This is a genomic window from Legionella qingyii (assembly GCF_003990155.1).
In the GTDB taxonomy this organism is placed as follows: Bacteria; Pseudomonadota; Gammaproteobacteria; order Legionellales; family Legionellaceae; genus Legionella; species Legionella qingyii.
In genome coordinates this window covers 1-57,671 of record NZ_RZGX01000003.1, presented here as the reverse complement: position 1 = coordinate 57,671, position 57,671 = coordinate 1, and the positions used below count along the sequence as shown (strand labels likewise).

Below are 57,671 nucleotides of genomic sequence, written 5' to 3'. Positions count from 1 at the left end.
AAGAGCTTGCCTTCTTGGTGGAAACCAATGCGACACTAAAACGACGCAGGATAAAAAGCAAAATGCATTACCTATTCCAGAAAGAAAATGGCAGAACGATGCCAAAATAAACGAGTGGGTTAATGCAAAACCTACCGTGCCAAGAACACAAATAAACATCGCACTTAAAATAACAGTGCGTGTAGAAAAACGATCCAGAATAATTCCTGCTGGGAGAAGAAATAAAATATCTGCCCACAAATAAGCACTGGACATCCAACTTAATTGAGTTGCATCAATATGAAAATCATCTCGTAAAGGCTGATTAATCACATCAAAAATGTTGAGTTGAAAAAATTCATATAAAAAAAAGAGTCCTGCTGACAGGCACACAACCCAGGCCATGAAATCACCACGGGGTACAAAACTTCTCGAATCCACTACAACAGATTGCGACACAGTTACTCCTTATGGCTTAAAAATTGCGCCTGATTATACCAAAACTCTAAATAAATTGGTATCTTTATTGAACAAACTTAGGTGAGTACGTGTCGTAAATCACCTCCTTGCTCAAGGTAAAAATAGTTCGAGTATCCCACTGCCGCTGTTTTTTTGTTTTTACAAGTTTGTTTTGCCGAAACCGGAATACGCATCAATAAAAACCGTTTATCACCTGAATAAACATGTTGAATTAGGACCATTTTGGAAAACAGTTCAGGTAAGATATCGGTGGTATTATATGGCTTAATTACTAAATAATTTTCTCGTCCATTGTCCAGCAAACGGCAAAGTTCATTATTGCTCGCGGCAGGTTTCACTCGACCTCCTGAGTAAAATTGAGCTGAGAATTCTGTTTTATAACTCCAATAAATAAGATAGCTTCCGGCGGCAGGATGTTGCTTTAACCAGGCAGCAACTACAAATTTTTCTGTTTTGGATATTGCTTCTGGTATTGCATTAAATGCAAGAGTTGCCACAAGAAAAAGCACACCTACAAGTATAGAGAGCCATGTAATAAGTTGCTTTGCTCTTAGGATGGCACCAACACGATTCCAGTACGTCACAAAAAAAACTGAAAAAGCAGGAATGCTGGGAAAAACATAGGTATAAATAATGTTTCTGGAAAAAGTAAAAAAGAAGAGCGGAACTATAGTGCACAGAAAAAAATAGCTCAACCACCCGTCATTGTCGACAAATACTTTGCGTGCATTATGCCTGCATTTAATAAACCATGCACCGCCTAGGGCACACCAAGGTAAAGTTCCAATTACAGAATAGACCCAAATCATTCCCCAAGATTGTTGATGTGCATAACCATATTTATCACCTGCCCATCCAGGCTTTAAAAATCGATTGAAATTCTCGCCAATAATAAAATAATTCAAAAAACCTGGCGTTCTTATTTCCGCCCAAATATACCAAGGAAGCGCAATAGTAAGCATTAGCATCACGCCCTTTAGCCAGGGCAATCGCTCCCATAAATTACGCCATTGCTTGCGTAATAAAACCCAAAAAAATATTGGCATTCCGGATAAAACAACGGCAACAGGGCCTTTTGCTAGTAAACCTAACCCCAAACTAATAAAAAAAACATAAGACCAAACTTTACTTCCATCAACCACCGCACGCCAAAAAGCAACCTCAACCAAAGTAATGCACAGGACTAAAGAGGGGTCGGTCATTACAGTTCCTGCATCAAGGAAAAAATACAATGTTCCTGCAAGAATTAAGGTTGTGATCATGGCAATCACATCGCCACTATGTCGTTTAACCAAATACCAAATAAGCCATATTGTAACCAAAGATAGAAACAAGCCGGGTAGCCGAACAGCAAATTCATTCACACCAAAAAGTTTCATTGAAAAAGCAGACAACCAAGTAGACAAAGGAGGTTTCGCCCAAAAAGGAATACCATAATCATGAAGTGGCGTCACCCAATTCCCGGTTTCTAACATCTTGCGGGCAATTTCTGCATAGCGTGCTTCGGAAACATCATTCAATGGAATAAAACATATAGAAATTATTCGACACACGAGAAGAAAGACTAATGCAAAGTAAGCATTATAAAAAAATTGTTGTTGCAACTGTTTTTCGTTTTCAATATTCAAAACAGATCCTCGTTAAAAATTTTCTCTCTTGCAAGCAGGCAAAATCTATGAGTCTGAGGTTTCAACTCGCTTGATCAAGCTACATTGATTAGACACTCAATAAAAAATGACAGGAATATTACCTTTTATTTTAATTAATACAATTTTTTTATGTTTATTGATAAAAAACATAGCCATTTTAAGGCTTAACCATGTGGCTAACATAATGAATTTTATTGCTTTTTACTAAAAGGCTGAAATTGTATAATGAAAATACATGACGAGTGCATTACTTTAGTTTACACTGAGGCCTTGTAAGAAGATCTTACATATCTATCCATCGGACATTTGGAGACTAACATGACGTTTGTATTAAAGGACCTAAGTGAATTAAGAAAACATTTTGATGATACCGTTCAAATTATATTAAAACGTGAACATAAAGGAAAAATTGAAGATCTTACCAACCCTCAAAGAAAATTTGAACTTCAATTCCTCTCTTCAATACTTATTCAAGTAGAAGAACAAGCAAAAGAAAAAGAAAAAAAACCTACTGTAGTTGTAAATCTAACAAATGCTTTTTACGGTGCAATGTTAACAGTAATCCAAGACATCGAAAATAACCGAGGTATGATAGAATCATCTGGTTTACTTAGCGCTCGCCTAAAAGATGCAATAGGCATTAGTGATGATGTCAAAGCAGAAGACAAGCCTGACTTATATCAAATTTCCAAATTCTATACTGCAATAAACGCATTACTAAATCAGGTTTTCATAGGAAATGATTCACGTAATGGATTTGCAAAAAACCATATGTTAACTGCTGTCCCAACAGATAGCTTGGACAAGTTGATTCAAACTTCCTATAAACTTGAAAAAGAAGCCCAGAAAGCAATTGTTGCTTCTTTTACTACGGATGGAACACCTGTTGAACTCGGTAAATTCAAATCAAATAAAAGCTCCCCTGCTTCTGCAACCGATCGATTTGGTGGTTGGGATAAACTCAATGCAGCGCTTGATGAATTAATCAAAGATGAACTTGCTGATAAAAATGTTTCCAAGATTGAAAAGTTAAAATCACCAGAGCGTATTGCCCAGCTGCATTTTCTGAACGCAATAAGAGAAGCACTGAAAACTCAAGAAATCGATGAAGCTGAAAAAGTTGCAATTCTCGCTGGATCCATGCATTTGGTTCGTAAACAAATCGATAATGAGTATGCCTCTTCATACCTTTCAAGATCAGAAAAGTCTGTTATTTTCAAGGGATTAAATAAAATTCTTGCTGTAGATGAAGTAACCCCACAAGATGTTGAATCTTTGGTTACATCAGCAACTCAGTTTATGCAATTTATGACAGTAGCTCCGAAAAATAATGGCAAAAAAGCAATTCGTGATAGCCATATTTTCTCAGCAATTACAGACTTTAATTTAAAAGCTTCTTTTAATTTACTTATTGACATGATCTATGATTGCCGCATCGCATCATTGAGAAGTGTTGTCGATGAATTCAAAAAAGAAACCAAAAAAGAAACCAAAAAATCTGATAAAGAGTCTAAAGGTTACTTAGGCAGCTTCTCTTCTGCACTCAATAAAACCTTCTTTGGAGGCAAAGTCGCAGATGAAGAAGAGGAGGATGAAGAAGAAGATCTGGAACATACCTCGCCTGTGATTGGCAAAAATGGCTAGTTTTAATCTTTAAGCTTTTTTACCTTTATCCTAAAAATAAGGTGGCTAAATTATTTACATTTTACCACCTTATCTTCTTAATATTTTTGTAACCACCCCATAACAGATAAGCCATTTAGGCAAATTTTTTGTTACAATGTCATTTTTCCCTATTTGTTTGTACCTTGCACTAATGAAAATTAAATTAATTATTAAAGATATATCGTTTATTCTCATGGTTTTAATAGCGGCTCAAAACATCAGTTTTGCATTTGGACACCGCGTTTCTAAAGACAGCGCTAATAACGTTAGTAATATTTTAGATTCCGACAATCAATCTCAAGAGCCTCACGATATCAAAAAAGCGTCTCTTAAGCGATTATCTGTTACCCACAAAAAAACAGTATCCATCACCATTGATGATTTACCTTTTGTTGGTGAATATCGAAACTTTCATTTGAATATGATGATCGATACCATGACCAAGGAGCAAGTTCCTGCTACTGGATTTATTATTGCCAGTGAAGTACGCAAGAATAACTGGGAAATACTGCATAAATTTCGTGATGCTGGTTTTGGGTTAGGTAACCACACCCTTACCCATGCGAATTTAAATAAAATGGATACCAAAGAATACATTCAGGAAATTCGAGGTGCAGACAACATTTTACACCCTGTTTTAACGAAACCTAAATATTTTCGTTATCCTTATTTGGCGATGAGTTCCGGACAAAAAAAAGAAGACATACTCTGTTATCTTGCGCGAAAAAATTATCATGTTGCCCCTATTACAATAGACTCTAAAGATTTTGTCTTTAACCAACGTTTGCTATCCGTTCCTGAAATAAGCAGACGCAGCTATCTTGACGAGTTAAAACCTTTTTATCTTGATTTTATTTGGCAACAAACCCTACGTGCTGAGGAACACAATGAATTTCATCAAAATACCGAGCAAGCACAAATTTTATTAATTCATGCTAATTTACTTAATGCTTATGTTTTGCCAGATATCATCAATTTGTATAAAAATAATGGTTATGAATTTGTTAATTTAGAAGATGCATTAAAAACTTTTAAAAATCGAATTCAATGTAATAGGCCTCATGTTCTTGCGCAGAACAAAAAAAGACCTCAGCAATACAAGATTGCAAGCAATGCAGATATTGAGAAATTTATCGAATGGGATTAGAGTCTTTTGACATTTCATTTAATTCTGCCTTCTTCTAGCGCTTTATGCGCGATTCCGTGCATAAAGCGCGGAACGAAGGCTAATGAAGCAATTGTCAACAGTCCCTAGAAAAATGCCCAAAGGGCAAAGCGATCTAGTATTTCTGGTGTCAACAAGGATGCAAAAAACGAATCAAATACGAAGAAAAGGATTCACTTTAATTGAATTGATGATAGCCATATTTATTATGGCTATCCTGGCTGCAATAGCCTACCCATGCTATGTTCATTTCTTGCTAAAAGTACATCGGTCCGATGCTATGGCGACATTAGCCCAAACTCAAATCACTCTGGAACGATGTTATGCCCAAAATTTTTCATATAATGCCCCCTGTAATGCATTACCTTCATTTCCGCAAACATCGACTCAAGGTTTTTACAGTATTAGCTTGGCTCATTTAGGAACCACTACTTATACACTGAAAGCCACCCCCATAGGTAGTCAAACCAAAGATGCGACTTGTGCCAGTATGTATCTTGATCAATCAAACGCGAAGACAGCCATAGACTCATCAGGAGTCGCACAAACCATTTGTTGGAATCCCACATAAATTGAAATGTGTATTTATCTAAATTAAAACGTTATTCTTCCAAATCCATGCAATCTCAGTAAAAAATTTACTTTACAAACAAAAACCTATTCTCTACTATGCCGTTTAACGGATAGTCCAACTTAAAAATGAAATGGAAATTTTTTGCTTTTTCACAGGCATACTCTACCTCTATACGTTGAATCGCTCTATACCTCTAACTTGCTTACTCATCTTTTTCCTCAGTCCAAAGTATTCCCTGATTCTATTTTTTATTCTAGGTGTTTTACTGGCTTATCTGCATCAATCACTTGGTTTACCCAAAGGAATACCCAATATTGCCGTGATCCCCAAAGCAACAATTCAAGGAACAATTGCATCGATTCCTAACCATGATTTTTCCAAAACACAATTCTTATTTTCCCTGGAGCAATATGATAGTCATCCAGCCCAAGGATTAATCCAATTAGCTTGGTATAACAATGCCCCCGAATTACATGCAGGACAACGATGGCAGTTCACCGTAAAATTAAAAAAACCACGGAACTATCTTAACCCAGGAAGCGCCGATTATGTGGGTACACTCAATACACGACATATTCATTGGACTGGTTATATTCTCCCTCATAACAATCACTTATTATCAGAATCTCACTCACATTTTAGTTGGCTTCAAGTTCGTGAACGTCTAGGCAATAAACTCAGCCAATTAGCACCCGATCAATTCACAGCCGGGGTTGTTGAAGCACTAACTTTAAATTTGACAAACCATATTAGCCAACAAAACTGGGATTTATTTAGACGCACGGGCACTACCCATCTATTTGGGATTTCAGGAGAACATATTGCGTTGATATCAGGAATGATTTATTGGCTGATTCGTTGGCTATGGTCTAAAAGCGCCCTATGCTGTTTGTATATTCCAGCGCCCTATGTTGCCAGTGTCAGCGGACTCTTGGCCGCCTTATTTTATGCCTTTTTAGCAGGATTTGCTCCACCAGTACAAAGAGCGTTAATTGGCTGTTTCTTGTATACGTTCTATCGTCTGGGAAAACAACGTTTTTCCGCCTGGCAAATCTGGCGTTATGCCCTTTTTGGCGTTTTATGTATCGAACCACATGCCGTATTCATGCAAGGTTTTTATTTTTCTTTTCTAGCAGTAGCGTGTTTGCTTTTAACCCAACAACGTTGGAGACTAAAAGGATATAAAGGAAGTTTAGCCTTACAATTAAGCTGCTTAATTGGGCTCATGCCTTTAACCCTATACTGGTATTCTTATGGTTCAATTAATGGATTTATTGCGAATTTATTTGCTATTCCTCTCGTTGGCTTTTTGATTGTCCCCACGGCATTAGTAACGATGACACTCTGTTCATGGGGTATTGCCGGTTTCTTAATGAAACCCTTAGCGTTGCTAGTTGACCTGTTATTTAAAGGATTAAGCCTCATTGAACATTTAGAAATCATGAATATCAGCTGGTCTATTCATAGTATTGAACTGGTGATGGTCTTAATGGGTGCTTTGCTGATGTGGATTTTATTGCCAATTAAACCCTTTCAATGGATTGCACTACTTTGGATACTACTTCCATTTTTTCCATCCCATATTGTACTAGCACCAGGAGAAGCAGTAATTGACATTTTAGATGTTGGGCAAGGTTTGGCAGTTGCGATAAGAAGCCAACATCATGTCATGATCTATGATACCGGGGATCGATTTTTCCAAGGAAATGATCTTGGAAACATGGTAATTTTGCCTTATCTAAAAACCTTGGGAATAAAAAAAATTGATGCCGTCGTCATTAGTCATCCCGATAAAGATCACCGTGGTGGGCTTAACTCTCTTGAGAAAGGAATACACGTAGAACAACTATTAGTCAATGAGCCTCGTTACTATAATCATGGTGTATCATGTCATGATTATCCTCAGTGGAAGTGGGATGGCGTCCATTTTCGTTTCTTACCAATCACCGTTCATTTTAAAAATAAAAACAATAATTCGTGTATTCTGCAAGTAAGCACTAAAACCGGAACAGTTTTATTAACTGGTGACATTGAAAAAATAGCCGAAGATTATCTAATAACAACGTATGGAGAACAACTTGCATCCGATGTTTTAATTGTGCCTCATCATGGTAGTAAAACCTCTTCTTCTTATCGATTCTTGCTTGAAGTTGCACCACGCTATGCTATAGCGTCATTAGGCTTTGATAATCGTTTTCATTTTCCTCATGCTAAAACGTTGGCAAGCATGAACTCGTTGGATATTCTCTTTTATAGAACAGATCGCTGCGGCATGGTACGAATTAATTTACCTGCTCAGGGAAAAATAGAAAAACCTATTTGTTTTAGCGACCTCAATAATACCTAGTCCAATATCAAGAACCCGGAGACGTTAGGCTCTACCAGAGCTATAAATTGTTCTTAAATTCGATGCCTGAATTTCGGTCGCACTTTTTTTTAAAAAAGCTATAGTAACTAGTGAAACAACTGATTTGAGCAATTCATGTTAACTGATACAGCAAAAAAAGAATATTACCAGGCCTTACTTGCTAAAGACTCCAAATATGAAGGCCTATTTTATGTTGGAGTGAAATCGACTGGAATATTTTGTCGACCCACCTGCCCTGCAAAAAAACCAAAGTTTGAAAACTGTGAATTTTTTCAAACAGTTCAAGAGGCACTCCTTGCTTCATATAGACCCTGTATGCGCTGCCAGCCAATGTCTTATCCTAATCAGGCTTCTAATTTAATAAAAAAATTAGTTGCAGCGGTAGAAGCCAATCCTGAAAAGAGATGGAAAGACAGGGATTTTGCTGCATTAGGAGTTGATACATCAACGGCACGCAGGCAATTTAAAAAGCGCTTTGGCATGACTTTTGTTGCTTATGCACGCGCAAGAAGAATGGGTATAGCCATGAAACAAATTCGTGAGGGTACAATAGTGACTGAAACACAACTAAATATGGGATATGAATCCAGTAGCGGTTTTCGCGATGCTTTTTCTAAAATAATGGGAGCATCTCCTTCTCAATTAGCAAAACATCCTACTGTTTTAAAGGCCTCTTGGTTCGACTCCCCTCTTGGACCAATGCTTGCAGTAGCTGATGAACACGCTTTATACCTTTTGGAATTCGTAGATCGAAGAGGCTTGGAGCGTGAGGTAGACCGGCTAAGAAATAAAATGAAAGCAGCCATTATCCCAGGAGATACCTCACCAATTCGTTCAATTGAAAAAGAGCTCAAAGCATATTTTGCAGGAACTTTAAAAAAATTTAATACTCCCATACAGATGCTAGGCACCCCTTTTCAAAAAATGGCATGGCATGCTTTGACACTAATTCCTTATGGAGAAACGAGAAGTTATGCCGAACAAGCCCACGCGCTGGGGAAACCTACCGCATACAGAGCAGTTGCCAACGCTAATGGCGCAAACTCGCTTTCGATTATTATTCCCTGTCACCGAATTATTAACTCCAGTGGAAACATAGGAGGTTATGGTGGAGGAATTTCTCGTAAGAAATGGCTCATTGAGCATGAGCAGAAAAATAAATAAACGAATATAACCTCGCAATGTATGAGCCTTTGATACCACATATATAAGTTAATTTGAATATATAGCTATCAAAATGCTTTTTTATTTTCCAAAAAAAACAAGCATAATTTTTAGCCAAGTTAATTTCAGCATATCAAGGTGCAAAACATGCGAGACAAATTTGAATTATTTTATAAAATGCCTCCAGAAATCCAAAACAAAATAGTCCAAGATTTTTCAAACCATGATTTGGGAAGCCTTACCATGGTCTCTAAAACACATGGGACTTTATTTAAACCCCAGTTGGATATACGTCAATTCTTGCACGCAAAAATGCGATTTAGCTGCTCTACAGGTGTTATATAAAGGCAGAACAACGGAATTTAAAAATCTCAAATCGCGACTTGAGAAACAGAAGACTGCGGATAACCAATTCTGTTTTCAAGACTTATTAATCGGATTATGGGTTGATCAAAATGCCCGGCAGCAAAAGCTGCCGAGCACCTATATCGTGTACTTTCCTACCTCACACGTTCGATTTGATTCGAAATGCTTTCCTATAAAAAGCAGCCCTATTTCTTTAAACACTTGTAACTATTATTTACACTTTCTTAACCATTTACTCAGTCGTCTAAAGACACTATGGATTCCACCGAGCCATCACTAAGGGCACATAATGAACTTCTTTTTATTTCAAAAATCCGATATAAATTCAGCGGTAATAATAACGAATGCAAAATAAAAATCGGGTAAAGAGTACTACCAAGCGCATACATTATAAATGCTACATTGGAGCAAATAGCGATAAGACGTAATGTCAAAATCCTTTTAACATAGAAAGTCGCTAAAACCAGGCAACAGGCAACATAGCCAATAATTTCGATCGTTGATTCCATTTCAACTCCCAACTTACAATCCATTCCTATTCAACATACACCTAGTATGCATGACTCGCAAGTGGGCATGATATTGTAATTTAGATAAAACGAAGTGAAATTTGTTTAGCAAATAATCAAAAATGAATAATCTGGATTTCGCTTCGTTTTCTCTGGACTATAGAGGCAATGGAGTTGTAGATGAGGGGAGCGTCGGCATATAAATTCGTTCATTAATAAAAGTAATTGCTTCTCGTTCAAATGTTATTTTAATTGCAGAGAGCACTTCATCACGTACGGTGGCCAGATCGCTTTTTGACCAATACAATACTTTAAGTTCAACACCGCCTCTATCAATCATCTGCGATAATAAAATTTGGGTTTTGGGTGTTGGTAAAATATGACTGCACTCCTCACAAATCTTATGAAGTAATGATTTAATATGATTTACATCATGTACCGCATCAATTCGAAGTATTATCTCATCACGTTTTTGGGGATAAATACTTAAATTGGTAATTTCTGACTTAATTAACCCTTCGTTAGGAATGCGAATCAAACGATTATCATTGGTTTTGATTTTGGTTGATAACCAGTCAATTGTTTCTACCGTTCCCTTAATATCCTTAATGGAAATCACATCTCCTACTTTAAAAGGGCGCTCAAATAATAGAAATACCCCACTAATAAGATTTGATGCGGCCGTTTGCGAAGCGAAACTTAAAGCTACAGTAAATAGACCTGCTGTACCTAGCAATAAGGTTAGTTTAAACCCCAACTCATGCAATGCTGAAATCGAAAACAGCAAAAACAAACCGTAATAAATAACTCGACTGGATAACATTGCAAGGTGTTTTGAAAATCGATTTTCAATTATTTTTTCAACCCAATGGCTGATTTTTTTGGCCAAAAAATAACCAAAAATGAGTAGAAGTAGCGCAAAAGCAATATGTTCCCAATTTATATGCTTCAGATATTCTAATGTGTAATTCATAAGAGACTCATGTAAAATGCAGAAAACAATCAAAAATGGTATCAATATTCACCAATAGATACTATAGGCTTTTTATCAATCCGAAGAATATCTCATGAAACCCAAAACCATTGCATAATGGTTTTTTAAAATAAAAACCCACTCAATGTATGTGTGGGTTAAAAAATGAAATCACTATTTATGGTTTTAGTAACAAGACTCTTGTAACCAACAATGTCCATATCTATTACATACGCGAACAGTTTGACATGAGGGATAGTAATAATCGTTATAGTAAGGAACTCCAATAACAACTCCAGTACCCCAACCACCATAACCACCCCAGCCACCATAACCACCGTGCCAACCGCTATGATAGTAACCACCGTGCCAGCCCCCACCATGCCAGCCTCCGCCATGCCAGCCTCCACCGCCATGCCAACCCCCATGTGCGGAGCACGCTCCAGCAGTAAATAGGCCTAGAGCAAAAACTGCAATGCATATGATTTTACTCATACTATTTCTGCTCATGATCATTCCTCGATTCTAATATCCATAAGTTTAATTATAGCTCAAGCACGCCTTAATAATAGTTTCTCTGTCAATTTTTTGTTACTTAAAAAGTGAATTTGAAATATATCTAATCAAAAAAAACAATAAGTGTCTATTTTCTATTTAGGGTGATTAATGAAGTCGCAATAAAATAATCAAATTTGGTACTAATTTAAAGTTGTATTTAAAATGAAACATAAGTATCATTATTCTAATTTAGATCAGCAGATAGTGACATGACTGAGCTGAATAAAACACATATTGAAAAGCTCGTGACCCATTTTTACCAAAAAGTGCAAAAAGATGAGGTCCTTGGTCCTATCTTTAATGATGTGGCACAAGTTGATTGGGATGAACATATCCCCCTTCTGTGTCAATTTTGGAATAGTATCATGTTGAAAACCAATGAATATCACGGCAATGCTTATCAAAAACATGTCCTATTAAAAAAAATCGCCCATATTGAAGAAGCACATTTTGTCCGTTGGCTGGATTTATTTCAGAAAGAAGCGGAATATCATTTACCTGTGAAAATTGCAGAGGAAATAGTTCAAAAAGCCTCATTGATTGCAGAGTCTCTAAAATATGGAATGCTGTGTCGAGAAAAGAGAGTTAAAGAACATGCTTAAACCACTTACCCGTGATATTCTAGTAACCTTAATCATTAAGTTTAGCTTGTTGATTTTATTATGGATAATTTGCTTTAAAGACGTGGAAAAACCACATCTGAGCAATGAGCAGTGGCTGTTAGGAACGATTCAAGCAAAAGAATATTTTCCTTCTAAAGAAAAATAAACAAGGGAAATCCTTAGCATTTTCCAAGATAAACATTGGAATTTAAGGGTTTTATCAATACAGTACATGACATGAGAGGTGAGTAATGATTCCTGGTAGTGACCTGGTCGATCTTTCCCGTTTACAGTTTGCTCTAACTGCGCTTTATCATTTTCTTTTTGTCCCACTCACGTTGGGTTTGTCGTTACTTTTAGCTGTCATGGAAACAATCTATGTAATGACTGGCCGTGATATTTGGCGACAAATGGTCAAATATTGGGGCGTTCTCTTCGGTATTAATTTTGTTTTAGGTGTAGCTACCGGATTGACCATGGAGTTCCAGTTTGGAACAAATTGGGCCTACTATTCCCATTATGTTGGTGATGTTTTTGGTGCTCCACTGGCTATTGAAGGACTTATGGCTTTCTTTTTAGAGGCCACTTTTGTCGGCTTGTTCTTTTTCGGCTGGGATAGATTAAGTCGCGTGCAGCATATGTGTTGTACCTGGTTGCTCGCTTTAGGCACAAATCTTTCAGCATTATGGATTTTGATTGCCAATGGCTGGATGCAAAACCCTGTCGGGGCGGAATTTAATTTCCATACCATGCGCATGGAAGTCACTGATTTTGTTGCCGTGATGTTTAATCCGGTTGCCCAAGCCAAATTCGTTCATACTATTAGTGCTGGCTACGTTACTGGTTCAATCTTTGTCTTATCCATTAGCGCCTACTTTTTATTACGCGGCAGAAACATCAACTTTGCCAAACGGTCAATAACCGTGGCAGCAAGCTTTGGACTTGCATCTGCTTTAGCCGTAGTTGTATTGGGCGATGAAAGCGGTCATCTTGACAATGAAAATCAAAAAATGAAATTCGCAGCAATCGAAGCCATGTGGCATACGGAAAAAGCTCCTGCTGGCCTAACAGTTTTCGGCATTCCTAATGAAGAAACAATGACAACTGATTATGCCTTGAATATCCCTTATGTTTTGGGATTAATTGCAACACGTACGTTCACGCAACCATTACAAGGTATTGCTGAGTTAATCGATCAAGGAAAAGAACGCATCAAAGAAGGAATGCTTGCTTATGAAGCATTAACCCGATTACAAAAAAATCCTAATGACGAACAAGCAAAAGCAGATTTTACCGCTCACAATAAATATTTGGGTTACGGCCTGCTTTTGAAGAAATATACTGAGAAGGTAGTTGATGCAACTGAAGATCAAATTAACCAAGCAGCACATGATCTGAAACCTCGTGTCACTCCTTTATTTTTCTCGTTTCGTATTATGGTCGCTTGCGGATTCTTCTTCATTCTCTTATTTGCAATAGGCTTCTACTTGTCTATGAGACGTAAATTACATACTACCCGCTGGTATTTGCGCATGGCATTTTTCTCATTGCCATTACCTTGGATTGCTGCAGAGCTAGGTTGGGTCGTTGCAGAATATGGACGCCAACCTTGGGTAGTCCAGGATATCCTACCTACTGCTATGGGTACATCTACTTTAAGTACTACTCAAGTATTAACCTCAATAACGGGTTTTATCCTCTTTTATTCAGTTCTTGCCGTGGTTGAAATTTTCTTGATGGTTAAGTACATCCGTCTTGGCCCTGATAATATGGCTCACTAGGAGATTCATTATGCCTTTGGATTATGAAACATTACGAATTATATGGTGGATTCTACTCGGTTTATTACTGATTGGTTTTGCGATCATGGATGGTTTTGACCTGGGTGTTGCCATGTGGCTACCGTGGCTTGCAAAAACAGATACAGAACGGCGCATATTAATTAATAGCATTGGGCCGACTTGGGAAGGAAACCAAGTCTGGTTTATTCTGGGTGGAGGTGCAATCTTTGCTGCCTGGCCAGCCTTATATGCCCTCTCCTTCTCAGGTTTTTATTTGGCGATGCTGGTAGTATTGTTGGCTCTAATTTTGCGTCCTGTTGGATTTAAATACCGTTCAAAACTAACCAATCCTCAATGGCGCTCATTTTGGGATTATGCATTATTTGTCGGCGGCTTTGTACCTGCGCTGATATTTGGGGTTGCCGTTGGCAATGTATTACAAGGCGTTCCTTTTTATTTTGATGAATACTTACGACCATTCTATACTGGCAGCTTCTTTGGCCTATTAAATCCTTTTGCCCTATTGTGTGGATTACTGTCCGTGTTGATGCTCGCCATGCATGGTGCTTTTTTTCTTAACTTGAGGACAGAGGGTCATATACAACAACGAGCCCGAAGTGCAGCAAAGATATCTGCGCTACTTGCCTTATTACTTTTTATCAGTGCGGGAATTTGGCTTCATTACGGTATTGATGGCTATAGTCTAACGAGTAATTTAGCCCATGATGGCCCATCAAACCCCCATTACAAGACGGCTATTCGGCAAGCAGATGCTTGGTTTTCCAACTACCGTAGTCTGCCCATAACCTTATTTGCTCCGGGGATTGGAATTATTGCAGCCTTACTTGCGCTTATTGCTGCAAAACATATTAAAACTGCTTTTATTTGCAGTGCTCTTTCTGTTGCTGGGATTATCTCCACCGTGGGTGTTAGTATGTTTCCATTTATACTGCCCTCATCATCTAATCCTGAGCAAAGCTTGCTTGTATGGGATAGCTCTTCAAGCCAGTTAACTTTGTTTATTATGCTAGTAGCTACTGTTATTTTCTTACCTATAGTTTTGGCCTATACCGCCTGGGTTTATCGCGTATTAAGAGGAAAAATAACAGAACAAACAATTATTAAAAATCAAGATACGGCCTATTAGGAGGTTATTATGTGGTATTTTTCTTGGATTTTGGGTACTGGTCTGGCCTGCTGTTTTGCCATCTTAAATGCAATGTGGCTTGAACTCGATGACTCAAAGGATGAGCCCAAATAAACCTAAGCCATAACCCGAGAAATGATATTTCTCGGGTTTCTGCTATTCATGCAATAAGCTATAACCCCACCCAACGAATAAACTCATTGTGCGCATTTAAATTAACTGAAGGGCCGCCCTCAAAATAAACTGTAAAACTATTCGCAAGCTCATTTGTTCTGGATAAACCACCATTAATTTTGACCTCTTTGATTTTGCCTAAATTGACAATCTGCATTTGCGTTTCATAATAACCACCCCGCACTATTTTTAAAACAGGTATTACAAAATGAATGGCATTTATGCCGTCGTCTTGGCTTGCAGTACTATCCCTCGTGTTATTTTTAGCCAAATAATAAAGTTCTGATGCGTTCAGTGCAATGTACTCTGCATTATTGATCTGGCGTCGTAGCATCCGTGTCAATGGTGCTGTAGTATGAAATACACGTTCGTAAGTATCTGCGGAAATGACTGCAACAGGTTTACTTTCAGCATTCTTACTGCCTTTATAGCCACTACCCACGAATAAAATAGCATCACGATGTTCATCAGGAGCAGAGACCGGTACTTGGATTGTAGGATCATTCGTATGTTGAGCCGCGGTAGTTTTATCACAATTTAAAAATTTTGATTTGGCAAACCACGCATCGCTAGGATAATAAATGACCAATAAGGATTTATCCTTTATCGTATTAATAATTCCTTGGGAAGTCGCTAAAGGAAGCGCAGGACATCCCCAACTTCGTCCGGGTCGTCCATATCTTTTAATGAAACCTTCTTCTACATACCAACCAGAATGCATCACAACAGACCGACTTGATGCATTATCGTTAAAATTACGATCCAAACCATCCAAACGTAATGAAAGACCATCACGGCCATAATAAGCTTGTTGGGTTTGATAAACTCCAATACTGCTTGCTTTACTGTTAAATTTATTAGAAAAGAAATTAGTCAATAAAGCCCCAGATTTAATACCGTGCGAAACATAGGTATAAAACAATAATTTTCTTGCTTTTAAATCAAAAACCCAGAAACGCTTCTCATTGGAAGGTAAAGAGTAATCAATAATGGTTAAAATATTATTATGTTCCACATTATAATTTGTAGCACACTTGAGGGTAGTAAGTACTTTGTTAATCACAAGCGGATTTAAATTAGGCGCTTCATGTGCCAACAATGACTTAATATCATTTAAGTAAAGATCGTTAATTTGCTCGAGCCCCGGAAAAGGTGCTATTTCACTGATGAAACGAGCATCATCCTTCATAGTTCGAGCCTGAGGGAGCTCCAAAGGAAGTTGCGGAAAATAGCTTATGGTTGCTGCTAAAAATAATAGCAGAAGAGCGCTCATGATTTGTCCTTATTTTTATTTGTTCAAATCCTGTATTTTTAATATAGCTCAAATTTTTCATTGCAACTGATATTTTATGAAACGCCAAGTGATTTATTTTTAAGCAATTTGAATTCATTGAGGAGGTTGAGCGCTCACGCTCAACCTAAATCGATTACATGGTTTTTGCAGGGGTTTCTGAGGTATTTTCTTCATTGGGTTCATATCTGTAACAAATACTCGTTACTGCGTTGGTCATATGCAAAAAAGCATTTCCTAAGCTCACTGGAAGCGAATTTGAAGTGCAACCTGATGTAGCTCCTGCATAAACAGTACCCAAACTTGTAAAATTAAGAGCGGCATTTCCTATACTAGACAAAGCATTATCATTGCTACTAAAGGTAACTACATTAAGCGCAAGCATAGCTATCTCAAAACCATTTTCCCAAACCGTTTCCGGATTAGAAAATAGATTATAAGCAGCCATTGTTAGAGCAAGACCATTTGCAACTTGCATCGTTGCACGCCATCTATTTTCCTTATTAAAAAAACTTATCACGTTTATCCTCCTTAATGCAGTTAAATCTGATCGAACTTTAAACATTAAGTTTTTAAAAATCAAGCACTTTATGGGATTGTTTGCAAGAGTAACCTATGTGAAAGGCTCCAGCTATTGAAAGCAAAATGAAGAGTTATATCCACCAGATAAGGACTCCATTTTTTCTTCAATTTGGCGAGCTACTTTTAAATAATGATCCTGGTTTTGGCTATCAAACAGTTGATCCATAAGCTGCTGGCCTTCCTTGCTATTAATAAAGTCACGCTGTTCTGCTGTTATGACCTTGACGGTACAATTGTTCATTACCCAGTTGTATGAGTTAATTGGTGTGGATTTTTTAAAAAAATTCGCTTTAAATTGCATCTAATTTCTCTTAGAAAAAAACTAAGTGAGGCATAATAATTAGGGATGCTTAAAAAAGCGATATTTTACTTATCAATATTAAAATTAACCTCTAAATGCATTATTATTGTTTTGATTTGTACCTCTTATATCGATATATCAATTCTAAATAAGCTAAACCAGGTCTTCATGGCCTCTTCATAAAATGCACTTCAATTCAAGTAAACATCTTCGGCTATCTACAATACGAAGACAATGATAGATTGATCCTTTATTGTTTATGCATTATGTTTTGTCCTTTTTTAACATTACCGATACTTCATAATGACTCATTCTTCGACATCTGAACGATCTTATTTCAAAAAGTCTCTGCACTTGCTGTCTGATTATTTTTTAAATTCAAATGATAAATGGAAGGCATGGGCGTTATTTTTGGGTTGTGTTTTAAGTACATTAACAATGATTGGTCTTAGTTTTGTTTTAGGATGGTGGTGCTTTCCATATATTTTTGCCGCATTTATAGTTAAAGATACTGCTATTTTGTTAATGGGATTAGGGGCTGGTCTTTTAATTGCTGGTGCGATGGCTGGTTTTAATTATTTGACCAATTTTTTAAAAAATGAATTGTACATTAATTGGCGGTGCTGGTTAACTAAAAAAATAATCAATAAGTACTTGAATAACAATACAAATTATCTGGAAATTTCCCGAATTTATAATGACATTGATAACCCGGAACAACGTATTCAAGAAGACATAGATAAAGTTGTTGATTCATTTCTGAACTTATCTTTAGGGTTTATCGATAACCTTTCAAATCTGGTCATTTATACTGTACTTTTAAGTTTAGCAGGCGGCTCATTATCCATTATGCTTTTTGGGGGAACTATAATAATCCCAGGATTTTTAGTATTGGTGGCACTGGGAGTAGGTATTGGAACTTCGCTCATCGGTTATTTTATAAATAGGTCTTTGCGCGAATCAACTAATGAAGAGACAATTGCTCAATCCAATTTACGCTCTGATTTGCAACATATTAAAACGTTCTCTGAAGAAATCGCAATTGAACATGCGGAGAAATACTACCAAAACCGATTGGAGAAAGAGGTAGATGTATTAAATATAAAAACCAGAAAACGATTGTCCATTCAAAATGAAACCGCCTCATTTAATTTATTTAATGGGATACTCCAGGCAATTATCCCAGTCATCGCGGCAGCACCTTTATATTTCACTGATCTTATTACTTTGGATGTATTTTATTCTGCAGGATATTATTTTTCCATGATAACACGCTCTTTAAACTGGTTTATCAACTCTTTTGAAACGATTAATAAATTCCAAACGAGCTTAGGACGTATTGTAACGTTACAACAAACTTTGGATCAAAATAATGATGAATCCACCAAGAACATCATTCGCACTATAGGGCTTCAAAATAGAAACCTTATGGTACGAAATTTAGACCTTCACTTACACGGGAGTAATGAATTAGTCATTAAAGGTCTTAATTTACAATTTAAACCGGGAATTCATACTCTGATTCAAGCCCCTTCAGGAACAGGAAAAAGCAGTCTTTTTAAAGCAATAGCAGGAACATGGTTATCCGGCGAGGGAGAAATTCTTATCCCCAATAGCCTGGAATCTGTTTATTTTTTACCACAAAAGCCCACTCTTCCAAATGACACTCTGAGGGCGGTACTCGCTTACCCTGATGCAAACTGTTCTTATTCTGATAGTGAATTGATTTCAGCTTTAAAAGCCGTAAATCTGGAATCACTTGCAGACAAATTGGATGAGCAAATTGGTTTTAAATCATTAGGTGAGCAACAACGAATTGCCTTTGCACGTGTATTACTCAGAAAACCCGACTGGATATTCCTGGATGAGGCCACCGCTTCTTTAGATGAACATGTGGAGGAGCACGTATATTGTCGACTCAAGGAACTTCTGCCAAATACTACAATCATTAGTATCGCGCATCGCTCTACAGTGAGACATCATCATGATAATGTTTTATTTTTTAATGTGAACACTAAGAAAGAAGTCAAGGTTGAAGAAAAGCAAGCGGTATTAGGTGTCATATAGAATAACCACCAAGATCGTGTTCATTATTTTCGCGCGAAAGAGCCATAATTATATCCGGCAGCTAAATCCTGATACAGATTGACAATAGTAATTAATTGCTCCAGCTTGTGTTGGTTTACTTCAATAGCGAGTTGATCTAATTTGACTTTTTCTTCAATCAAAACAAGATGGCTGATAATTCCTCTTTGATATAAATTCTGATTTAATCGATAAGCATTCCTTAGTTCGCGCTCTGCCCTCATTACATCATTAAGTCGCTTTGTATACAGTTCATGCGCGGATAAATCATTTGTTACATCTCTAAGTACTTTGCGTAAGGTATCAGTGTAACGGTAATAGGACGCTTTATTTAAGCCTTTGGCTTTTTGTAATTGGCCTATAGCAGATGCCCTTAAAAAAGGGACTTCAAGAATGGCCTGATTAAAATGAATCGCCTGGCCTAATTGCCCCCCATTGGCAACTTTAGCTATTTCACCACGTGCCATAGCTAAATTGATGGTGGGCAAGAAATGAGAAAAAGCGATACCAATTCCCGAATTGGCGGCACATAACTCTTGTGTTGCTTGCATCATGTCAGGGCGATTTTCAATAATAGTTAAGGGAAGAGCACCAATAATCATTTGTTGGCTATTTAAGTCTCTAAAGTGCCGTTGCATCGGAAATCCCCCTGGATTTTCATTCAGTAAATAATGCAAAGCATTTTCGCTAACCACGATATTTTGTTGCACTATTCGTTCTTTAGCCTGGATTAATGAACGCTCTGTTTTGGCAAGTTCTAATTGAGTTCGTGCAAATAACCCACCTTGATACATCGCTTGAGTAATAGTAATTAATTGAGACAGATCATTCGCCAAAGAATGTAACAAACTTAATTGTTCCATTTGGCTTTGATAATTAAAGTAAGTGCTGGCAATCTGATTTATCACAGCCAGTCGAACGCCATAATACATTGCTTTTGTTGCTTTTAATTCATATTTGGCTCTCTGTTGTTCTTTAATCTGTTTAAAGATATTAATGGTATAAGATGGAACAACTGTAAGTAGAACGCCAGGAAAACCTAAATAAGGGAAGGAAGAATAACCTGCATTCCCCGTGGCTTCAGGAATCCAATTCAGTTGTACGCGCTTTAATTCACCTTGCGCTGCTTGAATATGAGCCATAGCGACTTTCACATCGTTATTATTGACCAGGCCTTTGTCAATTAGTGAATTTAAATTAGGGTCTTTAAATTGTTTCCACCATGGAAAACAAGGCAGGTTTTCATCGGAATTTATGAATTTAGAATCTTTGACAGTCCATTGATTAGGAGTAAGTAACGGCTTAGAGGTATGCTGAGTACAGGAATTCAACATGAAACCTAAAATCAGTAAGCCAATCATCCTAATCAATTTATTCTCCAATATATTTAATTCTTTGGCTTTGATTTATCCGAGTAAGTTGTTCCAGTATTGTCCGCGTTTCTATTTTTAGTACTTCATTCCTATGCGCTCCTAAAACAAATAGCCTTCGGATGTTATGATATGCTTGTTGGACTACAGAGCCAAAAGAGTCCAATTCATTTGCAAAATTCACATCTAAATCACGCTCATGTTTCGCTGCATCAACAAAAGCATATAAATCCAACATACTGGTGTTCAGTACAATACTTTCTTTTAAATAATGACTATCTCGTAATGGTTTTTGAGTTACTATATCAAAGAGTTTATTCAAATGAGTAATAATTCTTTTTTGTAAATCAATATAAAATTTTCTCGATAATTGGCTATTGTGAAATACCAATGTTTCAAATAGATAACAAAGTAAAAATGCGACAATTGTCGATAATAAATAGTCAAAAAAGAAATTAGGAACAGCATAATTATTTCTACCATAATAATCTGAGCCTAATGAAGTTAAAGTCACAGTGAAAATAGTAGGAAATGCATAACGTTTTCCTAAAGAAAAGTAAGCCATGAATACAATAAAAGGAATAATAATCAGGATAAAACGAAAATCAATTTGCCCTATAACCCATAAAATATAAGACAAAAGTAATCCAAACACCGCCCCCCAAAAACGATGGATCGTGCGTTGCAAACTTGCACCTCTATCAAATCCCGCGTAAATCATCATTACAGCAAAACCAATCCATCCAGCATGTGAATATCCTAAAAGACTTTGAATTGCCAATGCAGTTGAGAAAACGAGACAAATTTGTAATGCTCTTGTTTTTCGATAATCTACAATTTTAAACATAGATAATTCCAAGAAGATATAAGCTTATTTAAAATGCTCCACGGCGTTTGTACCAACTCACACGGTTGTTCTTTTTCAATCGCACGTTTAAAAATATGAAGCTTTTCTATAAATAAATTGATTTTTTCACGTTCCAATACGATAGTTTCTGACTCAATAACACAAACTATTAAATGCAATTGATTAATAAGTAAATTAATTTTCCAGATGGAGCGAAGAGGAAACGTTTTAGGTAGCATCGCGGCATAACGTACTAAATGGGTTGTGTGGCCTCTAACTGGATTAAAAATGATATTCTTACGTACAACCATTAAGGATAAATGCTCAATAATCTGGGAAATCAGTAATATCAAAGCCCTTAACCATAAGCGATAATAATAACTCCTGGGAAAAAAAGCTAATGCAGCAAAAACGATTGCCATTGCTATAAAGGTATTCAAACAATTATTTAAAATTGCATAAAAACTGGTATTTATATCTTTATACAGCAGAGAATAGGCTCCCAAACTTAAGGCAACCGGTGCAATTACAATCGTATGCAACCTGCTCTTAATAGCCACCATATACAAAAAGAAAGAATAGAAAAAAGCAAAAACAGGAAAAAAAGGTGTAATTGACAAAATATCAAAAAGAAAAGCGCTAATAACAGCCCACCAAATACAATAAAAAAGCAGCAAATTTTTTCTCTTTATCGTATCACCTACTACTTCAGCAGCCATAGCTGTAATCGGAATGTAAAAATAATAAAAATAGGGATTAGGAATGGAAAAAATAAAATTAACTGCAAAAAGAATAAGCAAAACATAAGTAACTTTCACTCCATTAACGCGATGATTTCCATAGGGATCGTAGTCTTCAATGATGCGAATTAGTTTCGATATAAACATAAGCACTCGCACCAGGATGTAATGGATATTTAGGATCTGGATCAATAATCTCTATTTGAATTGGAAAGCGTTGTGGCTCCAATAACCATTGATTGTTGCTGCTAACCATTTGCTGTTGTGTTCGTGGATCCGTGATTTGTCGGTCTGCTGCCCATATCGTGTTGACTACCCTGCCATGGAAAATTTTATTGAAATAATACATCCGAAGCATGATATAAACTTTATCCCCAGGTCTTACTTTACGCAGATCAGTTTCATATAAATTGGCTTGTATCCACCATTTTGATGTATCGATAAAGGAAAATAATGGTTTGTGTATTTTTACAGGTGTCCCTGGCCCAATATAAAGATTATCGACTACTCCATCTGTAGGTGCTCTGACAATAGTCAAATCAAGATTTACTTTAGCATTGTGCTTTTCTGCTTTGAGGGCTTTAATTAATTTTCTTTGTTGGATTATTTGCTGATCTTCAATCGCAATTTGCTTTTTAAGTGAATCCATTTTGTTTTGAATTGAATGTAAATCATAATCAAGCTTCCGTACTTCAAGTTTTGATAGAGCTTCGCGTACACTAGGTGCTTTTTTTAATTGATATTCAAATCGAGATTTTTCATACTCAAATTTGGCTGCATCCAATAATGTTTCTGTTTTTTGTGTTTGCCGCTCAATTACTTTTATACGCTCTAGCGCTTCTTCATATCTTGCTTTCGCCGAATCATAAGCTAAAAGGTATGGTTTCCGATAGACTTCGAATAAGGGTTGATCTTTTTTTACAGCACTTCCATTTTGAACATAGATTTTTGTAATAAAACCGGAAACATCTGCAGCAATTGGCGTAACATTAGTAACTACAAAGGCATGACTTGTAAAAGGAATTAAATAGGAAAGGATATGGTAAATACCAATTAAGATGCTCAATACAATTACAATAACGGGTAAATTAATCTCCTTTTTTGAGACTTTAAATATCCTTTTCATGAGTTCCTTTATTCATCGATTAATTTTGTTTTACTGAATATTTTATTATGACTAACCTACAATATATTGAATTTTTCTCAAAATTGTAAAAAATGAATCAGAGCTACAAGTGTAGCGAAATCTTTCTCCATCTTTCAACAGATTTAGTTGAGTTTAAGGATACTAAAGGGGCGTGTGGGATATTAATATTTCCTACAATACCATATGATAATAAGATTCAACTTGAGAAGTTGTCATGGAGAATCAAGAATGAACGAGAAACTTGATATTGCAACGGTCGAAGTTACCGTGGTACGAATTTACACTTTGGAACGAGCTGATAATGTCCCTATCATTCTAAATTACTTACAAAATGAGGCTAAAATTCGGGGAATTAGTGTTTTTCGTGCTATAAGTGGTTTTAGTGGGGAAACAGGCATCCATAACGATTCATTTTTGGATGTATCGTTCTCTCTACCGCTCATTATCGAGTTTTTTGATCATCCAGAAAAAATTACTGCGGCTTTAGAATTCTTAATTACTATAATAAAAAAAGAACATTTGATTTTCTTCCCCGCCCGAGCAAATGCCTAATATCATGTTTCCTATGGAATATTATTTATCTTAGGTTATGGGGATGAGCATCGATTATGTTTGGATATCTACAACAAATCGTTACCTAAAACAGATATCTCGTGCCCATGTTCTTTTCTGTTCTTTGGCTCTCTAAGTGGTTGCTGTTTTGCAGCAAATAAATTCGATAATTCCTTCATTAATAAACGTACTTCACGCTTGTTCGGCTGTTTGTGATTTTGTTTTTCTTGGCTTATCTCATATTCTTCAGCCTTAAATTGATTTTTTATATGAATTTTAACACGTGTATCCAGAGAGGATATACGGTCAATTTGACCTATTCCCTGATTTACAAGCTCTCGATACTCACCTACAAGTCCGTCGACTTTAATTTTCAAATTAGCAGCATCATCTATCATTTTTGCTGTCTCGGTTTTAAAACAAGTAAAGAACCGAGCTAGAAAATTGCTAATTTTCACAAAATAACCGTTATGAATTCTAATAAATTCACTCAAGAATTGACTCTTTTGTTGAACTTCATGGAGGAACATTGAATTTTCTTTTACTTTAGCAAGTAACTTATAACTGGCTTGTACCGCTTGCTTCATTTCATCATTTGCTTTTTGAAAAGCAGCGAGTAGTTCCAAATTTTCATTCGCGATGAACGATTTTAATCCTTCATCTTGATTAAAAAAACGATTATTTATAATAGCAATTTGCTGTTCTTTTTTCTTTAATTTGCTTTCTAAATCCAACAAACATAATTTTGTCATCTCTTTAAATTCTGTCTTGCACAAACTATCCAAGGTAGCGGGAAGAGAGGTTTCAATCATGTTTTGCAATTTTTGTGGGGTGGCTGTTCGATAAACCAATTTTATTGGTGTAGCCGCCCAACTGACACCTTGCATCACTTCTGAAGACAGATCGGGAGATTCGTCCATATCTTTTAATTGTTTTATGTTTTCAATTAATTTTTGTTTTCGATGTTCCTCTGAGTTTTCTAAAAGTACGTTCAATGACTGTTCTTTTTTTTCAATAAACTCTAAAAAATATTGTCTTCCAGTGATTTTCAGATCATTTTCTTCCGCAGCTACAAGAAGTGCCCTCACTACCTCTATTTTTTCTTCAAGTTCTGCTTTTTTACTTCTAAGTTCGATCAAGTTAAAAATACCTGCAGAAACTTTTTCCATATCTGCTTCAAGTGCAGAAAGACTCTCAAGAATGTTTCGTCCTGAAGTTTGTAATTTAGGGCTTGTTGGAGCAAATCGCATAAAGTCATATGGGGCATTTTTTCTTTGCAGTTTTGCATTAATTACAGGGTTAACGCCGATAACCTTAAGATATCGTTTGGCAAAGAGCTCTTTCGCGGGTTTTAAAGGATCGGGAGCGATACTTTGAGCTGCATTTAATAATTGTTCTGGCTGTGTTAATTGCGCCATTCGCTCTTCTATTTTTAGCAAAAAAAGATCTATCTTGGGCTTGATTTTGTTAAGATCTATAACTACAAAAAGCACTTTCGCCGCCCAACTACTTTCTATTTCGGCAATTGCGAGTTTAATGATGTGGAATAACATACCTGCAGAAAGAAGAAACGTTTTATATTGATTCTTATCCGTAAAAGGAACACTGTTTAAAGCGAATAATTTTTCAATATTTCCAATTAAAGCGAAGATATTTTCCTTAGTATTCGTTTTCCAATTCTCATATAAGGTGGATATGATTTCACTGGACTGAGTCAGCAAAGCTTTTTCTTTTGCAGCTGTTTCTGGTAGTTGTGCAATTGCTTCATCGATAAATAGCTTGACAAAAACCGCGATTCCCCATGAGCGTTTACCATATTGATCAAATTCCTTATATTTTGTCTGCACACTTGCTTTGATGGCGTCAAGATTATCTACTGAGTTCACGTAATCAAATATAAGCAACGCTGATTCCAGGATATTCTGCTCAGCATCCGATTTGCTCCCACGCCATTCTTTAAAACGTTCAATTTTACTCAGCATAGTCACTCAATGAGTTAATTAATCAATTACTGAAAATTCATTCTACAAAAACACAGATCAAAATAAAACCATGATATCTATCAATTATTCAAATAATAAATCTCCAAAATGAGTACAAAGAAAAAAATGCAAGTTTATTTAAAATCAGCTATCCTAAATTCATATACTTATGGAGAAAAAAATGCCATCAAAAAAAGGAATCTATCTCTTTGCCCTAATTGGCTTACTCCTTGGTTTTACTCTTGACGGATTAATCCGCAATGAAATTACAAAAGTATTCAATTATGCCTTGATCGGCCTTTTTGCCCTTTTATATGCACTGGCATATAATGAAAAAAACTGCTTCCGTTTAATTACAAGTAGCTTCATTGTCGCTCTTTTTTTATCTTTACCCCTGCTCCCCTTGGAAGCGCACTTTACATCGATACATCTTGAACACTGGTTTACATTTCTTTGCGCCTTCCCACTCTTTGCCTATGTGGGGCATTCGTTCCACTATGCGTACCATCATGATAATACATGGCGTATCAGTTATAACAGTTTATTTGCTGCTGTATGGAATACCATTCCCCTGCTTTTTGTGGCTTCTTTGTTTTCAGCTTTAGCCAATCTGCTGATTCTATTAGGCGCCTTTATTTTCTACACGGTAGGTAATGATTTCTTATGGAATTTATATTCTGAAAATTTACATTTTCAATTGATTTCCCACACCACTTTGTTTTTTATAGGATTAGGAGTTGGCCAGCAAAATATCAAAATTATCTATAACTTACGCTTTTTACTGTTAAGAATGATGTACTACCTACTCCCTTTCTTAGCATTGATTAGTACTGTGTATTTTATTCTTTATTTGAGCCACTCCATAGGTGGTGGTGAAGAATACATCAATCCATTATTTATTTTAATACCACTCACTGCTTTGGGAATTATATTTTTTAATGCCTACTTCCAAGATGGGAGTATAGAGTCAGGGGCTCCATCCTGGCTTAAATTGTTATTACGTATTTATCGTGTGATTTTGTTCCTTTTAGTTTTAATGATGACTTATAAAGTTTTCCAATCTTATTCGGTGGACGTTAATGTGGTCATTTGCATCATCACTGGAATCTTATTCAGCTTAACTTATGCGATTACAGCCTGGTTTCCTGAAACTATGGAACAAAAATGGGTACGGATAGGCAACATTAGTTCTGCATTGTACTTCATAATTATTCTCTTTTTGCTCAACATTCCATATATGCCTATAGTCTTTCAGGTAGGTGCTCAACCCAGTCTAATAACAATAATCGCTCCGTAGAAAAAGAACCTCGCATGGATGAAACCTTATTCGCTTATCTGCCATTTTATTGCACATCAGGAATGGGCCTGATATTTCCAAATCGAGAATTTTCCTCAACCATCTGATTGACAAAGGTATTCCCATAACCAATCCAACACCCTTTTTTAATTGTCGTTCCTGGACCAATAGTTGTAGCCATGCCTATAAAGACATTATCTTCAATGATTACAGGAGCTAGAAAAAGTAAGTTACCTACGTCGGAGTGACAGCTAATTGAAACCTGGCTCCCAAGAGTGACATTTTTTCCTATGGTAATTAATGGACAATCAACAAAATCTATATCAAAAGAATTTACAATTTGAAAGGAAACTTTGGCTCCCAGCGCACGCCAATAAAAAAACTTGGTAATGTTAAATGTTTGCAATAAAGGGGTCAAACCAACCACTTTAGCAGAACGAGCCAAAGCAAAATGACAAAACCAAGCAACAGTCATTCGATTCATTTCTCGTTTATAACGGCCGGGCTTTAAACGAGGTAAACACAATCTAATTGCTGCAATAATAGCGATAAAAGAAGCAAATAATATAAAGGGGGCTAAAGGAAGAACCAACCAGGTGTATTCATAACCATGATAAATAAATAAGCCCGTTAAACTAAAAGCGGCAACAGCGGGCATCAAACTAAATAAGAGTGATACTATATCAATAATGATGAGCATCGATGATGTCAATTCAGTCTTTACTGGGGTCTTTTTTGACTTGGTTTTATTCTTCTCAGTCATAATATGATGTTCCTCTTTGATAACAGCCTGGTCGAAGGCGAAACGATAACAAAACTATTGAGCGCTATGCGGAACCAATGTAATTCATTTTTCAGTAATTACTTGCTGAGAAATGAGCTTTGGTTTGGTCTGAGCATGACTATCTTCTAATAATTCATCTTTTGGCAGTTGGAATAAAACCATAGGCAGCACCTCTTTAGTAATCACACCATGAGCATACGGTTCATTAATTTGCATTAAACGTTCATGCATTTTTGTTACTATGGGATCCCCTATTTGAGTTGCATCATCAGTAACTAAAACAATTCTATTCCCTAAGCTATTACGGGCAAAATACCAGTGAGATTCCATTTCAAATGAAATATCGTGCAACATTTCCTGCAATTCTTGACTCGTAATAGAACAGCTTTCTAATTTCAGCATTTGTGTTTTATAACAAAATTCAAGTCTTGGTGCTTTATTTAAAAAGCCGGTACATTTGACTACATCCTTTAACCGATAGCGAACAAAGCCCATCGCTGTTGTTAAAAATACCTCATAATTTTTGCCCTGTTCTAATTCCCAGGATTGCAAAAGATTTTCCTTTTCAATACTTTTACCCTCCTCAATAAACTCGGTAATATGGGCGCCAGGATGCAAAAATCCACCGGGCTGATTGTCTATCGGAACAGTAAGCCATCCCTCCGTAGCTGAAAAAGTGCCATCAACAATATCAACTCCTGATCCTAATAATTTTTTCAATTGTTGTGCAGGATATTCACAAAGAGCAGAAATCCAGCAGCCAACTACACTCAATGACGGCCAAAACTCCTTGAATGATCTTGGCTCTTGCTGTGCTAATTGACGCAAATACTCCCGTCGTTTCCTCGTAATTTGAATCGGTGGCAAAAATTCCGGAACTGCTTTATCACCTAATAAATAGGGTAAAAAGTGCCTAAAATTTTTAAGACAACGCTCAAAAAGAGCATCAATCACCATGGGAGTTACCGCAAATATTGCGCTAAGATCGGAGGCTAAAGCATACAAAGCAGACCATTGTATATAGACTTCTGTATTATCAAATAATTCATCAGGCAGAGCATAAAAACGCTTAATAAAAGAAGGTAAATTACGATAATTAAAATTGCTAATCCAACCCGAAGGAACGCCAGCTGGAGATGTTCGATGAGCATCTACTGCCGCCAGATAAAGTATTTTTTCTTGAAATAACCCAGGAAAATGCTGAGTCAGAGTATAAATATATGGCGGCATCGTACGTTGAAACTGGGTTTGGAACGAAGTAGTAATTGGGAAAAATTTTCGAACACCTGCTGTTCCTGATGTCTCTGACCAAAAAATCAATTTCTCCCCATTAAAGGGCTGAATAAGACTATATTGTGCAGCCAAGAGGTCTTCTTCATAATCTTCATACGTTGTGATTGGAAAATCACTCAGGTTTAAAGTATGGATACTTTTTAATGCAGCACTCCAATAAGAAGACCTTTTTAATAAAGGTATAATCTCTTGATTCCACAACTTTTCACGTGAACGCTGAGGATATTTCGTATCCTCAATAAAAGCCTGATATTTTTTTCGAGTAATTGCTGCGATTAATAATCTTTTCCAATTCATTCTTATTGCTGACCTAAATGAATACAATACACAATAATAACTGCAAAAGCTAAAGTTAGCGAGGCACTTTAATCCGGTATTTTTATTGGGACCACAGAGAACATTTTATTTTGTTCATCAAACAAGGCTAAATGCTCCGCCATAGACTCTTGCAATCTATTATCAACATTTGAGTGCGTATTTAATCTATTAAGAATGAGTTGAATTGCCAAATTGATCCACTCAACTCCTCCTAGTTCCTGAGCCATTAATTTCTGATTGTAATGCCAAAAATGAATACAAGAACTTGCTGCAAAAATCCAACAATACTGCTCTGCCAGACGAAAAGCAGTCAAACTGCGCGGATCAAATTGTTTTTGCTCTTGCAAGTCAATTACATTCTGATCCAATCGTTTGAGTTCAATACGAACCGCATTAATTAATGAGCTGATTTGCGGTGATTCTAATGTGGATAAACCAGCCAAAATATCGTCTTCAGTATGGGTAAAAAGACCTAAACGATCCATAGACAATTTTGGACAAATGCAGTTGAGATTGAAAATATCCTCCAAGTGTTGTGACTGATTTGGAGAACTTCCCCTCATTCCTGCTTGTGGCAATAAACTACCAGCAATCACGGATAAATTAACTTGACTACTCCCATCAAATAAACCGACTACCGGGATATCACGTCTGATTTTTTGAAACATAGCCCACTCTGTTGTGCGTAAATAAGCGCGAGCTCCCATCACTATACTACACTGTTCGACAATTTCTTCGGTTATTTTGGGAATAAGGAATTTAATGATGGCAGACCAAAATGATAATTTCTCAGGCATCACAGAGCAAGCCCGGGCTACTGCTAATGCCGTACAATCGGCAATAAGTAACTGCGTAAAAAGCTCACCAAGGCGTTGTTTTACTACAGGAATTTGATATGCGGTTTTGCCATATAATTGCCTTTGCTGACTAAAAGAAAGTGCTAATCGCAAAGCAGTATCTGCTGCACCCACAGAAAAAGAAGCACATAAAGTTCGGGAAACCTGTAAGGTTTTATAGATGATTTCCAATCCGCGTTTTTCATCCCCAACCAATGCATCTTGCGGCAAAAAAACGTTCTCCAAAGAAAACCCACTGATGTCTAATCCTCTAACTCCAAGTGTAGGAAGTTTGGGCGTTGGCATAAATCCAGATTGAATTATCGATTTATCCAGGAAAAAAACCGAGAAGCCTAATGGCCCTCCTTGAGAATGAGTACGAGAAAGAAGCGTCACACTGTGTCCTAAGGTAGCAAAATTAATACACCACTTTCTACCGGATAATTCCCATCCATTCTTACAAGGATGAGCAAATACTTCATTTGCCATAATATCAGAACCATGCGCCTCCTCAGTCAAGGCACAGGCAGTGATTTCCCCTCGCCGAAGAGATGCGGCCAAATTTTTTTTCTGATTTTCGCTTCCTGCGATCCACAGAGGTAATGCACCCAAAAATGGAAGACCCAAAGCGATGCCAATAGTTACATCTCGTCTGCATATTGATTTCGCTAGAAAATATCCGACGTCGAGTGAAACAAATTTCCCTCCAAGGCTTTGAGGGATTAGATATTCCATATATCCCCACTGCTGGATCAATCTAATTTGTGACCAGGCAAGTTCTTCTTGCTCATCATATTGCAAGCTGTCTTGAAAATTGAGAGGCGTCTCCTGCTTTGCAGGATTTCCCAAGTAGGCTTCAAATGAATTTATTAATTGCTGTAAATCAAGGCAAGTCATAATGATCCTTACTTAATTGCAATGGTGCTTCTCTAAGAAAACCTCCCTCACCCCTACCCCCCATTGGGGAGAAGGGGCCGCAGGATGGATGAGGGGTAAGTTTTCTTCCACCTCGAACACTCATTAAGAAAACGTCTACACAATAGAATGTCGTGCCATTGGCAAATGGTCCATCTTGCGATATACATATTCCAAATGTTGGCTTAATCTCCCACGTATTTGCTGAGGAGTAATAATTTCGTCGATTAATCCAGACACAAAAGCATCTTCTAAAGAAGGATCAAGATGCCGCATGTCAGTAACACAATGCTTCGTCTCAGTAGACACTTGTCCATCAGTATTTTGAACCCTTTTCGTAGTCTCTTTACTCATTACACCAAGAGTTGCTGTCTCCAAAGACAAGACCAGATCTCCTTGTTGAGATGCAGTTTGCATCATCAGAAATGCTGCAGCTCCATAGCATTTACGCACAATCACACTCATTCTAGGAACTCGAGTTTGCATCGCAGCACATAGCCTCGCTCCGTGTTGTAACAATCCCTTTTGTTCTTCGCGTTTTCCAGGCATAAATCCGGGAACATCAATTAAAGTAAGCACTGGAATCCGATAGGCATCACATATCCGAATAAATTTAGCTGCTTTTTGCGCTGCATCTGAATCAATTGCACCACTAAAACGAGTACTCTGATTAGCAACGATACCTACTACATACCCATGAATACGTACAAAAGCACAAATCATGGCTTGTCCATAGGCGCTTTTGTATTGCCATATTTCAGAATTATCGACAATTGCCTGAATCAATTCGAGCATATTAAATGGCACTCGCGGATCAGCTGGAATATTGGGTAAAGCATGAACAGGCTCTTGCACCGAATGGATAGGAGGACATTCTCCACCATGTGATGGAAAAATGTTGAGCATGGCTTTTACATGATTTATTTGCGCACTGATACTGTCATCGACAAAATCAGCAATACCTGTAGTACCTGCATGCATTGCTGTACCACCTAATTCACTCATACTGACTTTTTCGCCTATAGCTTGCTGAACTACCATCGGACTCGTTACCATTAGGTAACTGCGATGCTTGTTGAAAAAAAGCAGGTCCATTAGTACTGCAGAATAAGCGGGTGCCCCGAGAGTTGGAGCAACAAGCACCGCAAATTGTGGAATCACACCGGATAAGTTGATGTTACGTGCGATAATTTGTGTATATTCATCACCACTTAATAAATTTTCTTCTAAAGAAATTCCCGGAGAGGCTAAAAAAGCAATAATCGGGATACGTAAATCTTTGGCCCTATCCATAAGACGCACAATTTTTTTTGCGCCCTGGCTCGTAATATACCCTCGGTTAACTGAATTATCATGGGCATATATTGCAACGGGACGGTGGTTTATTTTAGCCAACCCCGTAATCACTTCAGCACCAAATTGTAAATGGGTTTGATTATTAGGAATATAATCAGCAAGTAATGGAAGAAAACTATGTTCGTCAATAAGATTTTCTATCCATTTCATCGTGGTTTTACCAACGGACGACGAGGACATATCATGCTCAGTTAAAATAAATTTTATATAAAATATACACTTCGTAATTACAAGGGTCAATTTTTCCTAAAAAACAGCTATAATTTAGGCACATTGACTTCCTATAATTTATAGTACGCGCTAAAAAAAGCAAACTAAAGAACATAATAAAAGGTTATTTATGGAAATTTTGCATCCTAACATTCGTTTTGATATTACAGCCGCATCTCGCGTCCTTCCTGACTCCCCCTCTATTACCAATCTGGAAATTTTACAAAACTTTCCAAGAACCTCAGAGCATTCTTTAGCTTTTTTAGAGAAATTTGCTGAAAAAATTGGCGAGGAGTTTGGTTTTTATTCCCGTTATTGGTGTCATAAACCTTGGGAATCTTTAGATAAGTCTCGAGAATTGACATCTGAATCCTTAGCGACTGAGGCGGTACAAAAATTGTTTGCGAACTATACCCCCTCAAAAATACATGCCTTTTTACTGGGCTCTACTACCAATAAACGATTTACAGGCTCTCAAGCTGCTGCAGTTCTTGGGAACTTAGGAATAGATGCCCCTGCTTATGATTTAAAAACTGGCTGTTCAACTTCTCTATCTACGCTTCATCTTGCCTACGCCTTAATGGCCTTAGGGTACCCTAATGTGATGGTGAGTTGTGCTGAAACCTTATCTAAAGTAATCGATCCTGAAAATGAAAAAACATGGATAGGATTAGGTGATGGTGCAGCCGCCTTGCTCATGGAAAAAAAAGAAACTGGTGCATTCACCGTTGAGAAAACCTTTTTTTCTACGGAAGGAAAATATGTAGAAGCATTTACCACCCATGGTGTTTTTCCCCCCTCCAAAGAACAAATCGATACTGTAGGCTATCACTTAATTGGTGATGAGTCGCTAATGAAAGAACTCGCTTATACTAAATACAAGCAGATGCTAGCCCATTTATTACCTACAGAAGAGGATAGAAACGCTATTACCTGGATTATCCCTCATCAAGTAAATCGCAAATTAATTACCGAACTGCTCCAAGAAAACCAAATGATGAACAAAGCAATTATTTGGGACTCCGATACGATTGGTAATATTGGTGGTGCATCCATTCTCTATTCTCTGGCTAGAGCAATTGAAGAAAATATTTTTGATCGATCTGGAAAAATACTTATGATGAGTGTCGGAGGTGGCCTCTCCTATGCAGGACAAGTTCTCCGATTTCACCAGTCATAAGGGCCGATGATGAATAAAGAGATTTTTAGCTGTGAATCACTAGTTGATGCAATTCGATCCAGAGCTCTTCATACCCCAGAGAAAATAAGCTGCACTTTTCTAAACAGAAACTTAGAAGAAAAAATGACTTTTTTTGAATTGGATGAACGGGCAAGAGCCATTGCAGCACAATTACAAGCCCAAGGAGTAAAACCTGGAGATAGAATCTTATTATTATTTTCTCCAGGACTACCCTTGATTCAGGCTTTTTTTGGTTGTCTTTACGCGGGATGTATTGCTGTACCCATTTATCCTCCTGCCCAAGCAAAATTATTGGATAAAGCACATCGCATCATTCATAATGCACAACCAGTATGTGTGCTTATGACAGCCGATCATTTGGTTAAATTTGCCACACTGGATTGTAAAGGAAAACCACATCTTGATGAAGTGCCATGCTTTGCTATAGACAGCATGGAATTACCAATGAGTTTTTTTTGGCACCCCCCCCTTATTCGCGGACAAGACATTGCATTTCTGCAGTACACATCAGGATCAACGATGCATCCTAAAGGGGTCATGGTCACCCACTGCAATTTATTGGATAATATTCACAAAATATATGCTGCATTTCAGTTAAATGAGGAAACTATTTCATTCAGTTGGCTTCCGCCCCATCATGATATGGGGTTAATAGGTTATATTTTAACTCCGATTTATGCGGGGGTACCTACCTATCTGATGTCTCCATTTTCTTTTTTACAAAATCCTCTTTCCTGGTTACAAAACATTAGTAAATATCGAGCGACCATAAGCGGTAGCCCTAATTTCGCTTACGATTATTGTGTAAAACGCATTAAGGAAGAAAAAAAACAGGGGCTCGATTTAAGCTGCTGGCAAATTGCATCGAATGGGGCCGAACCCATTCGAAAAGAAACATTAGAACATTTTTATCATGCATTTAAAGATTATGGATTTCACAAAGAAGCCTTCTATCCTTGTTATGGTTTGGCTGAAGCAACCTTGTTAGTTACAGGAAATACCCCAGGCACTCCCTATCGTACACTCACTTTGGCTAAAGAACAGTATCAGGATCATCGTGTCCATTTTGCTACAGAAGAAAGCCCTCATAGCCATAGTTTAATTAGTTGCGGCCGCTTTATGCAAACAGTAAAAATTGTAGATCCGGAAACACTCGCCCTCTGCAGTAATGACCAAATTGGTGAAATTTGGGTGCACAGTGCCAGCGTAGCCCAGGGATACTGGCAACAAAATGAAGAAACACAACATACGTTTCACGGTAAAATTTCTGGTGATGTAAGTAATCAATTGTATTTAAGAACTGGCGATTTAGGGTTTGTACATGAAGAGGAATTATATGTGACGGGTCGGATTAAAGATTTGATTATCCTTTATGGTAAAAATCATTACCCGCAAGATATCGAGTACTCTATTCTCCATGCCCCAGTACATCACTCTCTGGGCAAATGTGCTGCGTTTGTTATTCAAAGAGAACAAGAATATGAACTGACCGTCATGTGTGAGGTAAAAAACCGTTTTATGTCGCCTGAGGAGCAAGATAATTTATTCAATACAGTGTTTGAACTGATCTATCAGACACATCAACTCGAAATTCATAATATTATTCTTATTCCACTCAAAGCGATGCCGCATACAACCAGTGGGAAAATTCGTCGAAATTTCTGTCGCAAACATTTATTAGACAAAACATTACCTATAATCGCTACCTGGCGATTAAATAAGGTGGAGGGTTAAGATCATGCAATTTCTATCTCAAGAATCTCCAAATAGAATTGCATTAAGCTTCGAGGATCAGAAATTTAGTTTTGCTGAACTAGAAACCGCTATCCAAAAAATGTCGCCCCAGTTGAAAAAACTACCGCCAGGAATATTGGTTTTACACGCCATACCCCAGTCTTCATTTGTGATTCAATTGTTAGCTGCTTTAAACATCGGAAAACCTGTTGCACTCTTTGCTCCTCAAGAATTGGGGCAGGAAAAACGCCATCTTTTAGGTACGAATATGACGGTGTGTGAGCAGGGTAAGCTCATCGACATCCAGGAAAACAATCATATCAAACATCACCCGGAACTTGCTTTAGTACTATTTACCTCCGGTAGTACAGGACAAATGAAAGCGGTACAACTGTCTCTAAAAAATATTACAGCAAATTGCAAGGCAGTGATTAATGCACTTGAATTTTCCAGAATAGACGATCAATTATTATTTTTACCCCTGTCATACTCTTTTGGCCTCCTTGGTCAATTACTTCCTGGATTAATCGCTGGAATAAAAACACAACTGATTACGCAATTTACGGATATTAAAACACTATTAGAGACGCATGCTGTTCCTCAAATGTGGAGCGGTGTTCCCTCTCATTGGGTCGCGATTCATAAAATGGCGAGTCTTTTTCCGGAAAGTGCAGCAAAAATAAAAGCGATCGTCTCCGCTGGAGCACCCTTGAGCATTACATTGCGTCATCGTTTGATACAGACCTTCCCCAATGCAATAATTTATAATAATTATGGTTTAACAGAAGCGGCCCCACGAGTATTGACTTATTCCAACAAAGATCCATTATTTCTTGAGGATTTTGCTGGCTATCCAGTAGGTGATTGGCAGATACGTTTGTCAGAAGAAAATGAGTTGCTCATTAAAGGGAGCCAGCTCATGTTGGGCTACTTGGGAGAGGAAAAACAAACTCGAATGCACAATGGTTGGTTTTTTACTGGGGATTTAGCAGAAAAACTACCCTCCGGGTTGGTGGCAATTAAAGGACGCCTGGATCATATCGTCAATATAGGCGGTGAGAAAGTCAATTTAATTGATATAGAACATAAAATTTGCCAAATTGAAGGAATTAAGGAAGTCATTGTTATCCCTTTAGATGATGAATTATATGGTGTCCGTTTACTTGCATGTTTGGAACAAGACAATTTCAGCGCCACAACCACAGAACACATGCTTTCCGAACAATTAAAACAACATTTTTTACCCAAAAAACTTCCAATTACGGTGCATTTATTGAAAAAATTGCCACGTAACCAACACGGCAAGCTTGATAGAAAAGCGCTACTTTTAAGTCAGAAGGAAAAAATCCATGCTCACTGAACGAATTCGCAATACATTAGTAAAGATTGGACTAGGAAATCTTCCTAAAGATTCATCTGCCTCATTGGAACAAGGAGGCTTAGATAGCCTAATGTTAGCCTTACTCATCATCGAGTTGGAACGAGAATTCAAAATTAAGATTCCGGTTATCCCCTTAATAAAAGAACACTATGAATCAATAGACAGTATAGAAAAACATTTAGTTGAGCTGGGGGCAAAATGAATATTTTGATCACAGGCGGCTCATCGGATATCGCTCAAGCTATAGCTAAACGACGGTTGCAATTAGGTGATAAAATCATCATCACCAGCTCAAGTAAGGAAAGTCTAAACAAAACATTAGAGCATTATAAACAACAAGACATGCAGGTCAGAGGCTTGGTATATAATTTTTCCAATCCAGAAGCCAGTAAGGATGAACTGCAAAATTTGCTGCAGGAGCCTTTAGATGGGATCATTCTTAATGCGTTTACGCGTGTCAGCCAACTACGTAAATTGCATGCATTATCCTATCCTGCATTACGCACCTACATCGATGAAAATTTGCATGGTAATATTTGGTTAATTCATCAATTATTACCCGCTTTATTGGCCAATAAATTTGGGCGATTAATTCTAATTTCCAGCCTTTCTGCAATTACTGGTACCAGCCGCTATGGTGCTTATTGTGCGACCAAAGCCGCACTCGAAGGATTGTTTTTAAATCTTGCCGTAGATTACAGCGCCAATAATATTTTATCCAATGTTGTGCGTGTCGGTTTAATTAAGACCTCAAGAACCGAGCAATTTTGGAAAAGACCTGCCTATCAAGAAAAGATGGCACAAATTATTCCTCAAGGAACGATGGGAGAAGCAGCACAAATTGCAGAGGCAACAGATCCTCTATTGTCCAGAACCTCATTTATAACAGGTTCTGTGATTACAGTAAGTGGAGGTTTACCACTCATGCGTTCTGAAGGAATATTATCATCATGAATTTATTACGCGCTGAAAAAAATATATACATAAAAGGACCATTTACAGCATTACCCGAGAAGGTTATGAGTAATCAAGAAGTACTTAAATGGATGAATAGCACACAAAGTCCAACATTGGTTAGCTTCTCGACAGGAATTAGAAATAGACGTTGGGCCAATGAAGATCAGGCATGTAGTGATTTGGCGGTCCTGGCAGCAGAACAATTATTCACCGCGAAGCCTGGAGAAAAAGATAAAATCAACCAAATTATTTTGGCAACCATATCAGGAGATTACCTTGCTCCGCCGACCAGCCCCCTGGTGCAGCACCGACTTGGATTACCCAATACAGGTGCTTTTGATATTGGGGCAGCCTGTGCAGGTTTTGTAGTTGGTTTGCATACAAGTGCTGCCATTACTCAGGCAACCATGGGCTCCATCTTATTAATAGCCAGTGAAATCCGTTCTAAATTTTTAAATAAAAATAATTTTGCTACAAGTGTTCTTTTTGGCGATGGAGCAGCTGCTTGTATCGTATCCACAGATAAGGAAAATGCAGAGTTTCGTTTTCTTGCCTCTGCTTTATTTGCTGATGGAGAAGTCAGCGATACGGTATCCACTCCTGCAGGAGGTTCACGGTTGCCCGCAGCGAATTGCACGAACCCCGAATTGTTTTACATCACAATTAAAGAAAATACTGCACTATTTATTAAAGCGGTGCATGGTATGGTTGATGGCGCAGAAGAGTTCCTGAAGGCATTAAACCTTACTACTGCAGATATTCAATGGTTGGTTCCCCATCAAGGAAATAAAAATTTAGTTTTATCTGTTGCTAAACAATTAGGTTTTCCCGAAGACCGTATCGTCAAGACCGTAGAAGAAACAGGTAATACTTCGGGTTCAAGTGTAGGCATTGCTCTGGATTATCTCCGCGAACATGCACACATCAAAGTAAAAGATAAGGTATTATTAGTTGCAGCAGGTGGAGGTGGTATTGCTGCTTGTGCTCTTTTAGAAGTTATCTAATGTAATTTACATTGTAGCCTGGGTGCAACGCAGCAAAACCCGGGTTATGACTTCGCCTTTACCCTACCCTTTAAAAGTCTAGCTTCGAATCAAACCAGAATTCGGCCAGTGGTGTTCCTTTATAATGCGCCAAATGAAAATTAAAAAACTCTTTTGCTGCCTTTTTTTTCTTGTTTTGTAATAAGCAAAGCAAATAAGTCTGCGCAATGATTTCTGACTGAGCGTCACTGCCTCCGATTTCTGTGCGTCTGGAGATACAAGGAGCCATCCAATGATAAGCAGATTGAAAGTCATTATTCACAAACGCATGAATCCCTTTACTTAAAGGCAGAATAACGGAAAGCCAAAGCGATTGGTTATAGCCATTAGACAGGTTTTTAGCATATGTTTCAATCGATATTAGAGATTTATGAATTGCATCTTCCTGACCTAAACGAGCAAGACAATATACGTAATGAACTGTATTAAAACCGGTGTAATGTGTAAAAGGATTTTCATCAAGATAATTTGCAATAACTTTAAATTGCTCGATCTGCGGCAATCCTGCAATATCCAGACGCCATAATAGTGAAATAGCATCTATTTGCTCGGTAACAATTTCCGGAGAGATACCAAAAATAACAGGATATAAGTTCATTACCTTATCTACTTGTCGTAATGCAAGGTAAAATAATGCCAAATGCCAACTGTTATGTCCGCGAAGAAGTGTTGAGATCTGCTCCCAGCTCCCTCGAAACGTTTCTAAAGCCGCTATCCCTTTCGCACTATTCTTTGTGTTGAGATAGATATGAGCCAGGGTATGGTGCGCCCAAGGTGTGAGTGGTTCGATGGTCAAAGCCTTTTCCGCCAAACGTTGCGCGTCCGATATATGGCCAGATAATTCCGCTGCAAAAGAATGCATGGCTAAAAAATGGGATTCATCTTGATTATGTGGTGCTATCTGCTCACAAAATTTCAAATAGTGATGACCGTTGTAAGCTTGTCCCGAACAATAAAATAACCATTCAGCAAACTTTGCTGCTAAAGTATCGCGCGGATATAAAGCCGTTAAAGCCGCTAAAATAGTTAAAGCAGTTTCATACTCCAAATTCATCCAGGCTTTAACGGCTTGATACGTTAGATTTTCTCTTAAATTAACTGAATACAATAATTTTTCAGCTTGCGCTAAATGTGCTTTTGCTAGAGATGTAGCTGCATCAGTTTGGCCATAAAGATAGAACGCTGCAGTATAAACCTGAAGGAGCAAATTATCGGGATTATTTTTGACCGCATCTAAAATAAAATGAGGGTCCTTGCCCGCTCCCAAAATTTGTTGATGGAAATGATTGATGCTTTCTATAACTTGCAATGATTGAGTCGTTACGGATAAACCACGATTTGTTTCCATATTATTCCCGACGAAGATCAGCTCCCTTTTTTTATTATATATCTCTTTAAGGTAAATAAGATCAAACATAATTTATTGCGTCAATAAAAGTCATCAGATAATCTATCCGCCCAAAATTCAGAATGGAAGAATTATGAAAAATCAAAAAGAATTGTTCGAGTTTTTGTGTCAGTTAATTGATATTCAAATTAAAAAATACGTTGCTTTGCCCAAAATAGGAATAGGTCCAGATGCGCGTCTTAATGGACAACTTGTTTTTCAAGAAGTAAATGAGTTGCTCGAATTTGCAGATCAACTAATGGATGAAATGGAACATGTAAGCAACGGTAAAGCTGTTTCTCTCGAACTCTTTTCTTCAATATTCGAACAAATTAAATTTTATCTTGAACAAGAACATCTCAGAGGATATGCAGGTTGGCTTCTTGATGAAAACAACATCCATACCCCACTGATGGCACGAGTAAATGAGCAAATCAAACAATTAAAAAAGATCGCTGACTCAGCAAATATTGCATATTCTTCTTCCTCAAAACCTATAACAGAAACACAGCGACAAACGGAATATGATAGTGTTGCAATTGCCTTTTATATTCTAGACCTCGCTATAAAATTAGCTGAAAATCCTTCGATAGAATTGGAAGAAAAAAGTTTAAAACATGCTCTCCCAATACTAAAACGTAATGCGAGTACCCGATATTGCAAAGAGGAGTTTGCACAACCTATCCGTGAGTTGCATCAAAAATGTGGTGAGTTTTTACAACAATCCGAAGATCAAAAAAGCAATACATTACTGGATAAAGCGGATGCTTGCATCTATGAAAAAAAACACCGAGAACAATGGAGCAATTTACTTAAACGTTATCAAGAAATTGAGCCAAACTCTAAATTATTCGCCCCTGAACATGAGTGGTATAAAATTGGTAAATTAACTGAAGAAAAAGCAAAACCAAAATCAGCATATTCTACTCAGAATTTTACATTGTTTAACGGGATGGCCCTTGGCATAGTAGTTGTTGGCATGCTACTTATCTATTTTATGAAGCAGCAGGATAATGAAAATCCCCTAAATTCAATTTTGAATCCCTAAATGAAACCTGAGTCAAGGGACAACGGCACCCCTATTGCTATTTTTCTGTCATTCCCGCGAAGGCGGGAATCGATACTTAAATTAGCGTTGCACCTCTCTCTCGAAAACGGGTCCCCATCTTAGCCGGAACGACGGCTTTTCCCTTAACATAATGGCAGTGAGTATAACCCAGTTAGTAAGACATCATCAGAGAAAATAAAATGGTCACATCCATAAGAATGGAAATACAAATATAAAACAGATTACGCCTGAGTAAACTCAAATAAATCTTTATAAGTATGAAAATTCATCGCATCTTCTTCAGTCACAGTTAAATTATATTCTTCACTAAGAATGGCCAGTAACTCTACTATTTTCAATGAGTCTAAATGCAAGTCTTCTATTAATGCAGTATCATCATGAATTTCTTCTGCTTTAGCGCCTGATAATTTGGATATAATATTTTTTAATTCTGTTTCAGTAATTTTCATAAACAATACCTCTTAATGCTCTTGTGAAGCCAGATAATACCATGAAGCAAAAGAACCTAAGCCTAAAATAAGTAAAATTATCGCTAATGAGAATTGGCCATACCATTCACCCAGAGCGATAATCCCGCTGGACAACGCAGCACTTAAGTCTTGCATGCATGCATATAAGGCACCGACTGTTCCCGCCATATGAGGAAATGGGTGAAAAGCCCCGGCAAACGCATTGATAAAAGTAAATCCCACTCCCATGCTAAACAACGACACAGGGATCATTATGGAAAGCACGTTCTGCAATCCTATGAGTGACAAAAATAACATGGTAAATCCACCTATTATCATAAAGACAATTCCGATAAACACCATGTAGGATACGCCTTTTTTCATCACCATTTGACTGTTAATTATTCCGCTCACACAAATTGCACCGGCAATAAAAATTGTCAATTGGCCAAACTCTATAGGGCTAAGCCCTAATGTATCCTGAAAAAGAAACGGTGCGATCGCGAGATAACCTATCAAACCAGCGGAAGCAAGACAGGCACATAACGCATAACCTAAAAAAACTTTGGATTTTAATAAGGCAAAATAATTGTCGCGCATTACTCTTAATTTAGTTGCATCAGGATTAAGGTTTTTATTTGTTTCAGGAAGAGTACATAAAGCTAAAATCCATATAACAAAACCAAATACCAACAAAAATAAAAAATTAATACGCCATCCAAAATGTTCCTGGATGTAGCCTCCGAGAACTGGAGAGGCAACCATAATAAAAACACTCACAATACCTACATAAGAACCAATTTTGGATAAGACTCTATCGGTAAAGAGATCACGAACTAGAGAACGGCCTACAGAACCACAACATCCTATACCAAATCCCTGAATAAAACGGCCAATAATCAAGACCAAAACTGAAGGCGCAAGAAAACAACATAAGCTGCCTAAAATACTGAGACCAACACCAAACATAAGCGGGGGTTTACGACCAATTTTATCGGATAAAGGCCCATAAAACACATGAGAAATGCTCAAGCCAAGCATGAAAAGTGATAACGTTAATTGAATAGAGGCTTCACTGCTGTTAAAAATCTTGGTAATTGCAGGTAATGAAGGAATATACTGATCAGTAGTCATCTGCATCAATATCATGAGCATTAAAACAACAAAAACCAGTAAAGGATGTAACGAAACTTGCTGAACATCATTTTTTTTCTGCATCAAAAAACCCTTTTTAACCTTCTTAATTAATGGCACCTACCCGAATGAGGCCCATAGTATAACAAAATCACACCATGCATAGGCCCAAAATAATCAAGCAACAAATATAGCCAATAAACCATGTGAGTGATCTTAACGAAGCCATATCCATTAAATAAAAATAACAATAAATAACTCGGGAGATAATGTAAATAATCGCCAAAATTTGAATTGTTATACCGATATGATTTGTCACCATTGCGGTTAATGTAGCAGTCGCAAATACGAGTAACGATTCAAAACTGTTTTGATGGGCGGCAACAGCTCGTGCTCCCATTCCCTGTAATCTCGCCTGTTGAGTTCTTGGATAATGATTATCGTATTTCCCTTCTTTTTGCATAAAATTGGCTACAACAATCTTGAGAAGATAAGGCAATAATATCGCAATGAACAAACAAAGAATTAAGGTAGTCATAAAGTAGTGTTTCCTAACAATATTCGTTTCACATTAAAATCAAAAAATTGTAGCCTGGGTATCGCAAAGCGAAACTCGCTAGCATAGCCTAGCGTTATTTGTGAGTAATTTATAAAAACGAACCATAATAACGAGAATATTTACCCAGTACAATGACTCGGGTTTTCCTATTCGATAAGGAAAATAGTACTTTCTACCAATTAATTTCTTCTGTTATGATAAATTTATCGAGTAGTTATCATTTAAAGGATTAGTACTATGGTTCAAGATGAGTCCAAAAAAAAATCTAAAGGACATATTGTTTTATCGTCACATCCATCCGGGCATACTGCTGCACCATTAAAAATTAAATGGGGCGCTGAAAACCCTAAAGAACGAGGTCCGGTAATAGCCTCCCTCACTAATATAAAAAATCGTAATGCGGTTGGCACCCACTCTGGATCCTATTCAGTTTATCGAGCACTTGCCGTCGCTGCTGGAGTATTGGACCCAGAACATGTACCTGATCTTACGGATACGACGCCTCCAGTTACCATAGGCCCTCATCCTCAATGGAGTGACAGTCAGAAGATCATCTCTCTTGATCCTTGGGGACATCTAGTAGCCAATGTTTTCGCTGAAGAAATTCAAGCAGGATATGACATTCGCCCTACTATAGCAGTTACCAAAGCGCATATTAATATTCCTGAATTGCATACGGCTATTCAAAGAGGTCGCCTCAAGCCCGATGGAAAAATATTAAAAGAATCAGGAGATGTAGCAGTTACTAAAGTGGCGTTAGAACCAGTTTGGTATCTACCCGGAATCGCCGAACGCTTTAAAATCTCAGAATCACATTTGCGTCGAACCTTATTTGAGCAAACAGCAGGAATGTTCCCTGAACTGGTAACACGCTCCGACTTCGATGTATTTCTTCCTCCGATAGGCGGGATGACTGCCTATTTTTTTGGTGATGTAACCACCATCCACGATCCCCAAATTGAGCTTACATGTCGTATTCATGATGAATGCAATGGCTCTGATGTGTTTGGTTCAGATATTTGTACCTGCAGACCCTATTTGGTACATGGAATCGAATTGTCTATTGAGTCGGCACAAAAAGGCGGGGCTGGTTTGATTGTATATAATCGAAAAGAAGGAAGAGCTCTCGGTGAGGTAACCAAATTTTTAGTTTATAACGCTCGCAAAAGACAAAAAGGTGGCGATACGGCTGCTAAATACTTTGAAAGAACAGAGTGTGTTGCGGGAGTTCAAGACATGCGTTTTCAAGAATTAATGTCAGATGTCTTGCATTGGCTTGGTATTACCAAAATCCATCGTTTCGTCTCCATGTCCAATATGAAATATGATGCATTACTCAAATCTGGAATTCAGGTTGTAGAACGAGTAACCATTCCCGATGAACTCGTTCCTCCTGACGCACAAGTAGAAATGAATGCCAAACGTGCGGCCGGTTATTATTCACCCGATCGAATCGTAGACATTAATGAATTAGCAAGAACTAAAGGACGTGACCTTAATGAGTAATGAACAAGAAACTGCCCAAGTGTTAGCCACATTAAAGGATCCTCGGACTATACGTGTGCGCTCACAAGCTATTTTAGAACGAGTTAAACAAGATAAGTCAGCTTATTTCTCCCTAGATCCGGAAAAAATGACCAGCACTGCTTCTTTTGTTATTGAAGTCATTCAGGATAATTATCCAAATCTTGATATTCCTTATCACAGTCGTTGGCGTCATTTTGAAGCCGGAGGTATTGATCGAATTAAAAAAATGCAGGCACAATTGAATACCTTTTCTGCAGCGGAACAGGGAAAAATCCTTTATGAACTGGTTATCATCAGTGTATTTCTAGATGCCGGTGCCGGGCAATATTGGCACTACAAGGAGCCTGAGACAGGGGCAGAATATTCCCGATCAGAAGGTCTTGCCTTAGCAAGTTTATCTCTTTATCAAAAAGGTGTTTTCAGTGCCATCCCAACTGAACCGTTGAGAGTAGATGCCGAGCGTTTATTGACTTTTAATGAAGATGAGTTACGTCATGGATTCCAAGTAACTACCGAGAATCCACTAGATGGCCTTTCCGGGAGAGTTGCTCTGCTCAATCGACTTGGCGCATTAATACAACACGATGAACATCATTTTGGAAAAGAAAACCGCTTAGGTAACTTTTATACTTATATAAGCTCCTTGGCAGCAAATAACAGACTTACAGCACCGCAGATTTTTCATGAAGTACTCAATACATTTAATGAAATATGGCCAGCCAGACTTTCATTTCATGGAGTTCCTCTTGGAGATGTGTGGCAATATAATGCTCTAAAAACAAATGATCCTGGATCGGAATACATTCCCTTTCATAAATTATCCCAGTGGCTTACATACTCCTTGATTGAGCCATTAGAACAAGCGGGAATTACAGTAACTCATTTAGAAGAACTCACGGGTTTACCAGAGTATCGAAATGGTGGTTTACTCATCGATTGTGGTGTACTGAAAATTAAAAATAAGGAAGCTCTGGAAAAAGCCCTGCCACCTGATGCAGAAATGATTGTGGAGTGGCGTGCATTGACCATTACACTCTTGGATGAATTAGCTGCATTGATCAGAAAAAAATTGCAAAAAAATGCCATTGAACTCCCTTTGGCTAAAATTTTGCAAGGAGGCACCTGGGAGGCCGGACGACGAATTGCGAAACAAAAACGCCCCCAAGGCACCCCACCTGTCCAGATTATTAGTGATGGTACCGTTTTTTAAATTAAGACAATTTTCGCTTGGATATATTGCAGCCAAAGTGAAGGCGCATGCCGTAGCCCGGTTTCCTAGTAAAGATGTCCCGGGTTCCGCGTCGCTACCAAGCTACAATTTTTCACCTAAAACCGCAGTTTGGAGTTAAAATGAACAATCAACATGTTGTTGTAGTGAACCACCCATTAATTCAGCATAAATTAACAATTATGCGCCGAAAAGATACCAGTACTGTCAAATTTCGTAATTTGATGCATGAAATTAGCATGTTACTCGCTTATGAAATCACTCGTGATTTAGAAATCGAATATGAAGAAATCGAAACACCCCTAGCCATGATGCAATCACCTGTTTTAAAAGGTAAAAAATTGGTTTTTGTTTCAATTTTGCGAGCAGGTAATGGTTTAGTCGATGGCATGTTGCAACTTGTACCTACAGCACGAATTGGTCACATCGGTTTGTATCGTGATCCTAAAACACTAGAAGCTATTGAATATTATATTAAACTTCCAGAGCATACTCGAGATCGCGATGTCATTGTAGTTGATCCTATGTTAGCAACTGGAAATTCAGCAATTGCCGCAGTTAAGGAAATTAAAGCCATCAGTCCCAAATCAATTAAATTTCTCTGTCTGCTTGCCTCGCCAGAAGGAATTGCAGCATTTCATGAAGAACATCCAGAAATTCCCATTTACACGGCCGCAATAGATCAACAACTCAATGAAAAAGGATATATTATTCCAGGATTAGGGGATGCCGGGGATCGACTTTATGGTACCAAATTGGAATATTAGTCCCTAAAACCAAGTAAATATTTATGGAACATTCTGTCAACATAAGAGGCCATTGTTGAAATTTTGGCTTCGAAGTGTTAATATTGAACACCGTGCTCGGTATTACATAAAGGATGTTTTAATGTCATCAAATGAAACTGCAGGAATACTTTCACCTTTAGCTACAAGTAAAAAGTATTCATGGACAAAACAGGATACCGTCTGGATGCTAAGTCTTTACGGTACCGCTGTAGGTGCTGGAACTCTGTTCCTTCCAATTGATGCCGGACTTAATGGGATCTGGCCCTTAATAATAATGACCATACTTGCCTTTCCCATGACTTACTTCTCACATCGTGCACTATGTCGTTTTGTTTTATCAGGCTCTTCTACTCAAAATGACATTACCGAGGTGGTTGAAGAGCACTTCGGTACTTTTGCAGGAAGAATACTGACTGGTTTGTATTTTTTTGCGATTTATCCCATTTTATTAATGTATAGTGTGGCTATTACCAATACCACTGAAAGTTTTCTTGTGAATCAGTTAGGTATATCTGCTCCTCCAAGAGCACTTTTAGCCATAATACTAATTCTTGCTCTTATGGCGATTGTCCGCTTCGGTCAGGAAATAATTGTCAAATCAATGTCCGTAATGGTTTATCCTTTTGCAACTATATTATTATTTTTGTCTATTTATTTGATTCCCAACTGGAATAACGCCATTTTACAACAAGACAACTCGTTACATGCCAACGGTGGTCATGGATTGTTAATGACTCTATGGCTAGTCATTCCAGTCATGGTATTTTCCTTTAATCATTCGCCAATTATTTCATCTTTCGCAGTGAATCAAAAAAAACAACATGGTATTGATGCAGATAGCCATAGTACCGCGATCATGCGCTATAGCCATTTGCTTATGGTTTTTTCAGTGATGTTCTTTGTATTTAGTTGTGTTTTTAGCCTCTCACCGCAGGATCTTTTACAAGCGAAACAACAAAACATTTCGATTTTATCTTATCTTGCAAATCATTTTAAAACGCCGCTGATTGCGACCATCGCTCCTATTATTGCCTTTATTGCAATTTCCAAATCGTTTCTTGGTCATTATTTAGGGGCTAAAGAAGGTCTTAGCAGTATTATTGTCAATTTGCTCAAACCAACTGGAAAAAAAATAAGCTCATGCAAGTTGCAACGCATCATAGAAATTTTTATGGTACTGACCTGCTGGATTGTAGCTACAATCAATCCCAACATCTTAAAAATGATAGAAACTTTGGGTGGACCAGTTATTGCTATGCTGCTCTTTATTATGCCTATGTATGCAACTGCCAAAATTCCAGCAATGGAAAAATATCGTACACATGTTGCAAGCAATGCATTTACAACAATCATGGGCATCATCTCTATTTCAGCCATAGTATATGGCTTGCTATAAAATGGTTCGTAGTCTGCGTGCAACTTAATAGAACAAAGGCTACGTTGCGCACAGCTCCTATTTTCATTCCTACGAAAATATGAAACAATTTATATCAATCTCATTCAATACCATTTTCGATGCACGTTGAATTTCACCACGTACCTATAGAAAACATTCAGGCGGGACAATATCAGCCTAGACAAGATTTTAATGACATCGCATTAAAAGAACTCGCCCAATCGATTGTCTCCCAGGGTTTGATTGAACCCTTAATCGTAAGATCAATAGCAAAACAACGTTATGAAATTATTGCTGGAGAGAGGCGATGGCGTGCTGCAAAAATAGCTGGCTTGCAAACAGTGCCTTGCCTAATAGGAAATTATAGTGACAAACAAGCATGCGCTCTCACTCTAATTGAAAATATCCAACGAGAAGATTTAAATTTGATTGAAGAAGCAAGCGCTTATCGGCGATTGATTGATGAATTTAATTATCACCAAGATGAAATAGCTACTTTAGTTGGAAAGTCACGTAGTCATATTGCCAATATTATTCGTCTACTTGGTTTAAGTGAAAAAATAAAAAATTTAATTAGGGATAAAACGTTATCTTTGGGGCATGCGCGAGTCCTTGTAGGGCTAAGTCCTGCGCAACAAGAATATTTAGCCCAGCAAACTATAGAGCAACAATGGTCAGTGAGGCAGTTAGAACATGCGGTTAAAACGCAAAAAAACAAAGAATCTTCTCCTCTCCAAAATGCTAAAAAAGATCGAGACATTGAGCGATTGCAAACGGTATTGGCAGAGCAAGTGGGCGCACCTGTACAAATAATAAACGACAATGGTGATGGAGGATGGTTACAAGTTAAATTTTTTGATAATGACACCCTTGCAGGACTTTTGGAGCGATTGGGCTTGAGATATGATTAGACCATGTTTATCAACCCTCGCATCAGCATATGGCAAAGCAAAAGGAACGACCTCGATGAAAAGGATCTTAACTGGCACGTTTTTATTGGCATTATCAGCACTATCACATGGTGCCAGTATCCAAAGCGAAGTAGATAAGTTAATTAACCGCATTAATCCGAATGTTAACCTCGGAATTGTCGTTCTTGACCTAACCTCTGGTCAAACTCTATATCGCCGCAATGCAGAACGGTTGTATATCCCTGCAAGTAACATGAAACTTTTTTCGGAAGCAGCCGCTTTAATGGTGCTTGGGCCAGATTATCGTTTTAAAAATCAATTAAATGTGAGTGCTGGTAACGTACAACAGGGCGTGCTCCAAGGAAACGTTTATGTGCAACTAAGCGGAGACCCTTCATTTAGCCGCAATGATTTAAACACGCTACTTTCTTCCTTGAAAGAATGGAATATCAATACCATCCAGGGTAATGTATACATCGATAGCAGTTTTGCTGGAGTCGATCCCTATCCACCAGGTTGGCTAACAACGGATTTATCCTACAGCTATGGTGCCCCCAATGCCCCAGTTATGGTTGATTCTAATCGTTTGACTGTTACCGTAAACCCTGGTGCTCAGGCTGGAGATCCTGCAATCGTTGAAGCAGACGATGGTGGTGGCGCCATCACATTAAATAACCTGGCTACAACTAAAGCCAACGCCAAAGGGTGTGGTGTAGGTTTTAGTTTAGATCAAAACAATCATTTAACTGTTCGAGGTTGCGTTGGAGTAGGACAGTGGGCAGTACAACAACGTTTGGCTATAAAAAACCCTTTAATGTATGCTCAAGCGATGATCAAAAACCAATTGATAAAAGCCAATATCCAACTCAATGGTCAAGTACAATTAGGTAAAACTCCAGCGGGTTCTTTATTAATTGCGACCCAATACTCTAAACCTGTATCGCAATTGATGGCAGATACGTTAAAACCCTCTGATAATCTCTACGCAGACAGCCTTTATTTACATGCTGCTGAAAAACTCAAGGGAGCTCCCGTCAACTGGCGAAGTGCTGAGCCCTTGATCAAAAACTTTTTACAATCACAAACAGGAATCGATTTTTCTAATGCGATTTTTACTGATGGGTCAGGCCTGTCACGCTACAGCTTGGTAACCCCTGAGCAAACCATATCACTATTAAAATTTTTATATCAACGTTTTCCATTATCTTATGAATATATAGCCGCACTACCTATTTCCGGACGTGATGGAACCTTGCAAAAAAGATTCCGTATTCCAATACAACAAGGTTTTGTGCGTGCTAAAACCGGTACTATGACCGGGATAAACAGTCTTTCAGGATATTTATATACGGCCAATGGCCATACATTGGCTTTCGCAATGTATGTCAACAGACAACCAGGAAAAGCCTCTGGACCCGGACGCCCAGTACTGGATGCAATTATTACTTATTTTCTACAGAAAAACCCAGAAAGCAGTCGTTTAAGTCGAGTTTTCTCACCCCATCAACGCATTAGTTTCCAATTGAATCCTACTCAAGCTGAAAAACAAAAAGTACATCAAGCTCGATGGAGACGTTTGGAGTCTGCAATACGAACTGCGCTGAGTGGACAATCTGTTAACATAATATATCGAGGCAATGAGCTTATCGTACATGATAACCAAGCGGATCCTGGAAAAGTATGGTCATCATTGCAATCCGTAGTAAAAAAATATCCTTTTGCAGTAATGCTGTCCTCCAAGACGCTACCGATTAATCCTTCTGGAAGCCCTGCCCTACTCTGGATACAGGCACCCGATACATCCAATCAAACCCAAAGAATATGGAGTATTCGCGAAGCAGCCTAGGAATACGTCATTGCCACAGGCAACGAAACTTGGAAAGAGTACAAAATTTCTGAGTTTCGTTACCCTCACCCAACATAAATGATTTAATATACCCCATATCCCTGAATAAATTACAATGGAGACTCAATTGAACGCACTAGTTCAAATTATTCTACTGTTTTTTTGTTTCTTTCATTCTGTATACGCTGCACCCACCTTTTTAACCCTTAGTGATATTCATTACGGCAGTAATAATCTATCTCGTGACGGAGAAGATACTGGCACAGAATTCTTGAAAATTACTATGAGGGAATATGCAAAACTGAGCAATAAAGTAGATTTCATTCTTTGCTTGGGTGATTTACCCACTCATTCTTTATTTAATACAACTAAAAAGGGAGAGTTTGAAAAAACTGTATTTGACGAATTATATAAAAACGATAAGAAACTGAAACCTATTTTTTATATTGCAGGCAACAATGATTCGTTACTTGGCAATTACCAACCTTTCGAATCAAATGGCGTATCCCCGTTAAATTTTGCTACGGATTGGGATGGAGCTTGTGCTCATTGTAAAGGCTTAATTATTGATGACAGTCACATGTATCAAGATGGATATTATTCCAGTTATGTAATACCCGGGAACAAAAATATTATTTTGATTGCCTTAAATGCAACTCAATGGACAAAAACTCCTATCCTTTCACAGTATCCTAATCAGGAACATGATGCGTTAATCCAACTTTCTTGGCTGAATCAACAATTAAAAAATCATCATGCCAAACAATTGTTAATTGCCATGCATGAACCACCCGGAAACTCATATCGCGGAGAACCCATTTGGCATAAACCCTACATGCAGGAATTTATAAAAATATTAAACAACAACAAAAAATCATATGGAGAAATTACCCTGATCACATCCCACACCCACATGGATGAGCTCAGAAAAATCCATCTAAAGGGCGGCAGTAATATATATGCTTATTCTACCCCGTCTATCAGCCGCATCCATCATAATTACCCAAGTATGAAAATATTTAGCATGAGCAATAATCTAAAAATAAAAAATTTTACTACTTATTATACAAGTGACCTAATCAGTTGGAAAAACGAGCAATATCAGGCGCTAAACTCCCCTGGTGCTATTTTTCCACATTGTCACCAAACACTATCTCAATGTCTCAATAAGTTAAATACCGAACAAGTATGCAATTATTTAGATAATGGTTTGTTTTATGGAGTAAAAAGTCCGAAGGTACCCAATCATGAATGCAATAAAATATATAAAGTTTCCTAATTGACAAATTCATAAATCAACTCTAAGTTTAACCCGTGATCATTAAAGGACTAAATTATGAAAGCACTTTATACAGCAACAGCACGTACGCACGGTGGCCGAAATGGTCATATAGAAACCTCAGACGGATTACTAAGACTGGATCTCGCCAAACCCAAGGAATTAGGAGGCCAAGGCGGTGGCACAAATCCAGAAGAATTATTTGCTGCAGGTTATGGCGCATGCTTTGAAAGTGCCTTGCGCCATGTTGCCAGTTTACAGAAAATTTCTCTGCAAGATGTCTCAATTCTTTCTCAGGTCTCTTTGTACCCCACACCAGAAAAAGGATACAAGCTTGGAGTTGAAATGCATACTCACATTACAGGTTTAAACCAAAAAGAGGCAGAAGAATTAGTAGCTAAAGCTCATGAAATTTGTCCTTATTCTAATGCAATTCGTGGCAATATTGATGTGGAATTTAAGATCAGCACAGAATAAAGCATCATGCCTGGATGAAGCAAAGCTTAACAGCGATTTAAGATTATACAAGTCCTAAAACCCGGGTTTCGTTGTGCGTGCCCGGGCCAAAATTTATAGTTTAATCATATTGCAGGATGCTTATGACACTAGAGATCTTGCCAAGGGCAACCAACCCGCATGCGATATAGCATGACCTCCACTATCATGCAAAGATTGGGCTTGTCATAAATGCTATGCCGTTGCATGATCTCCCTCAGCTTTGACCAAAGCTCGTCATTGAGCATAAATCGAAACATTGCAAAGTCATTCTATACTAGCTATCAGAACCGTTATATTATGAGTTTGGAAATTTTATATTGGTTGGTTGGACGGTTCCTGATAATATAAACTTATTTGTTAAAAATTCTCTATGAAAAACAAACAATTTGATCTTATCGTACTCGGTGGGGGCAGTGGCGGTATCGCGAGTGCGGTGCGAGCCGCCAAATATGGTGCCAAGGTAGCTGTAGTAGAACCAAGCTATTTGGGTGGTACCTGTGTCAATTTAGGTTGTGTCCCCAAAAAAATTATGTTCAATGCGTCCATGATTAATGAAATGATACATCATGCACCTGAATATGGTTTTACTCTTACAACAACATCTCTTGATTGGAACAGTCTGGTTAATAAACGTAATGCCTATATAAAACGACTCAGGGAAAACTATGCAAAACGTTTTACCCAATTTAACATCACTTTAATTCAGGGTGCTGGTGCTTTTCATGACGCACACTCAATCCAGGTAAATGACGTGCTGTACCAGGCACATCATATCATCATTGCGACAGGCGGCAAACCATCTCTACCAATGATTCATGGAATTCAACATGCAATCGATTCGGATGGTTTCTTTGCCTTGACCAAACAACCTGAAAAAGTAGCAATCATTGGTAGTGGGTACATCGGAGTGGAGCTGGCAGGAGTATTAAACAATCTAGGAAGTGAAACACATCTCTTAATGAGAGGCACACGACCTTTATCCCGATTTGATCATGTCCTAGGTGATACCTTGATGGAAGTCATGCAACAACAAGGTATTCATCTCCACACAAATCATAAAGCAAAAGAAATAAACTTACATAGTGATGGCAGAAAATCTATAGTATGTGCCAGCGGTTCAATTATTCAGGATATAGACGTCATTATTGCCGCTGTAGGAAGAAAACCCCGAACGTCTGGGTTGAACCTGGAGAAAGTAAAAGTTGCCATTGATGAGCAAGGTTTGGTTTTGGTCGATGCTTTTCAAAACACCAGTACTCAAGGGATCTATGCCTTAGGTGATGTAACCAATGCACCAGCTCTTACTCCTGTAGCAATAGCTGCAGGCCGTCGTTTAGCAGATCGTTTGTTTGGAAAACAACCCGAAGCGTGTCTAAATTATGAGAATATAAGCACTGTAATCTTTAGTCACCCCCCAATAGGAACAGTTGGTCTCAGTGAACAGGAGGCTATTGAACAATACGGTAAAGAGCAAATTAAAATCTATCAAACTCGTTTTAATCCAATGTTTGAAGCATTCGCTGAAGAAAAAACACCTACCGTGATGAAATTAGTTACCCTGGGCAAAGAAGAAAAAATTATTGGTTTGCATGTTATTGGAATGGCCGCTGATGAAATGCTGCAAGGCTTTGGTGTGGCAATAAAGATGGGTGCCTGTAAAAAAGATTTTGATAATACAGTTGCTATTCACCCTACAAGTGCAGAAGAATTTGTAACGATGGTTTAATAATATGAATGATGCTATTCGCAGTTTTCAAGGTAAATCGCCTTCATTAGGCCAAAGAGTATACATCGATCCTAAATCAGTAGTCATTGGCGATGTATCCCTGGGTGACGATGTATCCGTTTGGCCCATGGCTGTTTTACGTGGGGATGTGAACTCGATTAAAATAGGCAAAGCATGCAGTATTCAAGATGGGGCTATTTTGCATGTTACCCATGATGGCCCCTATACATCAGGGGGACAGCCATTAATTTTAGGCCAGGGAATTACAATTGGACATCAAGCAGTATTACATGGTTGTATTATTGATGATTTTTGTCTCATTGGTATGGGAGCATTAATTTTGGATGCTGTACACATATCCCATCATGTAATGGTCGGAGCAGGATCTTTAGTCGCTCCTGGAAAGGTACTGGAAAGTGGTTACCTATATCTTGGAAATCCAGCTAAAGCAATTAGAAAATTAACCGATCAAGAACTTGAGATGTTAGAGTATTCAGCACAACATTATGTGCGTCTCAAGGATAAGCATTTGGCATCATTATAGTATTGTAACTTGATAATGCAAAATGGACTCCTTAATCAGTTTATTATACTCAGAGGTGTTATATAAATTTTCACACATAATTTAGGAAAATAGTCAGATCTATTCATTGATATTCGTCCTATCTTCCTAAAATTAATAGCGCGGTTTAATTCAAATTCATGGAGTAGGAGGCGTCGGTGGCATAGGGTGTTCAGATACTACTTGCTTTGGTTGATTCATGAGGCCATGTGTACTAAGCAATATTCCATTATTCACTTTTGTTGACTCTTTTAAATCGATAGCCTGCTCAGCTTGTTCCAGTTCTTGTTCCATTTTTTGTATAAGAAACTGCAAGCGAGCATTTTGCTCCGCCAATTCTGATTGTATTGACTTAACATCTGCAATTCCATTTTCTAGAGCAATGAGTCGTTCTTTAATTTTCATTTATATTCCCTACAAATCATTTTTAATTATTAAACTATTCATGGACTTAGTATCCTATCTAAAGGCCGGTGAATAATAACAATTAATTAACCATAACTCGAGTTACTCCAGAAATTTTCATGACTAAATTTTCTGTATATGCACTTGAGGGGGTTTGAAAACCAATTGGAGCATTTCCTGATAGAACATTTTGGATAATCATTACTGTAGATAAAGCAGTCAGTGTATAACCATTTGGCGTAGTCATTAAAGCTGCAATTTTTTCTCCTGAATCATTAACTACTTCGCCATAAATTTTTACAACTGAATTCGTTCTTTGTTCCTCAGTAGGCCCAGCAGGCAACTGATTGATTTTATGTGTTATATACTTTTTAATTAGAGGCCAACTTAAAAGCCATTTAAATGAATTAATAACGTTTTTAAATTTCATTACTTTTCTTGGTAAAGCCATATAAGTTTCAATATGTGGGATTTGTGTAGACCACCATGCTGACGCCAAATCTCCCCATGAAATCGTGGCACATAACAAATTCTTTGTAGTACCAAAATCAAAAGAATGGGTCTTCCAGCTAAAAGAAACTTTTTTTAAAGCACCATTATCTCGAATTAGAGTTCCTTCAGGAATATCTTCTATCATTGTTTTAGCAGTGCCATGAGAGATACTTAAACCTGAATTTTCATTAAATGTTGCGATAGCAAGTAATAGTCGGCTTGCGTCAGGCAAACAACATTTCAAATAAGCAGCCAAACAATCACTAGGAACCACATCAAATCCAGAACCAGGAAGCAACATAATCCCTTCCATGAGTGCACGTTCATTCATTGCCATGAGCCCTTCTATTACCATGACCTCGCCAGTAATATCCAAATAATGTGTTTTTACTGCAAGACAAGCCAAGGCCATGTTTTTATAGGTATACTTGAATGGACCAGCACAATGAATTACTGCAATGAGATCGCGCAGCGCTTTTTTAGTTTGTTCCAGATCATTCACATCAAATACTCTGTATTCCAAATTCAAAGCATTGGCTTGTACCTTTAATTTTTCTTCATCTCTACCTGCTAATATCGGCTTTAATCCTTGCTGTACACTTAATTGAGCGATCAAGTTACCGGTATATCCATAAGAGCCATAAATTAGGAAATTTTTCTTTGTCATAAGATGCCTGAATATATTTTTATCCAGTGTATCTCGAGAATTGTCATTTATCGAGGTCCAAGTATCTGAAAAACTAATAGAGAATAAAAAATTTTGGAAACGAATTAAGTAGTTAGAGTTAAATCGCTAGAAATCATAGCAAATTGGTTGAAATAGCGAATTAGATGATAAAAAAGCAGAATTCGGAAGAATATTTAATAAGTCATAATTAAAAAAAAAGCGACCGTAAAGCCGCTTTTCAAGAATAAAACCCTGGCGATGACCTACTTTCACATGAGGAGACCTCACACTATCATTGGCGCGGGCTCGTTTCACTTCTGAGTTCGAGATGGAATCAGGTGGTTCCAAGCCGCTATGGTCGCCAGGAAAACT

The 57,671-nt window shown here is 37.7% G+C and carries 54 protein-coding genes, 1 rRNA gene and 1 pseudogene (1 of these 56 running past the window's edge); 31 read left to right on the top strand and 25 right to left on the bottom strand.

The annotated features are described in order from the left end of the window. Together ELY20_RS02665 and ELY20_RS02660 are read right to left on the bottom strand one after the other, a co-directional pair. Positions 1–438, bottom strand: partial view of an MFS transporter gene (locus tag ELY20_RS02665; protein ID WP_110143191.1) — the 5' portion only. It extends 831 nt beyond the left edge of the window; 438 of the gene's 1,269 nt are visible here — the first part of the coding sequence; its start codon is at positions 436–438; its stop codon lies off the left edge, out of view. A gap of 77 nt (positions 439–515) precedes the next feature. Next, positions 516–2,087, bottom strand: a complete 1,572-nt coding sequence (locus ELY20_RS02660) for an ArnT family glycosyltransferase (protein ID WP_110143192.1) — start codon at positions 2,085–2,087, stop codon at positions 516–518. Positions 2,088–2,426: 339 nt separating this feature from the next. Here ELY20_RS02660 and ELY20_RS02655 point away from each other — a divergent pair, with 339 nt between their 5' ends. From ELY20_RS02655 to ELY20_RS02630, 6 genes are all read left to right on the top strand, one after another. Then, positions 2,427–3,752, top strand: a complete 1,326-nt coding sequence (locus ELY20_RS02655) for a hypothetical protein (RefSeq protein WP_110143193.1) — start codon at positions 2,427–2,429, stop codon at positions 3,750–3,752. Positions 3,753–3,924: 172 nt separating this feature from the next. Beyond that, positions 3,925–4,920, top strand: coding sequence for a polysaccharide deacetylase family protein (locus ELY20_RS02650; RefSeq protein WP_110143242.1), 996 nt, complete (start codon positions 3,925–3,927; stop codon positions 4,918–4,920). A 157-nt stretch (positions 4,921–5,077) separates the two neighbouring features. Next, entirely contained in the window at positions 5,078–5,509 is a 432-nt protein-coding gene (locus ELY20_RS02645) for a type IV pilin protein (RefSeq protein WP_110143194.1), read from the top strand. A gap of 133 nt (positions 5,510–5,642) precedes the next feature. Beyond that, positions 5,643–7,859: a DNA internalization-related competence protein ComEC/Rec2 gene (locus tag ELY20_RS02640; protein ID WP_110143195.1), complete on the top strand. Its 2,217-nt coding sequence runs from the start codon at positions 5,643–5,645 to the stop codon at positions 7,857–7,859. 135 nt (positions 7,860–7,994) lie between these two features. After that, on the top strand, positions 7,995–9,044 hold the full coding sequence (locus ELY20_RS02635; protein WP_110143196.1) for a bifunctional transcriptional activator/DNA repair enzyme AdaA: 1,050 nt from the start codon (positions 7,995–7,997) through the stop codon (positions 9,042–9,044). Between the two features lie 147 nt (positions 9,045–9,191). Then, a complete protein-coding gene (locus ELY20_RS02630) occupies positions 9,192–9,389 on the top strand; it encodes a hypothetical protein (RefSeq protein WP_110143197.1) in 198 nt (65 codons plus the stop codon). Between the two features lie 257 nt (positions 9,390–9,646). Here ELY20_RS02630 and ELY20_RS02625 read toward each other — a convergent pair whose 3' ends face one another. The 3 genes from ELY20_RS02625 to ELY20_RS02615 form a co-directional block, all read right to left on the bottom strand. Beyond that, entirely contained in the window at positions 9,647–9,919 is a 273-nt protein-coding gene (locus tag ELY20_RS02625; protein WP_110143243.1) for a hypothetical protein, read from the bottom strand. A gap of 157 nt (positions 9,920–10,076) precedes the next feature. Beyond that, positions 10,077–10,892: a mechanosensitive ion channel family protein gene (locus ELY20_RS02620; RefSeq protein ID WP_110143198.1), complete on the bottom strand. Its 816-nt coding sequence runs from the start codon at positions 10,890–10,892 to the stop codon at positions 10,077–10,079. 186 nt (positions 10,893–11,078) lie between these two features. After that, on the bottom strand, positions 11,079–11,402 hold the full coding sequence (locus ELY20_RS02615) for a hypothetical protein (protein ID WP_110143199.1): 324 nt from the start codon (positions 11,400–11,402) through the stop codon (positions 11,079–11,081). Positions 11,403–11,659: 257 nt separating this feature from the next. On the opposite strand from ELY20_RS02615, the gene ELY20_RS02610 reads away from it, so the two are divergent. The 5 genes from ELY20_RS02610 (at position 11,660) to cydX (ending at position 15,094) form a co-directional block, all read left to right on the top strand. Next, positions 11,660–12,052, top strand: a complete 393-nt coding sequence (locus tag ELY20_RS02610) for a group III truncated hemoglobin (RefSeq protein ID WP_110143200.1) — start codon at positions 11,660–11,662, stop codon at positions 12,050–12,052. After that, positions 12,045–12,218 carry a cytochrome oxidase putative small subunit CydP gene (cydP, locus tag ELY20_RS16835; protein ID WP_165831616.1) on the top strand — a complete coding sequence of 58 codons (174 nt, stop codon included), beginning with the start codon at positions 12,045–12,047 and terminating at the stop codon, positions 12,216–12,218. The genes ELY20_RS02610 and cydP overlap by 8 nt, the downstream gene beginning before the upstream one ends. A gap of 85 nt (positions 12,219–12,303) precedes the next feature. Further along, on the top strand, positions 12,304–13,833 hold the full coding sequence (locus ELY20_RS02605) for a cytochrome ubiquinol oxidase subunit I (RefSeq protein WP_110143201.1): 1,530 nt from the start codon (positions 12,304–12,306) through the stop codon (positions 13,831–13,833). A 10-nt stretch (positions 13,834–13,843) separates the two neighbouring features. Continuing rightward, positions 13,844–14,980: a cytochrome d ubiquinol oxidase subunit II gene (cydB, locus tag ELY20_RS02600; RefSeq protein WP_110143202.1), complete on the top strand. Its 1,137-nt coding sequence runs from the start codon at positions 13,844–13,846 to the stop codon at positions 14,978–14,980. 9 nt (positions 14,981–14,989) lie between these two features. Next, the gene (cydX, locus tag ELY20_RS02595) at positions 14,990–15,094 is read left to right on the top strand and encodes a cytochrome bd-I oxidase subunit CydX (protein WP_110143203.1); all 105 of its coding nucleotides are present in this window, start codon (positions 14,990–14,992) and stop codon (positions 15,092–15,094) included. A gap of 58 nt (positions 15,095–15,152) precedes the next feature. On the opposite strand, the gene ELY20_RS02590 is transcribed toward cydX, so the two are convergent. From ELY20_RS02590 to ELY20_RS02580, 3 genes are all read right to left on the bottom strand, one after another. Beyond that, positions 15,153–16,427, bottom strand: a complete 1,275-nt coding sequence (locus tag ELY20_RS02590; RefSeq protein ID WP_110143204.1) for a murein L,D-transpeptidase catalytic domain family protein — start codon at positions 16,425–16,427, stop codon at positions 15,153–15,155. Positions 16,428–16,581: 154 nt separating this feature from the next. Then, positions 16,582–16,965, bottom strand: a complete 384-nt coding sequence (locus ELY20_RS02585) for a hypothetical protein (protein ID WP_110143205.1) — start codon at positions 16,963–16,965, stop codon at positions 16,582–16,584. A 111-nt stretch (positions 16,966–17,076) separates the two neighbouring features. Continuing rightward, positions 17,077–17,328 (bottom strand): hypothetical protein, encoded by a 252-nt coding sequence (locus tag ELY20_RS02580; RefSeq protein WP_110143206.1) that lies wholly within the window; start codon positions 17,326–17,328, stop codon positions 17,077–17,079. Positions 17,329–17,631: 303 nt separating this feature from the next. On the opposite strand from ELY20_RS02580, the gene ELY20_RS02575 reads away from it, so the two are divergent. Beyond that, a complete protein-coding gene (locus ELY20_RS02575) occupies positions 17,632–19,395 on the top strand; it encodes an ABC transporter ATP-binding protein/permease (protein ID WP_110143207.1) in 1,764 nt (587 codons plus the stop codon). A 23-nt stretch (positions 19,396–19,418) separates the two neighbouring features. On the opposite strand, the gene ELY20_RS02570 is transcribed toward ELY20_RS02575, so the two are convergent. From ELY20_RS02570 to ELY20_RS02555, 4 genes are read right to left on the bottom strand one after another with little or no spacing between them, the layout of a single operon-like run. Further along, positions 19,419–20,774, bottom strand: coding sequence for a TolC family protein (locus ELY20_RS02570; protein ID WP_233590481.1), 1,356 nt, complete (start codon positions 20,772–20,774; stop codon positions 19,419–19,421). A 10-nt stretch (positions 20,775–20,784) separates the two neighbouring features. Further along, positions 20,785–21,630 carry an FUSC family protein gene (locus tag ELY20_RS02565; protein WP_110143209.1) on the bottom strand — a complete coding sequence of 282 codons (846 nt, stop codon included), beginning with the start codon at positions 21,628–21,630 and terminating at the stop codon, positions 20,785–20,787. After that, positions 21,615–22,517, bottom strand: a complete 903-nt coding sequence (locus ELY20_RS02560) for a hypothetical protein (protein WP_126955381.1) — start codon at positions 22,515–22,517, stop codon at positions 21,615–21,617. Before ELY20_RS02560 ends, ELY20_RS02565 begins: the two co-directional genes overlap by 16 nt. After that, the gene (locus tag ELY20_RS02555; RefSeq protein ID WP_126955382.1) at positions 22,486–23,496 is read right to left on the bottom strand and encodes an HlyD family secretion protein; all 1,011 of its coding nucleotides are present in this window, start codon (positions 23,494–23,496) and stop codon (positions 22,486–22,488) included. Before ELY20_RS02555 ends, ELY20_RS02560 begins: the two co-directional genes overlap by 32 nt. 249 nt (positions 23,497–23,745) lie before the next feature. Between ELY20_RS02555 and ELY20_RS02550 the strand changes: the two genes are divergently transcribed. Further along, positions 23,746–24,069 carry a DUF190 domain-containing protein gene (locus ELY20_RS02550; RefSeq protein ID WP_110143210.1) on the top strand — a complete coding sequence of 108 codons (324 nt, stop codon included), beginning with the start codon at positions 23,746–23,748 and terminating at the stop codon, positions 24,067–24,069. A 68-nt stretch (positions 24,070–24,137) separates the two neighbouring features. Here ELY20_RS02550 and ELY20_RS02545 read toward each other — a convergent pair whose 3' ends face one another. Then, positions 24,138–26,051, bottom strand: coding sequence for a hypothetical protein (locus ELY20_RS02545; protein WP_199739190.1), 1,914 nt, complete (start codon positions 26,049–26,051; stop codon positions 24,138–24,140). 181 nt (positions 26,052–26,232) lie between these two features. Here ELY20_RS02545 and ELY20_RS02540 point away from each other — a divergent pair, with 181 nt between their 5' ends. Further along, positions 26,233–27,348, top strand: a complete 1,116-nt coding sequence (locus ELY20_RS02540; protein WP_110143211.1) for a hypothetical protein — start codon at positions 26,233–26,235, stop codon at positions 27,346–27,348. 46 nt (positions 27,349–27,394) lie between these two features. Here the strand turns inward: ELY20_RS02540 and ELY20_RS02535 are convergent, their stop codons facing one another. The 4 genes from ELY20_RS02535 to ELY20_RS02520 form a co-directional block, all read right to left on the bottom strand. Then, on the bottom strand, positions 27,395–28,111 hold the full coding sequence (locus ELY20_RS02535; RefSeq protein ID WP_110143212.1) for a DapH/DapD/GlmU-related protein: 717 nt from the start codon (positions 28,109–28,111) through the stop codon (positions 27,395–27,397). 84 nt (positions 28,112–28,195) lie between these two features. Beyond that, positions 28,196–29,722 carry a GH3 family domain-containing protein gene (locus ELY20_RS02530; protein WP_110143213.1) on the bottom strand — a complete coding sequence of 509 codons (1,527 nt, stop codon included), beginning with the start codon at positions 29,720–29,722 and terminating at the stop codon, positions 28,196–28,198. Between the two features lie 68 nt (positions 29,723–29,790). Beyond that, a complete protein-coding gene (locus ELY20_RS02525) occupies positions 29,791–31,476 on the bottom strand; it encodes an acyl-CoA dehydrogenase (RefSeq protein WP_199739191.1) in 1,686 nt (561 codons plus the stop codon). A gap of 135 nt (positions 31,477–31,611) precedes the next feature. Next, positions 31,612–33,030 (bottom strand): carboxyl transferase domain-containing protein, encoded by a 1,419-nt coding sequence (locus tag ELY20_RS02520; RefSeq protein WP_110143215.1) that lies wholly within the window; start codon positions 33,028–33,030, stop codon positions 31,612–31,614. A 160-nt stretch (positions 33,031–33,190) separates the two neighbouring features. On the opposite strand from ELY20_RS02520, the gene ELY20_RS02515 reads away from it, so the two are divergent. Genes ELY20_RS02515 through ELY20_RS02490 form a run of 6 tightly spaced genes read left to right on the top strand, consistent with a single transcriptional unit; the run spans position 33,191 to position 39,337 of the window. Next, complete coding sequence (locus ELY20_RS02515) at positions 33,191–34,240, top strand: 3-oxoacyl-ACP synthase III family protein (protein ID WP_110143216.1); 1,050 nt, start codon at positions 33,191–33,193, stop codon at positions 34,238–34,240. Positions 34,241–34,249: 9 nt separating this feature from the next. Continuing rightward, the gene (locus ELY20_RS02510; RefSeq protein ID WP_110143217.1) at positions 34,250–35,995 is read left to right on the top strand and encodes a fatty acyl-AMP ligase; all 1,746 of its coding nucleotides are present in this window, start codon (positions 34,250–34,252) and stop codon (positions 35,993–35,995) included. A gap of 4 nt (positions 35,996–35,999) precedes the next feature. Beyond that, positions 36,000–37,355, top strand: coding sequence for a class I adenylate-forming enzyme family protein (locus tag ELY20_RS02505; protein ID WP_110143218.1), 1,356 nt, complete (start codon positions 36,000–36,002; stop codon positions 37,353–37,355). Next, positions 37,345–37,578: an acyl carrier protein gene (locus ELY20_RS02500; protein ID WP_110143219.1), complete on the top strand. Its 234-nt coding sequence runs from the start codon at positions 37,345–37,347 to the stop codon at positions 37,576–37,578. Before ELY20_RS02505 ends, ELY20_RS02500 begins: the two co-directional genes overlap by 11 nt. Then, a complete protein-coding gene (locus ELY20_RS02495) occupies positions 37,575–38,330 on the top strand; it encodes an SDR family NAD(P)-dependent oxidoreductase (RefSeq protein WP_110143220.1) in 756 nt (251 codons plus the stop codon). Before ELY20_RS02500 ends, ELY20_RS02495 begins: the two co-directional genes overlap by 4 nt. After that, positions 38,327–39,337: a 3-oxoacyl-ACP synthase III family protein gene (locus ELY20_RS02490; RefSeq protein ID WP_110143221.1), complete on the top strand. Its 1,011-nt coding sequence runs from the start codon at positions 38,327–38,329 to the stop codon at positions 39,335–39,337. Before ELY20_RS02495 ends, ELY20_RS02490 begins: the two co-directional genes overlap by 4 nt. A gap of 70 nt (positions 39,338–39,407) precedes the next feature. On the opposite strand, the gene ELY20_RS02485 is transcribed toward ELY20_RS02490, so the two are convergent. Continuing rightward, positions 39,408–40,724: a tetratricopeptide repeat protein gene (locus tag ELY20_RS02485; protein ID WP_110143222.1), complete on the bottom strand. Its 1,317-nt coding sequence runs from the start codon at positions 40,722–40,724 to the stop codon at positions 39,408–39,410. Between the two features lie 133 nt (positions 40,725–40,857). On the opposite strand from ELY20_RS02485, the gene ELY20_RS02480 reads away from it, so the two are divergent. After that, positions 40,858–41,811: a hypothetical protein gene (locus ELY20_RS02480; protein ID WP_126955383.1), complete on the top strand. Its 954-nt coding sequence runs from the start codon at positions 40,858–40,860 to the stop codon at positions 41,809–41,811. A gap of 242 nt (positions 41,812–42,053) precedes the next feature. Here the strand turns inward: ELY20_RS02480 and ELY20_RS02475 are convergent, their stop codons facing one another. From ELY20_RS02475 to ELY20_RS02465, 3 genes are all read right to left on the bottom strand, one after another. Further along, on the bottom strand, positions 42,054–42,281 hold the full coding sequence (locus ELY20_RS02475; RefSeq protein ID WP_058467171.1) for an acyl carrier protein: 228 nt from the start codon (positions 42,279–42,281) through the stop codon (positions 42,054–42,056). Positions 42,282–42,293: 12 nt separating this feature from the next. Further along, positions 42,294–43,499: a multidrug effflux MFS transporter gene (locus ELY20_RS02470; protein ID WP_110143225.1), complete on the bottom strand. Its 1,206-nt coding sequence runs from the start codon at positions 43,497–43,499 to the stop codon at positions 42,294–42,296. Between the two features lie 67 nt (positions 43,500–43,566). Continuing rightward, positions 43,567–43,953 (bottom strand): MAPEG family protein, encoded by a 387-nt coding sequence (locus ELY20_RS02465; RefSeq protein ID WP_110143226.1) that lies wholly within the window; start codon positions 43,951–43,953, stop codon positions 43,567–43,569. Positions 43,954–44,211: 258 nt separating this feature from the next. Here ELY20_RS02465 and ELY20_RS02460 point away from each other — a divergent pair, with 258 nt between their 5' ends. The 8 genes from ELY20_RS02460 to ELY20_RS02425 all read left to right on the top strand — a co-directional run bounded on the left by ELY20_RS02460 (position 44,212) and on the right by ELY20_RS02425 (position 53,426). Continuing rightward, a complete protein-coding gene (locus ELY20_RS02460) occupies positions 44,212–45,480 on the top strand; it encodes a GTP cyclohydrolase II (protein WP_110143227.1) in 1,269 nt (422 codons plus the stop codon). Continuing rightward, positions 45,473–46,711, top strand: coding sequence for a URC4/urg3 family protein (locus tag ELY20_RS02455; RefSeq protein WP_110143228.1), 1,239 nt, complete (start codon positions 45,473–45,475; stop codon positions 46,709–46,711). The genes ELY20_RS02460 and ELY20_RS02455 overlap by 8 nt, the downstream gene beginning before the upstream one ends. A 140-nt stretch (positions 46,712–46,851) precedes the next feature. Continuing rightward, positions 46,852–47,496 carry a uracil phosphoribosyltransferase gene (upp, locus tag ELY20_RS02450; RefSeq protein ID WP_110143229.1) on the top strand — a complete coding sequence of 215 codons (645 nt, stop codon included), beginning with the start codon at positions 46,852–46,854 and terminating at the stop codon, positions 47,494–47,496. 121 nt (positions 47,497–47,617) lie between these two features. Next, positions 47,618–48,913 (top strand): serine/threonine transporter, encoded by a 1,296-nt coding sequence (locus tag ELY20_RS02445; RefSeq protein ID WP_110143230.1) that lies wholly within the window; start codon positions 47,618–47,620, stop codon positions 48,911–48,913. A gap of 119 nt (positions 48,914–49,032) precedes the next feature. Continuing rightward, positions 49,033–49,824 (top strand): ParB/RepB/Spo0J family partition protein, encoded by a 792-nt coding sequence (locus ELY20_RS02440; RefSeq protein WP_110143231.1) that lies wholly within the window; start codon positions 49,033–49,035, stop codon positions 49,822–49,824. 55 nt (positions 49,825–49,879) lie between these two features. Further along, a complete protein-coding gene (gene dacB / locus ELY20_RS02435) occupies positions 49,880–51,670 on the top strand; it encodes a D-alanyl-D-alanine carboxypeptidase/D-alanyl-D-alanine endopeptidase (RefSeq protein ID WP_110143244.1) in 1,791 nt (596 codons plus the stop codon). 127 nt (positions 51,671–51,797) lie between these two features. After that, positions 51,798–52,949, top strand: a complete 1,152-nt coding sequence (locus ELY20_RS02430; RefSeq protein ID WP_110143245.1) for a metallophosphoesterase — start codon at positions 51,798–51,800, stop codon at positions 52,947–52,949. Between the two features lie 57 nt (positions 52,950–53,006). Next, the gene (locus ELY20_RS02425) at positions 53,007–53,426 is read left to right on the top strand and encodes an organic hydroperoxide resistance protein (protein ID WP_110143232.1); all 420 of its coding nucleotides are present in this window, start codon (positions 53,007–53,009) and stop codon (positions 53,424–53,426) included. Positions 53,427–53,557: 131 nt separating this feature from the next. Here ELY20_RS02425 and ELY20_RS02420 read toward each other — a convergent pair. After that, a pseudogene (locus tag ELY20_RS02420) lies at positions 53,558–53,704 on the bottom strand (IS5/IS1182 family transposase); the annotation flags it as partial. A 113-nt stretch (positions 53,705–53,817) separates the two neighbouring features. Between ELY20_RS02420 and gorA the strand changes: the two are divergent. Together gorA and ELY20_RS02410 are read left to right on the top strand one after the other, a co-directional pair. Further along, positions 53,818–55,173 carry a glutathione-disulfide reductase gene (gorA, locus tag ELY20_RS02415; protein WP_110143233.1) on the top strand — a complete coding sequence of 452 codons (1,356 nt, stop codon included), beginning with the start codon at positions 53,818–53,820 and terminating at the stop codon, positions 55,171–55,173. A gap of 4 nt (positions 55,174–55,177) precedes the next feature. After that, a complete protein-coding gene (locus tag ELY20_RS02410; protein WP_110143234.1) occupies positions 55,178–55,717 on the top strand; it encodes a gamma carbonic anhydrase family protein in 540 nt (179 codons plus the stop codon). 156 nt (positions 55,718–55,873) lie between these two features. On the opposite strand, the gene ELY20_RS02405 is transcribed toward ELY20_RS02410, so the two are convergent. From ELY20_RS02405 to rrf, 3 genes are all read right to left on the bottom strand, one after another. Next, positions 55,874–56,140 carry a hypothetical protein gene (locus tag ELY20_RS02405; RefSeq protein ID WP_110143235.1) on the bottom strand — a complete coding sequence of 89 codons (267 nt, stop codon included), beginning with the start codon at positions 56,138–56,140 and terminating at the stop codon, positions 55,874–55,876. 82 nt (positions 56,141–56,222) lie between these two features. Beyond that, positions 56,223–57,299: a saccharopine dehydrogenase family protein gene (locus ELY20_RS02400; protein WP_110143236.1), complete on the bottom strand. Its 1,077-nt coding sequence runs from the start codon at positions 57,297–57,299 to the stop codon at positions 56,223–56,225. A 250-nt stretch (positions 57,300–57,549) separates the two neighbouring features. Next, positions 57,550–57,665: ribosomal RNA gene (rrf, locus tag ELY20_RS02395) — 5S ribosomal RNA — on the bottom strand. Positions 57,666–57,671 lie beyond the last annotated feature (6 nt).

Coding starts and splice junctions, on each gene's coding strand:
- ELY20_RS02510 (WP_110143217.1), top strand. CDS start 34,250: ATGAATAAAGAGATTTTTAGCTGTGAATCACTAGTTGATGCAATTCGA.
- ELY20_RS02455 (WP_110143228.1), top strand. CDS start 45,473: ATGAGTAATGAACAAGAAACTGCCCAAGTGTTAGCCACATTAAAGGAT.
- ELY20_RS02610 (WP_110143200.1), top strand. CDS start 11,660: ATGACTGAGCTGAATAAAACACATATTGAAAAGCTCGTGACCCATTTT.
- cydB (WP_110143202.1), top strand. CDS start 13,844: ATGCCTTTGGATTATGAAACATTACGAATTATATGGTGGATTCTACTC.
- ELY20_RS02530 (WP_110143213.1), bottom strand. CDS start 29,722: ATGAATTGGAAAAGATTATTAATCGCAGCAATTACTCGAAAAAAATAT.
- ELY20_RS02490 (WP_110143221.1), top strand. CDS start 38,327: ATGAATTTATTACGCGCTGAAAAAAATATATACATAAAAGGACCATTT.
- ELY20_RS02495 (WP_110143220.1), top strand. CDS start 37,575: ATGAATATTTTGATCACAGGCGGCTCATCGGATATCGCTCAAGCTATA.
- ELY20_RS02460 (WP_110143227.1), top strand. CDS start 44,212: ATGGTTCAAGATGAGTCCAAAAAAAAATCTAAAGGACATATTGTTTTA.
- ELY20_RS02400 (WP_110143236.1), bottom strand. CDS start 57,299: ATGACAAAGAAAAATTTCCTAATTTATGGCTCTTATGGATATACCGGT.
- ELY20_RS02550 (WP_110143210.1), top strand. CDS start 23,746: ATGAACGAGAAACTTGATATTGCAACGGTCGAAGTTACCGTGGTACGA.
- ELY20_RS02500 (WP_110143219.1), top strand. CDS start 37,345: ATGCTCACTGAACGAATTCGCAATACATTAGTAAAGATTGGACTAGGA.
- ELY20_RS02620 (WP_110143198.1), bottom strand. CDS start 10,892: ATGAATTACACATTAGAATATCTGAAGCATATAAATTGGGAACATATT.
- ELY20_RS02580 (WP_110143206.1), bottom strand. CDS start 17,328: ATGCAATTTAAAGCGAATTTTTTTAAAAAATCCACACCAATTAACTCA.
- ELY20_RS02485 (WP_110143222.1), bottom strand. CDS start 40,724: ATGGAAACAAATCGTGGTTTATCCGTAACGACTCAATCATTGCAAGTT.
- ELY20_RS02440 (WP_110143231.1), top strand. CDS start 49,033: ATGCACGTTGAATTTCACCACGTACCTATAGAAAACATTCAGGCGGGA.
- upp (WP_110143229.1), top strand. CDS start 46,852: ATGAACAATCAACATGTTGTTGTAGTGAACCACCCATTAATTCAGCAT.
- ELY20_RS02520 (WP_110143215.1), bottom strand. CDS start 33,030: ATGTCCTCGTCGTCCGTTGGTAAAACCACGATGAAATGGATAGAAAAT.
- cydP (WP_165831616.1), top strand. CDS start 12,045: ATGCTTAAACCACTTACCCGTGATATTCTAGTAACCTTAATCATTAAG.
- ELY20_RS02640 (WP_110143195.1), top strand. CDS start 5,643: ATGGAAATTTTTTGCTTTTTCACAGGCATACTCTACCTCTATACGTTG.
- ELY20_RS02535 (WP_110143212.1), bottom strand. CDS start 28,111: ATGACTGAGAAGAATAAAACCAAGTCAAAAAAGACCCCAGTAAAGACT.
- ELY20_RS02655 (WP_110143193.1), top strand. CDS start 2,427: ATGACGTTTGTATTAAAGGACCTAAGTGAATTAAGAAAACATTTTGAT.
- ELY20_RS02405 (WP_110143235.1), bottom strand. CDS start 56,140: ATGAAAATTAAAGAACGACTCATTGCTCTAGAAAATGGAATTGCAGAT.
- ELY20_RS02555 (WP_126955382.1), bottom strand. CDS start 23,496: ATGAAAAGGATATTTAAAGTCTCAAAAAAGGAGATTAATTTACCCGTT.
- ELY20_RS02465 (WP_110143226.1), bottom strand. CDS start 43,953: ATGACTACCTTAATTCTTTGTTTGTTCATTGCGATATTATTGCCTTAT.
- ELY20_RS02540 (WP_110143211.1), top strand. CDS start 26,233: ATGCCATCAAAAAAAGGAATCTATCTCTTTGCCCTAATTGGCTTACTC.
- ELY20_RS02515 (WP_110143216.1), top strand. CDS start 33,191: ATGGAAATTTTGCATCCTAACATTCGTTTTGATATTACAGCCGCATCT.
- ELY20_RS02470 (WP_110143225.1), bottom strand. CDS start 43,499: ATGCAGAAAAAAAATGATGTTCAGCAAGTTTCGTTACATCCTTTACTG.
- ELY20_RS02605 (WP_110143201.1), top strand. CDS start 12,304: ATGATTCCTGGTAGTGACCTGGTCGATCTTTCCCGTTTACAGTTTGCT.
- ELY20_RS02570 (WP_233590481.1), bottom strand. CDS start 20,774: ATGATTGGCTTACTGATTTTAGGTTTCATGTTGAATTCCTGTACTCAG.
- ELY20_RS02615 (WP_110143199.1), bottom strand. CDS start 11,402: ATGAGCAGAAATAGTATGAGTAAAATCATATGCATTGCAGTTTTTGCT.
- ELY20_RS02505 (WP_110143218.1), top strand. CDS start 36,000: ATGCAATTTCTATCTCAAGAATCTCCAAATAGAATTGCATTAAGCTTC.
- ELY20_RS02560 (WP_126955381.1), bottom strand. CDS start 22,517: ATGTTTATATCGAAACTAATTCGCATCATTGAAGACTACGATCCCTAT.
- ELY20_RS02645 (WP_110143194.1), top strand. CDS start 5,078: ATGCAAAAAACGAATCAAATACGAAGAAAAGGATTCACTTTAATTGAA.
- ELY20_RS02565 (WP_110143209.1), bottom strand. CDS start 21,630: ATGTTTAAAATTGTAGATTATCGAAAAACAAGAGCATTACAAATTTGT.
- ELY20_RS02475 (WP_058467171.1), bottom strand. CDS start 42,281: ATGAAAATTACTGAAACAGAATTAAAAAATATTATATCCAAATTATCA.
- cydX (WP_110143203.1), top strand. CDS start 14,990: ATGTGGTATTTTTCTTGGATTTTGGGTACTGGTCTGGCCTGCTGTTTT.
- ELY20_RS02590 (WP_110143204.1), bottom strand. CDS start 16,427: ATGAGCGCTCTTCTGCTATTATTTTTAGCAGCAACCATAAGCTATTTT.
- ELY20_RS02575 (WP_110143207.1), top strand. CDS start 17,632: ATGACTCATTCTTCGACATCTGAACGATCTTATTTCAAAAAGTCTCTG.
- ELY20_RS02625 (WP_110143243.1), bottom strand. CDS start 9,919: ATGGAATCAACGATCGAAATTATTGGCTATGTTGCCTGTTGCCTGGTT.
- ELY20_RS02630 (WP_110143197.1), top strand. CDS start 9,192: ATGCGAGACAAATTTGAATTATTTTATAAAATGCCTCCAGAAATCCAA.
- ELY20_RS02650 (WP_110143242.1), top strand. CDS start 3,925: ATGAAAATTAAATTAATTATTAAAGATATATCGTTTATTCTCATGGTT.
- ELY20_RS02445 (WP_110143230.1), top strand. CDS start 47,618: ATGTCATCAAATGAAACTGCAGGAATACTTTCACCTTTAGCTACAAGT.
- dacB (WP_110143244.1), top strand. CDS start 49,880: ATGAAAAGGATCTTAACTGGCACGTTTTTATTGGCATTATCAGCACTA.
- ELY20_RS02525 (WP_199739191.1), bottom strand. CDS start 31,476: ATGACTTGCCTTGATTTACAGCAATTAATAAATTCATTTGAAGCCTAC.
- ELY20_RS02480 (WP_126955383.1), top strand. CDS start 40,858: ATGAAAAATCAAAAAGAATTGTTCGAGTTTTTGTGTCAGTTAATTGAT.
- ELY20_RS02425 (WP_110143232.1), top strand. CDS start 53,007: ATGAAAGCACTTTATACAGCAACAGCACGTACGCACGGTGGCCGAAAT.
- gorA (WP_110143233.1), top strand. CDS start 53,818: ATGAAAAACAAACAATTTGATCTTATCGTACTCGGTGGGGGCAGTGGC.
- ELY20_RS02635 (WP_110143196.1), top strand. CDS start 7,995: ATGTTAACTGATACAGCAAAAAAAGAATATTACCAGGCCTTACTTGCT.
- ELY20_RS02410 (WP_110143234.1), top strand. CDS start 55,178: ATGAATGATGCTATTCGCAGTTTTCAAGGTAAATCGCCTTCATTAGGC.
- ELY20_RS02545 (WP_199739190.1), bottom strand. CDS start 26,051: ATGCTGAGTAAAATTGAACGTTTTAAAGAATGGCGTGGGAGCAAATCG.